General features: G+C 46.2%; 39 protein-coding genes, 1 tRNA gene, 1 pseudogene and 1 riboswitch. Of the genes and pseudogenes, 24 read left to right on the plus strand and 17 right to left on the minus strand.

From position 1 onward, the window contains the following. Positions 1-183: 183 nt before the first annotated feature. Both RIG66_RS13930 and RIG66_RS13935 read left to right on the plus strand, forming a co-directional pair. Positions 184-873, plus strand: coding sequence for a hypothetical protein (locus tag RIG66_RS13930; protein ID WP_446378918.1), 690 nt, complete (start codon positions 184-186; stop codon positions 871-873). Then, positions 870-1,946, plus strand: coding sequence for a tyrosine-type recombinase/integrase (locus RIG66_RS13935; RefSeq protein WP_446378920.1), 1,077 nt, complete (start codon positions 870-872; stop codon positions 1,944-1,946). The genes RIG66_RS13930 and RIG66_RS13935 overlap by 4 nt, the downstream gene beginning before the upstream one ends. 140 nt (positions 1,947-2,086) lie before the next feature. On the opposite strand, the gene RIG66_RS13940 is transcribed toward RIG66_RS13935, so the two are convergent. From RIG66_RS13940 to RIG66_RS13950, 3 genes are all read right to left on the minus strand, one after another. After that, positions 2,087-2,159 (minus strand) — tRNA-Phe (locus tag RIG66_RS13940). Positions 2,160-2,436: 277 nt separating this feature from the next. Next, positions 2,437-4,308 carry an alpha/beta hydrolase gene (locus RIG66_RS13945; protein ID WP_446378921.1) on the minus strand — a complete coding sequence of 624 codons (1,872 nt, stop codon included), beginning with the start codon at positions 4,306-4,308 and terminating at the stop codon, positions 2,437-2,439. A gap of 254 nt (positions 4,309-4,562) precedes the next feature. Beyond that, positions 4,563-4,859, minus strand: a complete 297-nt coding sequence (locus RIG66_RS13950) for a hypothetical protein (protein ID WP_006103659.1) — start codon at positions 4,857-4,859, stop codon at positions 4,563-4,565. Here RIG66_RS13950 and RIG66_RS13955 point away from each other — a divergent pair. Beyond that, entirely contained in the window at positions 4,859-5,086 is a 228-nt protein-coding gene (locus RIG66_RS13955) for a hypothetical protein (protein ID WP_446378923.1), read from the plus strand. The genes RIG66_RS13950 and RIG66_RS13955 overlap by 1 nt on opposite strands. Here RIG66_RS13955 and RIG66_RS13960 read toward each other — a convergent pair. Together RIG66_RS13960 and RIG66_RS13965 are read right to left on the minus strand one after the other, a co-directional pair. Further along, positions 5,079-6,143: an ABC transporter permease gene (locus tag RIG66_RS13960; RefSeq protein WP_446378925.1), complete on the minus strand. Its 1,065-nt coding sequence runs from the start codon at positions 6,141-6,143 to the stop codon at positions 5,079-5,081. The genes RIG66_RS13955 and RIG66_RS13960 overlap by 8 nt on opposite strands. 50 nt (positions 6,144-6,193) lie before the next feature. Then, the gene (locus RIG66_RS13965) at positions 6,194-6,712 is read right to left on the minus strand and encodes an adenine phosphoribosyltransferase (protein ID WP_446378927.1); all 519 of its coding nucleotides are present in this window, start codon (positions 6,710-6,712) and stop codon (positions 6,194-6,196) included. A gap of 413 nt (positions 6,713-7,125) precedes the next feature. On the opposite strand from RIG66_RS13965, the gene RIG66_RS13970 reads away from it, so the two are divergent. The 3 genes from RIG66_RS13970 (at position 7,126) to RIG66_RS13980 (ending at position 10,623) form a co-directional block, all read left to right on the plus strand. Next, complete coding sequence (locus RIG66_RS13970; RefSeq protein WP_446343213.1) at positions 7,126-8,463, plus strand: RNA-guided endonuclease InsQ/TnpB family protein; 1,338 nt, start codon at positions 7,126-7,128, stop codon at positions 8,461-8,463. Between the two features lie 14 nt (positions 8,464-8,477). Beyond that, complete coding sequence (locus RIG66_RS13975; protein ID WP_446372313.1) at positions 8,478-9,104, plus strand: DUF3038 domain-containing protein; 627 nt, start codon at positions 8,478-8,480, stop codon at positions 9,102-9,104. A gap of 79 nt (positions 9,105-9,183) precedes the next feature. After that, positions 9,184-10,623 (plus strand): DUF4335 domain-containing protein, encoded by a 1,440-nt coding sequence (locus RIG66_RS13980; RefSeq protein WP_446378930.1) that lies wholly within the window; start codon positions 9,184-9,186, stop codon positions 10,621-10,623. A 279-nt stretch (positions 10,624-10,902) separates the two neighbouring features. Here RIG66_RS13980 and RIG66_RS13985 read toward each other — a convergent pair whose 3' ends face one another. After that, entirely contained in the window at positions 10,903-14,208 is a 3,306-nt protein-coding gene (locus RIG66_RS13985; protein ID WP_446378932.1) for an efflux RND transporter permease subunit, read from the minus strand. Between the two features lie 176 nt (positions 14,209-14,384). Next, positions 14,385-14,645: a DUF2281 domain-containing protein gene (locus tag RIG66_RS13990; protein WP_446378934.1), complete on the minus strand. Its 261-nt coding sequence runs from the start codon at positions 14,643-14,645 to the stop codon at positions 14,385-14,387. Positions 14,646-14,846: 201 nt separating this feature from the next. On the opposite strand from RIG66_RS13990, the gene RIG66_RS13995 reads away from it, so the two are divergent. Then, positions 14,847-15,362: a Uma2 family endonuclease gene (locus RIG66_RS13995; RefSeq protein ID WP_446378936.1), complete on the plus strand. Its 516-nt coding sequence runs from the start codon at positions 14,847-14,849 to the stop codon at positions 15,360-15,362. Next, positions 15,277-15,516: a hypothetical protein gene (locus RIG66_RS14000; RefSeq protein WP_446378938.1), complete on the plus strand. Its 240-nt coding sequence runs from the start codon at positions 15,277-15,279 to the stop codon at positions 15,514-15,516. The genes RIG66_RS13995 and RIG66_RS14000 overlap by 86 nt, the downstream gene beginning before the upstream one ends. A gap of 279 nt (positions 15,517-15,795) precedes the next feature. Here the strand turns inward: RIG66_RS14000 and RIG66_RS14005 are convergent, their stop codons facing one another. Beyond that, complete coding sequence (locus RIG66_RS14005; RefSeq protein WP_446378940.1) at positions 15,796-20,562, minus strand: phosphorylase family protein; 4,767 nt, start codon at positions 20,560-20,562, stop codon at positions 15,796-15,798. Between the two features lie 150 nt (positions 20,563-20,712). Here RIG66_RS14005 and RIG66_RS14010 point away from each other — a divergent pair, with 150 nt between their 5' ends. The 4 genes from RIG66_RS14010 (at position 20,713) to RIG66_RS14025 (ending at position 22,645) form a co-directional block, all read left to right on the plus strand. Further along, on the plus strand, positions 20,713-21,264 hold the full coding sequence (locus RIG66_RS14010; RefSeq protein ID WP_446378942.1) for a hypothetical protein: 552 nt from the start codon (positions 20,713-20,715) through the stop codon (positions 21,262-21,264). 44 nt (positions 21,265-21,308) lie between these two features. Next, on the plus strand, positions 21,309-21,680 hold the full coding sequence (locus RIG66_RS14015; protein WP_446378944.1) for a calcium-binding protein: 372 nt from the start codon (positions 21,309-21,311) through the stop codon (positions 21,678-21,680). 444 nt (positions 21,681-22,124) lie between these two features. Beyond that, a complete protein-coding gene (locus tag RIG66_RS14020) occupies positions 22,125-22,448 on the plus strand; it encodes a hypothetical protein (RefSeq protein WP_446378946.1) in 324 nt (107 codons plus the stop codon). Beyond that, complete coding sequence (locus RIG66_RS14025; protein ID WP_446378948.1) at positions 22,445-22,645, plus strand: HNH endonuclease; 201 nt, start codon at positions 22,445-22,447, stop codon at positions 22,643-22,645. Before RIG66_RS14020 ends, RIG66_RS14025 begins: the two co-directional genes overlap by 4 nt. Positions 22,646-22,874: 229 nt before the next feature. Here RIG66_RS14025 and RIG66_RS14030 read toward each other — a convergent pair whose 3' ends face one another. After that, a complete protein-coding gene (locus RIG66_RS14030; protein WP_446378950.1) occupies positions 22,875-23,348 on the minus strand; it encodes a TspO/MBR family protein in 474 nt (157 codons plus the stop codon). A 173-nt stretch (positions 23,349-23,521) separates the two neighbouring features. Continuing rightward, positions 23,522-23,668, plus strand: a riboswitch (cobalamin riboswitch). A gap of 354 nt (positions 23,669-24,022) precedes the next feature. Between RIG66_RS14030 and RIG66_RS14035 the strand changes: the two genes are divergently transcribed. From RIG66_RS14035 to RIG66_RS14055, 5 genes are all read left to right on the plus strand, one after another. Further along, a complete protein-coding gene (locus RIG66_RS14035) occupies positions 24,023-24,415 on the plus strand; it encodes a DUF1636 domain-containing protein (RefSeq protein WP_446378952.1) in 393 nt (130 codons plus the stop codon). A 12-nt stretch (positions 24,416-24,427) separates the two neighbouring features. Beyond that, positions 24,428-25,462 carry a cobalamin biosynthesis protein CobW gene (gene cobW, locus RIG66_RS14040; RefSeq protein ID WP_446378954.1) on the plus strand — a complete coding sequence of 345 codons (1,035 nt, stop codon included), beginning with the start codon at positions 24,428-24,430 and terminating at the stop codon, positions 25,460-25,462. A gap of 24 nt (positions 25,463-25,486) precedes the next feature. Continuing rightward, the gene (locus tag RIG66_RS14045) at positions 25,487-27,322 is read left to right on the plus strand and encodes an N-acetylmuramoyl-L-alanine amidase (RefSeq protein WP_446378956.1); all 1,836 of its coding nucleotides are present in this window, start codon (positions 25,487-25,489) and stop codon (positions 27,320-27,322) included. 33 nt (positions 27,323-27,355) lie between these two features. After that, positions 27,356-27,490: a hypothetical protein gene (locus RIG66_RS14050; protein WP_446378958.1), complete on the plus strand. Its 135-nt coding sequence runs from the start codon at positions 27,356-27,358 to the stop codon at positions 27,488-27,490. 123 nt (positions 27,491-27,613) lie between these two features. Continuing rightward, the gene (locus RIG66_RS14055; RefSeq protein ID WP_446343089.1) at positions 27,614-28,081 is read left to right on the plus strand and encodes a DNA phosphorothioation-associated protein 4; all 468 of its coding nucleotides are present in this window, start codon (positions 27,614-27,616) and stop codon (positions 28,079-28,081) included. 108 nt (positions 28,082-28,189) lie between these two features. On the opposite strand, the gene RIG66_RS14060 is transcribed toward RIG66_RS14055, so the two are convergent. The 3 genes from RIG66_RS14060 to RIG66_RS14070 all read right to left on the minus strand — a co-directional run bounded on the left by RIG66_RS14060 (position 28,190) and on the right by RIG66_RS14070 (position 29,986). Continuing rightward, positions 28,190-28,783 carry a Uma2 family endonuclease gene (locus RIG66_RS14060; protein WP_446378960.1) on the minus strand — a complete coding sequence of 198 codons (594 nt, stop codon included), beginning with the start codon at positions 28,781-28,783 and terminating at the stop codon, positions 28,190-28,192. Between the two features lie 74 nt (positions 28,784-28,857). Beyond that, complete coding sequence (locus RIG66_RS14065; protein ID WP_446378962.1) at positions 28,858-29,451, minus strand: Uma2 family endonuclease; 594 nt, start codon at positions 29,449-29,451, stop codon at positions 28,858-28,860. A 343-nt stretch (positions 29,452-29,794) separates the two neighbouring features. Continuing rightward, positions 29,795-29,986: a hypothetical protein gene (locus tag RIG66_RS14070; RefSeq protein WP_446378964.1), complete on the minus strand. Its 192-nt coding sequence runs from the start codon at positions 29,984-29,986 to the stop codon at positions 29,795-29,797. 183 nt (positions 29,987-30,169) lie between these two features. Between RIG66_RS14070 and RIG66_RS14075 the strand changes: the two genes are divergently transcribed. Next, positions 30,170-30,400, plus strand: a complete 231-nt coding sequence (locus RIG66_RS14075) for a hypothetical protein (RefSeq protein WP_446378966.1) — start codon at positions 30,170-30,172, stop codon at positions 30,398-30,400. Then, positions 30,397-30,900, plus strand: coding sequence for a RipA family octameric membrane protein (locus tag RIG66_RS14080; protein ID WP_446378984.1), 504 nt, complete (start codon positions 30,397-30,399; stop codon positions 30,898-30,900). Before RIG66_RS14075 ends, RIG66_RS14080 begins: the two co-directional genes overlap by 4 nt. A 670-nt stretch (positions 30,901-31,570) precedes the next feature. Here RIG66_RS14080 and RIG66_RS14085 read toward each other — a convergent pair. After that, positions 31,571-33,169 carry a DGQHR domain-containing protein gene (locus RIG66_RS14085; protein WP_446378968.1) on the minus strand — a complete coding sequence of 533 codons (1,599 nt, stop codon included), beginning with the start codon at positions 33,167-33,169 and terminating at the stop codon, positions 31,571-31,573. Between the two features lie 377 nt (positions 33,170-33,546). Between RIG66_RS14085 and RIG66_RS14090 the strand changes: the two genes are divergently transcribed. Continuing rightward, the gene (locus tag RIG66_RS14090) at positions 33,547-33,738 is read left to right on the plus strand and encodes a hypothetical protein (RefSeq protein ID WP_446378970.1); all 192 of its coding nucleotides are present in this window, start codon (positions 33,547-33,549) and stop codon (positions 33,736-33,738) included. Positions 33,739-33,818: 80 nt separating this feature from the next. Beyond that, positions 33,819-34,883, plus strand: coding sequence for a DNA sulfur modification protein DndB (gene dndB / locus RIG66_RS14095; protein WP_446378972.1), 1,065 nt, complete (start codon positions 33,819-33,821; stop codon positions 34,881-34,883). Positions 34,884-34,893: 10 nt separating this feature from the next. Here dndB and RIG66_RS14100 read toward each other — a convergent pair whose 3' ends face one another. Next, entirely contained in the window at positions 34,894-36,069 is a 1,176-nt protein-coding gene (locus tag RIG66_RS14100; RefSeq protein WP_446378974.1) for a DNA sulfur modification protein DndB, read from the minus strand. Between the two features lie 89 nt (positions 36,070-36,158). Here RIG66_RS14100 and dndC point away from each other — a divergent pair, with 89 nt between their 5' ends. The 3 genes from dndC (at position 36,159) to dndD (ending at position 40,581) form a co-directional block, all read left to right on the plus strand. Next, positions 36,159-37,778, plus strand: coding sequence for a DNA phosphorothioation system sulfurtransferase DndC (gene dndC, locus RIG66_RS14105; protein ID WP_446378976.1), 1,620 nt, complete (start codon positions 36,159-36,161; stop codon positions 37,776-37,778). Positions 37,779-37,843: 65 nt separating this feature from the next. Next, positions 37,844-38,485, plus strand: a complete 642-nt coding sequence (locus tag RIG66_RS14110; protein ID WP_446378986.1) for a restriction endonuclease subunit R — start codon at positions 37,844-37,846, stop codon at positions 38,483-38,485. A 110-nt stretch (positions 38,486-38,595) separates the two neighbouring features. Then, the gene (gene dndD, locus RIG66_RS14115; protein ID WP_446378978.1) at positions 38,596-40,581 is read left to right on the plus strand and encodes a DNA sulfur modification protein DndD; all 1,986 of its coding nucleotides are present in this window, start codon (positions 38,596-38,598) and stop codon (positions 40,579-40,581) included. A 262-nt stretch (positions 40,582-40,843) separates the two neighbouring features. Here the strand turns inward: dndD and RIG66_RS14120 are convergent, their stop codons facing one another. From RIG66_RS14120 to RIG66_RS14130, 3 genes and pseudogenes are all read right to left on the minus strand, one after another. Beyond that, entirely contained in the window at positions 40,844-41,017 is a 174-nt protein-coding gene (locus RIG66_RS14120; protein ID WP_446378980.1) for a hypothetical protein, read from the minus strand. A gap of 85 nt (positions 41,018-41,102) precedes the next feature. Next, positions 41,103-41,282, minus strand: a complete 180-nt coding sequence (locus tag RIG66_RS14125) for a hypothetical protein (RefSeq protein ID WP_446378982.1) — start codon at positions 41,280-41,282, stop codon at positions 41,103-41,105. A gap of 16 nt (positions 41,283-41,298) precedes the next feature. Next, positions 41,299-41,439 (minus strand): annotated as a pseudogene (locus RIG66_RS14130) (IS4-like element ISSysp3 family transposase); the annotation flags it as partial.

A 41,439-nucleotide genomic window follows, 5' to 3' on the forward strand; every position in this document is an offset into this window, starting at 1 on the left:
CAGAAGGTTTTCCACACAAGGGCTGTAGCTTTTGATCGCCTCAAAATAAATTGAAATTCGGGTAAAAACGGTTAAAGCTATTGCTGTCCAATACTTGGGCAAATCTAACTAACAATTTAGCACACTAACTACGGAAGACCCAGCTTTATCAATGAACAGCCGGACCAGGAATTGGCTTATGGATTGTGGGAGCCTGGACGCTGGGCATGGAAGCTTGAGAATATCCGCCCGCTCAAGCAAACGGTCATGGGGACTGGAGCGCTAGGTTTATGGAAACCCATTGATTTGCTGGTGGATCGGCTGGTGGGTGTGGAACTGTGCGATCGTGTGGATGATTCAACAGACGATTGCTGGACTGGCGTAAGGAACTGTGTTGCGGAAGTCATCGAAAGTCCAGGATTGCAAGATGAAATACTGAAGCTTTACCAATTCTTGAGCGATCGCCAACGGGCAGAGGTGATACGTCGTTTGCCCGATGATGAAGCCCCTGGCGCTGAAACCGCAACTGCTCCAGATATATTTGATCAGATCCAGGTAGGCGATCGGCTCGATTCCGGATACAACACCTCTACTTGCATTTGCATCAAAAAATCACTCAAACCGCGACAGATCAAAGTTAAGTGGCTCGGTGGTGGTGCCGTAACCGATTTATGTGAGGAATCGGTAAATGTTATGCGGCTTGGTATCAAGATTCGCCTTACACCGGGATTAAGGATCAAGTACCAAGGTTGGTACGGGCGATTATCCTCCCGATTGAAAAATGGGAATTGGTACGTGAACTGGGAGGGATTTCCCGTCCAAGGATTACGCAAAAAATATGGGGAGCCACCCAAGTGTGCGATCGCACCCCAGGACTTTGAGGTGGTCGAATGAGCCGCCGCCCAAAGGGAACCGTAGCAGTAGAGTCTGTGCAGGGACGGCTGCGGTTACGGCTCCCGGCCTACTGCCCCACGCGATACCTTACCCTTGGATTGGCGGATAACGCTAGGAACCGGAAAGTTGCCGGACATAAAGCCGCACAGATTGAAGCTGACTTAATATTTGAGCGCTTTGATCCGACGCTTGACAAATACAAGAACCCATTGCAGCTTTCTGTTGACAAAACCCCTCTGCTTGACATCTGGGATGCTTACGCCAAGACCCGAACAGACTTGAGTGTCACCACCATCAATACGGATTTTAAGCGGGTGCAGGAACGGCTGACAGCCTGTCCTGTCACCTTAGATAAGTCCCAAGTTTTTAAAAATTGGCTCAGTAAAAACTATAAGCCGGGAAGCGTAAGGCGAATATTGCTTCAACTTAGAGCGGCTTGTCACTGGGCTATTGATCAAGGAATGATTCAAAATAACCCATTTGAGAATCTTCCAAGAAAAACCCAAAGCGCAACTGAACCAGACCCATTTACCCAAAAAGAACGGGATGCCATCATTAACGGTTTCAGATCGAGCCGTTACTACAGCTATTACACTGATTACGTCCGCTTTTTATTCTGGACTGGCGCTAGGACTAGCGAAGCGATCGCGTTGAAGTGGAAGCACATAAGCCCAGGGCTTGAGTATATAGTTTTCTGTGAGGCGCTGGTCAACAAGCAGATAAAGGACACCAAAACTCACCAGCCAAGGCGGTTCCCTCTTAACCAATCCCTCAAGCTGCTTTTGTCTAATATCTGCCCAGACCCAATCGATCCAGAACAATTAGTCTTTCGGTCTAAAGAGGGTCTGGCGATTGATCCACACAATTTCCTAAATCGGGCTTGGCGGTCGATCTTGGTGCAGGCAGGCGTCCGTTACCGCCCTCAATATTCAACTCGCCATACATTTATTACTCTATGCCTAGAAAAGGGGGTTCCCGTTTCACAGATATCAAAATGGGTGGGAAACAGCCCAAAAACCATCTGGCAACATTATGCGGGAATTATTGACACGGTGGCAGTTCCGGAACCGTAGCCCATGAGGAGGAATCATATCAATCTCATATCATTTTTGATTGGTTTTGACTCAAAAACCTCAATTAATGCCAAGTAGTACATAAACACTAAAAAACGCTACACACTCGCCGTGTAGCGCCTTTTAATATGGTATATTGATGCCAGGAGGCGGACTTGAACCGCCGACACGGGGATTTTCAGTCCCCTGCTCTACCGACTGAGCTATCCCGGCTTGTTATCCCTTGCGCTTAACTAAGCTAGCAAACTTAACAAGATTTTGGCAAGCCTGATCAGGAATAAATGTGATTTAGTCTACCTCTTGTTGGGTCGTTCAACATTTGCTAACCCTTTATTATATACCAATAGGTTACATTAAGCAACTAGATTTGCCCATGGCTGAAATCTCCTAGAGCGCCAGTCCAGGTACAGCACTCTGTAGTTTAAGCGTCAAGCGATATAGCACTACGCACACACGTTAGGACAAAAGAAGAAAAATTTAAATCGCTCAATTAACTGATTCCGGTTAAACGGCGATTATAGGTATTCATAAAATTCGTAAAAATCTGATTAAGTTGCCCTGGGCAGCAATCAGTCTGGGTCATAACCTGGGAAGAGTTGGCAAAGGGTGAAAAAATCTTCCCGATCGCATCTTGATTGAGGGTAGGGAAACGGATGGCAATCTTCTGGTTACTCACACTTAACACTTGGAACCAAGTGGTTAAGCTAGGGGGGAGTTGAGTACTCAGGCGTAAGGATAAGCTGGGAGTGGAAAGCGATTGGGCGTAAGCTGGTGTCAAAAATGGTTTATAACGTTGGGCTTCAGGCGTTAGCTGTTTAATGAAGGCTAAACTCACGCCTCGAAACAGCCGACGTAGGGGTTCTGCATCTTTATCCGTTAGTTCCGGCACCAAGGTACTGCTGGTTACAGCTTCATTGAGAGTAGCGCGGTCGGTGACACTTAAATGAGTCCCCCCCAGCGCCACCAGCAGATACTTGAGTCCGCCTAACTGATCAAAGGCGCGAAGTTGGTGTTCCAGAGAGGGGGTAATCGCGTCATTGGTTCCCGTTAACAGCAAGGTGGGAATTTTTACCTCCTCTAAACCCGTACTGCCAAATAAATGTCCAGTAACGGCGTTGAGCGCCATTACCTGAACCACCCGCCGATCGCGTAACGGTACATTGTCTTCCTGTAAGTCTGTGGCAGAACATTGAAACCAGTCAGCGGGTGAGCGTTCTAGGGGACTACGCTTTTGACAAAACTCTCGTAATTCCTCTAGGTCAAGTTGTCCTCCGGCTAAAGCTAAAGCTGTATAGCCGCCTAGGGAATGACCAATAACGGTAACTTGTTCCGTATTCAATTTGCCCCGTAATGATCCATAGCTTCGATTAATTTTCGCCAGCCGATCCAAGACAAAGCTAACATCCTGAGGACGGTCGATAAACTCCGATGGGGGTAACACCTCTCCAATGTTACTCCTGAGAGAAACCCCACTAAGCCAGCTAAAATTACTGCCGGGATGTTCTATTGCCACAACAGTTAAACCATTAGACGCCAGATGACGCGCTAAGTAGGTTAAAAATTTGCGGTCAGAGCCAAAGCCGTGGGAGAGGACAACCAAAGGTCCTGACGTATTGCCCACCCAGTAAACATCCACGGGAATAGCCCGATCGCGATCGCGATCCCGTAGCCTCAGGGTACGTTCCCGGACATATTGATAACCAGTCACCGTTGGGTCAAAGTCAGCCGCAAACTCTGGGGTATCCGCCATGGTGAGTTCCTGTTCCAGGATCGGATTAACCACTTGAGATTGTAAGTAAGGTAGATTCATTTGCAGCACAATCGCGATCGCGGATGAGGCATTGATTGTGACCGTTTCTTCTGGGTAAGCTCTTAAAAAACTTAGCACCGACAATCCATTGGCTTGGCGTGCCGCTAAAAATAGAGCTGCTTTTAACTGATCAAGACTGCTATCCGGGAGTACCCTACCAATTTGATCCAGTAAGCGTGCGCCATCGGTAGACAGCAGCAAATCATTGATAAATTTCTCCGCCAGATTGGGATCGAGTTGCAGGCGTCTGTTGAGTACCTGCTGAACTTGGGGGGTGAGTAAGGAACGGTAGGGTGTGAGAGTTGGCGGTAGCTGACCCGTCTGCGCCCATTCTTCTAGATCCGCGATTTCCACCGATTGCTGAAACGGTCCTAATTGCAGCGTGACTCGTTCCGCTGCATTCAGCGGAGTGGCGATTCCCCAAGAAAGGGCTACGCCGAATAAAAAAATGTGGTGTTTAAGTTTCTGGATTAGCCCTCTGGACTTCACTCCTTTTCTAGGTTGAGTACGCCGAGAGTCCTTGCGATCAAATCGATTCACTTGAAACGTCATTGGGGTGTATGAAAAAAGACATAGAGTTCCCATTAAAGCGACCCAACACCGTCTATATAAGTTTCCCTGACATGGTTATTGCTACCGCCAAGAAATACATACAGGGTACGGGTTGAGCAATCCTATCTTCATTCATTGTGAACGAATAGCATCAGTCTTCTAGTTTATCTAAAGATAGAATTTGGCGTAATCTTGACTTAATTTATTTTCAGAATCTGGGCAGAATACTTATCCTTAGACGTAAGACATTGATGTCACCCCCCATAAGATAGAAACTCTATTTTGGGAATCAAAGGGTCTTGTACAATCCCGACCCCATGAAATCCCCAGCGTTGGAGTAGTCCTTTTAACTGGGTTCCGGAAACCGACTCAACGGCAAAGCGATCGCTTAGATCAGCCGCATGGCTATTCAGATAGCTGAGGGCTTCAAACCGTTCGCGAAACATCAATAAGTAACCTGCCCCCATCTCACGATCCCTAGCATTAGGCTGGGCGACGAGATAGCGACCATCAACTCTGGAAAGAATTAAGTAATAGATTTGGCTAAACATTGGTCATTGGTCATTCGTCATTGGTCATTCGTCATTGGTCATTCGTCATTGGTCATTCGTCATTGGTCATTCGTCATTGGTCATTCGTCATTGGTCATTCGTCATTGGTCATTCCTTCTGTAGAGGCGGGTTTCACGACTATCCTTTTTTTCTCCACCCAGATGGGGCTAAACCCGCCCCTCAACCTACCCCTAATTGATAGGTTTGACTTCCGATTAATTATTTGAGATTTTCTAGGCGAATGCGCGGGTCAACAAATTTGAGCAGCAAATCAGCGAGTAAGTTACCGACAATCAGCATCACCGCCGCCATCATCAAGGCTGCCATCACCAGATAGGTATCTTTAGCGGTGACAGCTTGTAATGTCAATCGCCCTAAACCGGGCCAATTAAAGAAAAATTCAGCAATAAATGCACCACTTAACAAGCTAGCAAATTCAAAACCCAGGATGGTGATTAGGGGATTAATGGCATTCCGTAAGGCATGGACATAGATGACTCGATTTTCTGGAAGTCCCTTGGCGCGGGCGGTTTGGATATAATCTTGCCGCAAAACATCCAACATTGCCCCGCGTGTAATCCGTTGAAGTCCGGCAAAACTGGTGATCGAGAGGGCAAGGGTGGGTAAAATCATGTGCCATCCAATATCCAGGACTTTACCAATGGGAGACAAATCGGCATGATTAATACTGGTCATGCCACCCACCGGAAACAGCGGTGAGGTGTATTGGGCGATAATCAGCAGCACCAAAGCAGTGATAAAGCTAGGAAAGCCTTGACCGGTATAGCTAATCACCTGTAAAGCGCGATCGCTAAAGCGGCTTTGTTTAACAGCCGCAATAATTCCTAACGGAATCGCGATCGCCCAAGTGACGATAATCGAGGAAATGGCAAGCAGTAAGGTGGCGGGGATACGTTCCCAGAGTAGAGACGATACGGAACGAAAATAAACAAAACTCTCACCAAAATCTCCTTGAGTCACCACTCGCACCAGCCAGCGCCAATATTGCTTGTAGGCAGGTTGATCCAAGCCAAATTGCTGTCGGAGTTCCTCAATCCGTTCCGGGGAAATCTTGGGATTTTGCCGCAGGGTGTCCAAGTAATTGCCTGGTGACAATTGAATGATGGCAAAACTGAGGGCAGATGCCAGAAATAAGGTTAATAAAGCTTGCAGGAGACGTTTGACGATGTAGAGAAACGTCTCACTGGTGACAATCCGTAGAAACCCCGTCCATGCCTCATCTAAGCCCTGACGAGTTGAAGAATCCTGTGTTGAAGAAGTCATGGGTGTTTTGTGTGAATTGAAGAACGGAACCAATCACCAATCACTACTGCCTAATACTCAACCAAGTTAACAATCGGTACATCAGGCAGCTTTTGACGCCCCTGTAAATCCCTTAGTTCGATGATAAAACTAAAGCCCACCAGTTCACAGCCAATTTTTTGCACCAGCTTGGCAGTAGCGGCGGCGGTGCCTCCAGTGGCGATTAAATCATCGGCAATCAGAATACGGCAACCGGAATCAAAGGCATCTTGATGAACTTCTAAGCGATCCATACCATATTCCAGTTCATACTCAATGGTATGGACAGCGGCGGGAAGTTTACCCGGTTTACGCACAGGGATAAACCCAGCGCCGAGTTGATAGGCAAGGGGAGGACCAAAAATAAAGCCACGGGATTCGATCCCGACAACATAATCTGGTGTGAGTCCTGCCTGTTTACAGGTTTGAGCCAAGAGGTCAATCGTGTAGCGTAGTCCCTCTGGGTGGCGCAGCAGGGGGGTGATATCCCGAAATACGATTCCAGGTTTGGGAAAATCGGGGATATCTCGAATCAGCGACTTTAAATCCATAGGTAGATAAGGAGCTTGACTAAAACGTTTAACAATTGAATAGAAGGAAGCAGACCGACCGATTGTGAGTTATTGTGCCATGATCGCATCGGAAAGGGTGAGTCAGTGACTTGCCATTGGCTACCAGCCAAATCGTACACTAGAAATCTAGAGGGTTGAACGATGAGACGGGCTAGTCCTGCAAGTGCCTAGCCAATAACCCTAATTCTGGGCGGCGATTCAATAAAACTCGCCAGGATTTCCCCTCCTCAAAGCGAGTGACGAGTGAGCGTTCAGCTCACGAAGCGTAGATGGGGGAGGAATGGCGGGACGGCGGAGGTACAGAGCCGTCCAACACAAAGCTTGTTTCTTACGACTATGGTAATATAGAATAAACTCGTAAAACTATTGCTTGAGTAGGGGACGTAAAATTGATGGGGCAAACCCTAACCGCCAAATTAAAATTAGAAGCCACTTCGGAGCAGAAAGAAATGCTTCGAGTGGCTTCTTTGGCGTATAGGGATGCCCTAAACTTTACTTCTGAGATTGCTTTTGAAATGTGTAAAACCTACAACGGCACGAAGATTCAGAAGGAAGTTTATTATACGTTGCGAGAGCGGTTCAATCTTCCCTCACAAATGGCTTGCAATGTTCCTCGACAAGTAGGAGCAGTCTACAAATCATTGCGAACAAAACTAAAACAGAACGAGGCGGCGCTTAAAGCAGGTCGAACCAAGAAACGATACAAGGGATTGGACAAGCCACCCAAATTTGTTTCTCGCACCTGCACGTTAAATTATCAACGTGACTACTCATTTGTTAAAGACCAGAAAGTAAGTGTCATCACTCTAAATGGTCGGATCAAGGTGAATTATCAAGGCTACTCCAAGCACCTCGAAATGATTAATTCTGGAGTCGCCAAAATCGGAGCAGCAAAGCTCTGGTACTCCAAGCCAACTAAAACTTACTACTTGTTAGTAAGCCTGGAGGTAGAAGTACCAAAACTAATACCAACCGATATTAATCGAGTCATGGGTGTGGATGTTGGGGAGCGATACATTGCTGTTGCCGCAGATACTCGGAACAAGACTCAGTTTTTCAGTGGCAAAGAGGTGAGACACAAGGCTTCTCGTTATGTGAGAGCGAGAAAGTCTTTGCAGCGTAAAGGCACCCGTAGTGCAACTCGTAGATTGGTGGCACTGTCTGGACGGGAGAGACGGTTTATCGCTGATACAAATCACTATATTGCCAAACAAGTTGTAACACCTAACACGCTAATTGGATTGGAGAATTTAACTCACATTCGAGAGCGGACAAGACCGAAAAGGAAGGGTAAAAAAGCATCGAAAAAACAGCGTAAAGCTAACAGGAATAAAGCCAGCTGGTCATTTGCAGAATTACACAGCTTTATTGACTACAAGGCTGTACTGTCTGATAGCTTGGCTGTAAAAGTAAATGCTCATTACACTTCTCAGGCTTGTCCGTGTTGCGGTCACACATCTAAAGAAAATAGACCCAACAAGGGTCTAACTTTTGTGTGCCAGCAATGCGGTTATACTCTCCATGCTGATTTAGTTGGTGCTAGGAATGTTGCACTGAGAGTGCTACTCTCTCGCCAAGAGTGGGAGAGTACGGGGCGTATTTCAGCCGTCCCTGATGTATCTGGTGATGAAACCAAAACTGATTACCGCTTTAGGTATTCAGGGCTGAGGTGGAGCCAAGATGCAATCCCCAACTTCAACGAAGTGACGCCTCAAGGCTCAACGGAGTAAGTTGGGGTAGTTGAATGATTCTTTCTGTAAGCGTAATGCCGACAAACAGTCCTGATGCCCCATCCCATCCCGTTATTTTAGATAATTTACCCGATCCTGGTATCTCAGATCGGGGATGCCCGTCCCGAAGTCGGCAGCAGATTGACCTGATTTTACTTGCCATTGAAGCGCTGGAACTGGGGGGGTCTGAGGCGATGCTGCTCGTCGCTAAACAGCTAGAACTACAGGATATTATCAACAATCGTGTGGTTCTTTGGCGTCTACGCTGCACTAATCCCTTACGACGCTCTCACACGCGCCGCCCGCTGAACCTAGAAGAAGCGAAAGCCTTGGTAATTATCGCCAGTTATCTGGCTCGCCGGATGACGGTTGTAATTCGCCAACTGCTTCTGGCTTACGAACAACTGAGTCAAAAGCAGGTTCCCATCGAACAACATTTTCGCTTGTCCTCCTATCTAGAGCGGTTCCGGGCGCATTTCCGTAGCCGGATGAACCCACGACGGGCAAAAGTTTCTGTCTACAATACCGATGAAAAGTTAAATGAGCTAGCATTGTCGCTGTTAGCGCAGTTGCTGTTTTGTACAGGAACCTCTGGTATGCAGCGATTTTGGATCAGTTTGTTTGATGGGGAAGTTGGATGAACGATCTGATGAAATGGTCGCTCCGTAGATGTCAACTATCGGCATTGGCTATAATATTGGGTTCCATAAGGAAAAAACGATGACAATTCGACGCCAGTACAGTTTGCCCAACTGTACGCTGATCCTAGAGGGATTAAGTGATACAACCACAGGGGGAGATCAGCTTGATACTCGCCCACTGATGACGATTCTGGTTAATGCAGAATGCCGTTTTATGGGTCAGCCGCAACCCATTAGCGGCGGACGAGATTTTTTTGAGAACCTAGTTCAGTCGGTCAGTCGGTATGCTCAAGAATTTTTGAGTCATGTCCCTCACCCCCAACTTGATGGCGCTAAACCGCCTTTAGTGCAGTTACAATCACTTCCGGATAAAAACTTGCACCGTTTAAAGGTGGGGCAACCCGCCGAGGCACTTTCGGGTGTTCCCGCTGATTCCCATAGCGCATCTGGTGCGGCTGGGGGAGGGATGGATGGTCAAAACCCTGTACAACTGGATTTAACCACGGTACAGCTCTTTGATTTAGTTGAGGCGATCGATCAGTTCCAGGCGGATCAGCGCACGTTGCCCGAGCTAACTGTACCCTTACAAGCGATTTCCCGACGGTATCGCCAAGCTGACAAATCCGTCGCCCAAAGAAGCGCACCTGCTGCGATCGGGGTGACGAGTTTAGCGGTAGTGGGGTTGGCATTGTTCTTTGTACCCGTTCCAGAAGTGCGTCCGCCCAAGCCAGCCTCTGAGTCGGAGGTTACGGAAACAACCTCCCCAACTCCAGATAGCCCCGATCAGGTGACGCCAACTCCCACCTCAAGTCCCCCTTCGGCGGCTGAACTGGAAGACGAATTAACCGACACTCAAGAGATTACGAATCCCACGGAGTTGAGTTATTTGAAGCGTTATCTGTACAGAGAACTTGATCAAGAATGGGATAACCGGGAAGGGTTAAGTCAGAATTTAGAGTATCAGGTTACGGTTGGCGGAGACGGAGATATTTTGGGTTATAAGCCGATTGAGGATACGCCTATTGATAGTGCAGAAAACACGCCTTTACCGGAGTTGAGCTATATTCCTACAGAAGGCGGTACAGCAACTCGCGAAACCTTTGCTTTATTCCGGGTGGTATTTACCCCAGGTGGTGTGTTGCAAATCAGTCCTTGGCAAGGCTATCAGGAAGAACCTGGTTTAGGACCAGAAATCACCGATCGCAGGTTACTCAGAGGATTAAATAATCAACTCTACAACACGTTAGACGAACGGTGGGAAGGAACACAGTTATCACGAAGACCATTAAATTACCGAGTGGCTGTCACTGACGATGGCACGATCGCGGACTACGAACCGACCAATCAACCCGCTTGGGATTATGTAGCGGAAACACCGTTGGCAGAATTAGCTGACCCAGAAGCGGCTGGTATTGGTAGTGGGGAAACCGGATTTGTTCCCGACCAACCCTTAGCTCAGTTTCAGGTGGTGTTTAAGCCGAATGGTGTGCTGGAAGTTAGTCCCTTACGGGGATTCTGATGAGATGAGGGAGTAAGCTGTTCGGCATTTAAACATTAATGTCAACAATGGCGAAATCCTTGTAGTGCGAGCATCTTGCTCGCTACCCATTCCCAATTTAAATGCATGACAGCTTAGTTCAGAAGAATCAAGCTGGGCGGTTTAAACCGCAGCTACACAGACCAAACCCGCCTTCGCGGGTTATAACAATTATAATTTTCTACTATCTCCCATATCTCCATTTGACTTCCCATGATTGGAGACGTTCCAGCGGAACGTCTCTACTGCTAACGGCTATTACTACACTGATGCTTTAGTCTTATCGCGGTTTTCTGTTCCCTGGTTCTTTTTCCCTGTTCTTACACTGGCTCCTTTTTTACGATTCTTATCCCCAAAACTATCATGGAGTAACGTATAGAAACAGGGAATAATAAATAACGTTAATCCCGTTGCTAGTGATAATCCCGAAAACACAACCACACCTAACGGTTGTAAAAACTCTGACCCTTTGCCAATCCCCAGCGCCAGGGGAAACAAGCCTAAAACTGTGGTAATTGTGGTCATCAAAATTGGTCGTAAACGTTGCGGTGCGGCTTGCAAAATGGCTGTTTTGCGGTCAACCTTTTCCCGGTAATAAATTTGATTGGCAAACTCCACCATCACGATCGCGTTATTCACCACAATCCCTACCAGCAGTACCGCCCCCACCAGAACCGTTGCGCCCATGGCGGTTTGGGTGACATAGAGTCCCAAAATTCCCCCAGCTAAGGCGAGGGGTACAGTCAGCATAATCACTAAGGGGTCAATTAGGGAATTATACTGTACCGCCATCACCACAAACACCATAAACGCGGCTAATCCTCCCAGTATCTTCAGAGAATTTTGGAGTTGCTGATTGGTTTCACTGGCGGAACTGGGTAAGATAGAAACCCCCTCCGGTAAATCTAATTCAGCTAATACCGCATTGGTTTCCGCTAACGCCTCACTCAGCGTTGTACCTTCATTTAGTGTCCCCGCAATTAAGAACACCTGGCGCTGATTAATCCGCTGAATTTCACCTGGCGCTTGTCCTTGATCAATTGCGGCGACATCCCCCAATTTTATTTGGCGATTATTATTGGTAAATAGGGGTAACTCTTTAATCTGAGACACACGCTGAATCGCCGCCTGATCAAGCTGTACCCGCACATCCACCAAGCGATCGCCCCGTTGTAACTGTGTCGATACCGAACCTGCGATCGCGGTTTGAATGGTATCGCCAATTTCCTGGGCGGTTAACCCCAATTGGGCGACTCGTTCCCAGTCGGGACGAATCTGAATTTCGGGTTGGCGATCATCTGCATCCGGGCGAAATTGGGCTAAGGTTGCGCGTTCATCTAACGCTTTTAAGACTTGGCGCCCTGCGGCTTCTAATTGCTGCGTGTTGGTTCCTTGTAAGCCAATATCTAAATCCGCCCCACGAACGGGTGAATTACTTAAAATAATCCCCCGTACTTCACCCGGGCTGAGGCGTAGACGAGTTTGGACTAAATTTAAGGTTTGCAATTCTTGATTGACTGTCTCAATAAATGTCTCGACATTACTATCCGATTTCAGCGCAATTGTACTTGTCCCTCGTAACAAGTTTTCTGAGGTATTTCCCCCAAACAAAAACCCGCCGGATGTGGTAAATGCATACTCAGTTTCTGGCTGCGCCAAGAGAATATCATCCACCGCCATCATCACTTGGCGATTTTGTTCTAGGGTAGTTCCTGGTGGAAATTGGGCAAACATCCGGGCTTGTCCGGTATCAATTCGGGGCAGAATTTCTTGGGGAATTTGACTGGCTAGGGCTAAACTTCCGCCGCCCAGAATTAAAACAGCCAGGGCGATGACTAAAATACGATACCGCAGCACCCGTGCTAGAAACCCTTGGTAACTCCGAGTTGCGGCTGCAAAGCGATGATTAAAGGCTTGTAATAGCCAAAATCGATTTAAACCACTGGATCGAGGAATGGCTAATAGGCGAGAAGACAGCATGGGGACGACTGTCAACGCTACCACTAACGACGCAGCGACAGCAAAACTAATCGTTAAAATTAATTCACTAAACAGGAGGGAGAAAAAGCCACCAATGAGTAAAAAAGGGAGGACAGCAACTAAGTTGGTACTGGTGGACGCAATTAGCGCTGATTCTACCTCTTGAGAACATTGTTCGGCTTGAGAAATGATGGATTGAGACGGGGTGGGTTGAGTTCCGTTATCGGTTTTGTCCGCAACCTTATCGGTTAAATCCGTCCCTAAATCCTGACGTTCAGATGCGCCATGGTGCGTCTCTACATCTCCTGACACACCCACCGCGATCGTTTCTAGCATAACGATCGCATTATCCACGACAATCCCTACACCTAACGCCAATCCCCCTAAACTAAACACATTTAGGGATAAGCCAAATAATTTCATTAAAATCACAGCGGCTAGGGTGGCGAGAGGAATGGCGATGACAATAATTAAAGTTTGCCGCAATGAACCCAAGAACAACAAAACGGCAAACGCGGCTAATGTTGCTCCCACTAACCCCGCACTGGTTACATTGGCAATAGAATTTTGGATGAAAATAGATTCATCCAACGTCGCTACTAATTCAATATCCTCTGTAATTAAACCGGATTGCTTTAGCTGTTCAATGCGTTTTTTCACTCCATTGACAACTTCAATCGTATTCGCATCCGGTTGTTTCTGAATACTAACTTTAACCGCTGGTTCTCCATTCAGAAAGACAAATACCCGTCTATCTTCCGTCCCATCAATTACCTCAGCAAAATCGCGCAGATAGACCCGACGAGACAGATTGGTGGCGTCGGTATCGTCTATTTCAAAGGACAAATTCCGCAGTTCTGCCGCATCCTGGAAACGTCCCATCGTTCGCGTCAAAGGTTCCGACTCTTCCCCCCGTAGTCGTCCCCCGGCTACATCTTGATTCCGTTCATCTAGGGCATCGAGGACATCGGTTAATCCTAATCCTAATCGCTGTAAACGATTCGGATCAATCAGCACTCGAACCTCTTCGCTCACTCCGCCAGACACATCCACCGAGGCGACGCCAGGAACCACACTCAGTTCACGACTGAGTTCTTCATCGGCAAAAACGCGCAAATCCACATCGTTTAGGGATGAAGATTTTAGGGCTAATTCATAAACGGGTAATTGAGAGGGATCAAACTTAAATAAACGCGGTTCTTCGATAATTTCGGGTAAATTTGATTGAGCGCGATTATACGCCGCTGTTGCATCATTTAGCGCCTGATCAATATCACCCCCTGGTCGAAAAAACAAGTCTAAACTAATTCGTCCCTCGCGAGTTTGGGAGAAGACTTGGATAACGCCCTCCGTCGCACTTAATCCTTGTTCCAAGGGTTTAGTAATTTCCTCAACCGCCACCTCTGGCGAGATACCGGGCGCTCCTAAACGTAAGCCAATCCGGGGATAGGTAATCGAGGGTAATAAATCGACCTGAATCTGGAGAATAAAGAATATCCCCAGCACAATAACGGCTAGGGTTAAGACGAGGGTACCGATATGGCGGCGAATCGCGATCGCACTAATACTGAGTTTGTCATTTGTCATTTGTCAAAACACTGATTTCACGGATTTATTTGAGAGATTGGGGTGGGGAGGTGAGAGGGGAATGACACTGATTTCACGGATTTATTTGAGAGGTTGGGGCTGAAAAGGTGAGAGGTTGTTGACAGGAATTTTACTCAAAGGATGGTTTTCTTTCATTTATTATTAATCGTATCTGGTTAAGTTATGACTCCCTGCTTTCGATACTTAGTCAGCACAAGTTGTTGATAGTTACTGGCTGGTTGATGAGGAGAAATCTCTAGGCGATCAACCGACTCAAACCATTGTCGCCATGCTTTTTTAACATCACTGTTAGGCTTATCTGTAGCCGTGCTGTGTTGTTGCTTGTACCTCAAAAAGTCAATAAAGTCGCTGATTTCCTGTAAAAGTGGCTCCGGCAATTGTTGCAATTTGGCAATGGTGGTTTCGCGAATCGTCATCAGAATTCCCTCTCCAAAATTTCCCCGTGCTAGTCTTTGACCATTATAGGAGTAGCAATCGTTATTCTGGAGGCGTTAAGCAGCAGCCGTCGGTCAGAATTGGAGGACTTATGGCAGGATTTCAAGGAAATGGGCGAGAGGTTGCCTAGGGTCATCCTACCCCTACTGCTACAATCAAAGCAAGCTTAAACAATCTGGGTTATGATAGCCACTCCCCAACAATCGCCAAAAATGAGCTTTGAGGACTATCTCGAATGGGAATCTCAGCAAGAGATTCGCTATGAATATGTCAAGGGTGAAGTCTTTGCTATAACAGGCGGTACGATTCCTCATAACGATATTGCTCTCAATCTCTACAGAGCCTTGTATCCTCATCTGCGTTCCAGAGGTTGTCGGGTTAATGTCTCAGACGTGAAGGTGCAAGTGAGTCCGAAGAGCATTTACTACTATCCTGATGTTATCGTCAGTTGCGACCCTGAAGACCTTAACGCTCGCAAGTTTATTCAAAACCCTAAACTTATTGTAGAAGTTCTCTCTCCTGGTACAAGTGCTAAGGATAGAGGGAAAAAATTCACTTACTATTTGACAATTGCCAGTTTGCAAGAGTATATCTTGATTGACTCGGAAACTCTTGACGCGGCTAGACTTAGACGGTTCTCCGATAGTTGCTTCTGTCGAAGTCGTCAGCTTTTTATCTCAGTTTGGACAGGTGGCTGACGGGAAAGAGACGTTGTTTTCCTCCAATCTAAGCTGTTACGCATTTAAATTGGGAATGGGTAACAATCAAGATGCTCGCATTACAACGATTTTTCCGTTGTTAATATTAAGATTTAAATGCCGAACAACGTATTCAACCTTTGACAAGCGATGAAGATTCAGACTTTATTGCTGAGTTAACGAACAACCTGTAGGGGCGACCCGCTTGATCTAATTAATCACACTAATCCACTCAATTAGGTCGGGTCGCTCTTTATTCATAATTGATCTTAGAACATTGGGTGCGTTTAGCAAAAGCTCATGCGTATAAACGCTTGAAGACATTACCATGAACCAAATCACGTCTTTTTGTTGGACTTCAGACTAATCTCACAGATAGCGGTAATTTTGCCAAATTTTTCTTGTTAATCTCCTATGTTTCGATTGATAATTTTTAGCTAGAAGGGAGACGTCGTTTCCGTAATCTTCTTCTAGGAGCTACATAGTATCCTAATCGCGTCGGTCTACGATCAAGCACTTCTAAGGCAGATCGCGTCTCTCGAAGATTTAAGGTAAGTAGCTGCTCGAAGATCTGAAGACCAACCTCACGGGATGAGGGCTGACGATGCAACTTGATGGCAATCGTGGTTAAACTTTCTGCAATAAATGCAGTCGCCCTGGCTGGATTGGTGAGTTCTACACCAATGTTAAGTAGACTCTTACAGACTTCAGCCACAATTTCGGGATTGTTATCTACCAGTTCTTCGGATTCGATAATTTCAGTCAAATCATTAGCGGCTTCTAAGAGTACCCCCTGGTTCTTGCAAACTGCTTGAATAATCTTCAGCATTCCACTGTTTAACTGAAAGTGGTCTCTGCTCCAGCGGAAGACACTTGCCACTGCCTGTTGAACAGATGTGGCGGAAGAGGAAGCAAGGGTGTAAAGAATTTCTGCCGCGATCGCTCGACATCTTCTTTGAATCCATAGATGACTTGCTGCGTGAGCGAGTCCGCAGAGAATTGCTTCATTATCTTGATTAGCAAGATGGTGACGGATTTGCTCAACCGACCATTCATCCTGGTACTGAAGATACTGAACCAGCAACAGTTCTCCATATGCTTGCTGAGAGAAGTTGGAGTGATTAGACCTAAGCATCTCCAGCCAGTCTTGGACAGTTTCTTTAGGTTCAAACCAACCGATCGTGCGTGAGATAAAGTAAAGTGCCCAAGCATATTGAAGAACTTCTGGGCAGTTATGAATAACCTGGTCAAAGAGTTCAGTTGCCTGAGTGCGATCACCATTCAATAGTGGTGGCATCCGCGTCAAGATATCGACCCAAACTGCTGGATGCTTTTCTCTATCCAGTTGTGATTTAATAAATTTTGCCCAGCCTGCTAAATCTTGAGGGTTTTGCCCGAGATACCCCTCCGCGATCGCTCGCACAATACTGCCTCTACCACTAGGTAGGCTATGTGAACCGCCTACACCAAAAAGGATGGGTGATTTTAGAGCGGAACGGCGATCCTCGTTACTCCGGTAATACTCTAACTCGGGTTTGGTTTGCGTAGGTAACCAACTTTCCATGAGAGCCAAGACTCGTGCTGGAAGCCCTTGATTACGCTTAGCAACTTTTTCCAGAGCGCGTGCAGCATCATCGCGAAACTCTTCTGAAGTGAAGCCGCGCTGGTCGAGATTTTCGACAAGTTGAATCAGATCGCAAGATGGAAAATCTATTTCTGTAAGGTTAACTACTGCCTCCCCTGCATAACCTTCGTGGCGCTGTGGCTGAAGGCGGGGAAGAAGCCGTAGAAATCGATCAGGATCATTTTTGACAAGTTCACCAAATTCCCTGGATTGTTCCCCTACACCTCCAGAGCGTAATAAATCTTTACTCCATCTTCGCTGAGGATCATCCCACTTAATTTCATCAGAAAGCTGATCAAATAAGCTTAAGAGATGCTCATCTTTTGCACGAGCCATTTTTTCCCTGGTCATGCGTGGTCCGACAATTTGAGCTTCTCTCACGGTTGGGTATCGATCTTCAGCAACTTCCCACGGAAAAGCCCGAATTTCTGCATCTCTCAGGCGTTTGCCTTCTGTACTGAGACACTCATCGGGAAATGCAAGTAAGAGTTGAAGTCGATGCTGGCGGTTGTATTGTGAAAGTTGGAATCGAGTATCGGAGTCACAATTCTCCCAAGGATGATAGTAATTGAATTGACGAATAGCATCCTCGATTTTCACCCTGTCATCTGGTGATAGATGTGGGCAAACGGAGGAAATCAGCCGTTTTGTTTCGTAGTGATAACCTTCTATACTATCCCCAAGAAATAAACGCCTTTGATCGCCTAAAAGATAATCCAAGATAATTTGTGGCTCCTGACTAGATATCTTCTCTAATCCACGAGCGAGTAACCTGTGAACCAGAAGTAAATCTGATTGCAGGTTTTGCGCTAAAAGAGCCAAGAAGCTTTGCCTGTGATTCTCAGCGAGGTTCAAAATGGCTGCCAGCAGCGCTTCAATAATTTCTCCATGATGGTGCTCCAGACTAATTGCGTGATCCTCACGATAGCTTGTGCTACTCAAACGAGTGTCTCTTACAATCTGGTCAACCAGATCGGTAAACCATGTCCAGATTGCATCTAAAAAAGTCTTTGGATTTACCTGTGCAAATTTCTCAATTTCATAAAAACTACCCTCCAATAACCGTTGTAGAGGTTTTCTGGGATCGTGCCAGTAATCATGTGCATACCACTCTGCTTCGTCAGCATCGGGTGGCAACTCTGGAGGCGACACCTGACTAGCTTTAACTGCCTGGGTTAACCGATAGTCCAAATGACCACGAATAACTCTCGCACCGTAGTCCGGTAAAGTCTCAGTGATTCTTTCAGCGATCACCCTAACATCATGCCATTCAAAATTGGAACGCCGAATAATTTGTTCTGTGAGCCAAACTATTTGGGGAGTCCATTGACTGATACTCCAAATTAAGCGAATGCTCAAAAAATCGTAGGTTGCGTCGTTAAGCCAGTATTCTTCTAGCAGGCCCCAGACATCTTCAGATGCAAAACTGGTAGCTGTGGTTAGCAGTGAAGAACAATAGACAGCCTTTTCTGCTGGTTTCTCTAACCACTGGGTAAATTCAGGGCGATCGCGCAAACGCCTGAACCAGCCCGGACTCCCAATCATTGCATCTAGAACTTTGATTCCCTCTGTTTCTGAGTTGAGTAGAGGGATGAGTAATCCAGCCTCAACTGAATCGGGATTAGGTTGCGCTCCTACAAATTCAATTAGCAGATTGCGAATGTGAGGTCTTACCTGTTGTTGGGAGGTTTGCAACAGAGTTGTTAATTGCTTCTGATATTGCTGAGTAGCTGTGCCACGAACATAGTTCAGGCTCCTTAGCAAAATAGGTCTTACAAAAAGACCATCCTGTCGTTCTAAAACGAGTTCGGTCAGGGATTGTGACCCACGGGCAAAAGCACGGGCAAGGGTATGGTCATAGTAGGTTTGGTGACGGAAGCCGATGGTCGCATTCTCTGGATTGGTCATTAATAGTCCAGCTCGCTCCAACGCCTGCCAAATTTCTGGAGATGTGTCGGTGATCGCATCTGATACCCATAAAACTTCTTCTTCCGTCATGCGATCAGCAAGCTTTTCCAAAAACGCTACGCATTTTTCAGCTTCTGGTTGTTTCTTCACCCGTTCTTGCCAGAGGCGGTCTAATAGTTTTTGGGAAGACGTAAAAACATCTCCCGGTTGGGCAACATCGAGAAAAACATTCAGGTGGAGTGGATTTTGTAATAACTCTCGGAGAGGTTCCCCCATGGTTGCGGGTTGATGTCCCGATGCTTCCAAAATTGGGGCAATACTCTCCCAAGCAGGAAGACTCAACTCCAATTTATCGATTTCTTCAAGCCGAGCAAATTGAGAACCATAGCGAAATTCAAATTCCCGACAGGTGGCAACGATATGAACATTTTCACTGCCAGATAATCTTTGAATTAGAGATAGAAGCAGGTTCAATCGCTGGGATTTGCGATCCAGTAGCTCCGAGACAGCATCTAGCTGATCAATCAAAACAACTATAGGCTCTTTGCTGGCAATTGCATAAATGGCATCGTTGGGACGCAACTCAAGATGCAGGTCATGCTGTAACTTTTCAATTGTGTCGATTGCTCCATTCAACTGGTCGGCCTTAATCGCAAAAATGGCAAAACCTTGCCTGACCAGTTCATTTCCCAAGGTTGCCATCAGTGCTGATTTACCCGACCCAGGAGTACCTAGAACAATTGTTGTGGATGATTCTTCTGTTTTGATGCGCTTCAGCAATTCATCTAGCTCAGGACGTTCAATCTGCTGATTATTACTCAATGTGCGCCGCCAACTCAGCAACCCTTTGGAGGCGTTTGCCAGATTTTGTTTGAGCTTGGCGTACTGATCCGGACTTAGACCCAGAGAGGAACTAGCCTCTAATTTTGCCAGTATTTCAAAGGCAAACGCACTGGCGTGATGAGAAGCTTTCTTCTGTCTAACCTGTTCAGGTTCTATAGTATCGTCATTTTTGTCTTTAATCAGATCGGAGATGCCTCGAATCACAATCGCCTTAATCTCCGGATGGTCAGAGGCTGCTTTCAGAAAACCAAATCCCTCCATCTCGACAGCTATCGCATCGTTATAACGCTCCCTCAAGAGTTTGAAATCTTTTGACTCTCTAGTGGCATGCACTTTCTCCCCAGAAGCAATGGGTTTTACATACACAGAGGGTTGGGGATCGGGAATGTTGGATAGCCGTTGTAGCCACTCCCCTTTTCTCTTTATCGAGAGAGCTTCCTGCACCAGTTTAGGATTAGACTTTTCAGATTCAGGGCGATTTGAAAACTGCTCTCCTGATTCCACTTTCCCTGACTCATAGTTGTAAACGCCCGTCGCTACAACTACATCGCCGATCTCAACATCTTTGATCCCTCCAGCGATACCCACAAAGAAAAGGATATCAGGCTTGAAGTGCTTGATCGCTCGTTCTGTTTCTACGGCTGCACTCACATTACCCGCCCCAACTTCGACAATTCCCACTTCCCATTCCTGTCCGTTCGCAACAAATTTTCCCCGTTCGTAAGCGGTTCCCTGGGGGGGTCTATCGTCTTGGAGACCCGTTAGATAAGTACGGACAGCCTGAAATTCAACGTCAAGAGCCGTCAAGACAACAGCACGGGGCATGAGCTTATCTTTTGAGTAAACTGAATATTCACTATTTTGGCGATTTATTCTGGGTTTGCCCAGAGTCAGCGAGAATTTCTTTGGTTGGCAGAGAAAGGGTTTCTCATCCGTCACAATAGATGCAGGGTGTTAGGAACTGGGGATTCAGCCATGAGCGATAAAGACCAAATTCTGGAAATTTTCTTTAAGGAATATGACAAGCTGAAATCGGAGCAAGCTCAACGGATTGGCTTTCGGGATAACTTGTTATATGTGACGCTGGGTGTATTTGGCGGGGTTGTCTCCTTTGCCGTTTCCAACCCGTCCAACTATTATGCCCTGCTGGTGATTCCCTGGGTATGCCTGATTCTGGGCTGGACGTATGTGGTCAATGATGAGAAGATTTCAGCGATCGGCAGATACATTCGCTACAAGCTGGTCAATAAGGTCAAGGAACACACGGGCTATGGAGATCTAGAAACTCTCTTTGGTTGGGAGGTTGCCCACCGTAGTGATAAGCACCGCAAACGCCGCAAGATTCAGCAATTAATTGTGGATGAGATTACGTTTGTCTTTTCCGGCATAATTGCTCTAAGCGCATTCTGGTTTCTGGTTGCTAAACCTCCTTTAGGTGTGACAATTTTGTCCTGGGTAGAGCTTCTACATTTAATCCTGTTGGGAGTAGAGATGTTTATTTATGCTGACTTGGCAGAGGGGCGTTAACCTTTAATTGGGGTGTACCATACAGCAACAAAGGAAGTTAGGCGATGGCGAAAATGGAACAGGATGCAGAACGAGAAGAGCGGATCACAATGGAAATTGTGGTGGATGCTTATGGACCAGAAGAGCAGGCAATGGGCTGGTACTGCTACTTGCAAGATACAATGCAGTTTCCCTTCACAGCCGTCTGCATCAGTAAGCGACGCATTTCCCCTGTGAAAGAAAAGGCAACCGTAGAAGTGGTGGGGATAGCACCAGAGGAGGAGTGCGAACAGGAAATGTTTGTGGAGATTGCCTGGGATGATGATACGCTAGCAGTGCCGTTGATTCAGCTAGAGGCACCAGAGTCAGATGCAAAAACCCAACAGGCGATCGCAGATTGGCATTACTGGGTGAATCAGGGCTATGAGTTTGGGTAAATTAAATTGATAAAGATACTCCAACAAGCAAGGCACAAAATCTCAAGACGGCTAGCCGTGCAGACGCGATGCCCCAGAGCGCGATCGCACTCACAGATGTCCCAGCAAGCAAGCTCTAGTTGGCTTATGGGAATGCAGAGCCAAGGTTAATTTGACGGTGAAATTAGACCCGAACACCATGATGATATCCAATCCTGGCATGGCACAATGCGACTTTTGGACGTGGATCATTGCGTACCCTTGGGTGATTTGTTCGTGGACGCCAATCTTCTGGAAGCGTTGAGCAGTAGTTGTTGGTCAGAATTGCAGGACTTATGGCAGGATTTCAAGGAAATGGGCGAGAGGTTGCCTAGGCTCATCCTACCCCTACGGCTACAATCAAAGCAAGCTTAAACAATACATTACCGCCAATGCAAATTATCCTAGAAGTCCCCGATCACCTGGGTGAAAAACTGCAACAATTGGGCGATCGCCTCCCAGAAGCCCTTGATCGCGCAATTGAGGAACTTACCCCCCCCAGAAACCATCGGCTACCAAGACGAACTTCAGATCGTCGAACTGCTTGCCAATCAACCCAGTCCAGAAGTTATCCTTGCCATCCGCCCCACGCCTGCTTTACAAACCCGCATGAGCGAACTGCTCCATCGCAATAAATCGGGTACACTCTCGCGATCTGAAGAAGTCGAACTTGATCGATACTTGCTTCTAGAACATTGGGTGCGTTTAGCAAAAGCTCATGCTTATAAACACTTACAAACAGCAGCATGAGTTATGTATCAGCAACTCTGCGTCGGCTAGTGACTCAACGCGCCGGAGAGCAATGCGAGTATTGCCGATTTCCCCAAACAGCTTCACTTTTCGCCTTTGAAATGGAACATATCATTGCCCAAAAACATGATGGCATCACTGAAGCTGAAAACCTAGCTTTATCTTGTCCTTACTGCAACCGCTTCACTATGCAATAATCAGACTATTTCAGCTAAGGTGGGCAAGAATTCAAAAACCTTAAAAGCGGCTATCTAAAACTTGATACCTCTTGCCCACCCTACAGCTCTTTTCACGGGAAGCGAAGGGTCAATTCGGGGCGGGTTTAGTCACATCTGGGTGTAACCGAAAAGATAGTAGTGAAACCCGCCCCTACAGGATAAACCCAGGTGATATATTCTCAATTAATAAATACACTTTAATCCATACCTATTTCGCTTCCGGATTCAGTCGAATCATCGCCCAAGTCGTGTAGGTTCCAATCGGACTCCAAATAATATAAGGCAACAGCAAAACAGATGCCCAAACTGAGATAGAATAAACTAAAAGTGCCAAAATAATACTCAATATAGCCCCCGCCCCCCCAATCATCGTACCCACCTTGAGACTGCGAAATCGGCACATTACTGGCGTATAGGCAATTGTTACTATTTCCAACAGCAAATATAACCCCAAAAGCAGCCAGGTTTGAGAACTCCCAGGATTACTTTCCCATACCACATAAGCTGACCATCCTCCACAAATAAAAACCACCGTCCAGATGAAAGGAATCGCCGCCTCAAATGTCAACCATCGGGGACGGCGCAGACGGTTGAACCATCGGACATCATCGGACGTTAACCAGTTACCAGCCAACGCCACTAGCAAGGTTACAGTCCCAATTACCATCCAGGATTTAATCATGTTCTCCCCTGTGAAAATCCCACGACATCGGGTGATCATCCCCAGTTTTATAGATTGAGCTAATCATCCCTATAAAACCAGCTTATCCTTTTGGTACAGGTTTTGTGGTCAGGAGGAAATCACGCCACTCAGCGAAAAGCGAAAAAGGGTAGTCCTTGCCGAACCGACATGGTAAAGTATTAATCTCGGTCGGTTCTAATGGGGAGCAGCCATTGGAGGTAACGGGGAAAGTTCAGTGTAAATCTGGCGCTGTCCCGCAACTGTGACGAAATGAGTCCTTGTTTCTAAGTCAGAATGCCCACCGACAGATAACTTTTCGATGATTCATCTGCGAGGTACGGATGGGAGTTCAAACATTATTGCCAAAATTCAGACGGTTAAAGCAAATCTTAGAAAAATTGCGGTATCCGTCTAGGTAAACATTACTAATCCATACAGGCACAGGTTCACGGACTATTCAAACTAGCCAAACCCCTGATAACGTTTGACTATTGAATTCTGCCTAGCGGTACTAGCCATTCTCTCTAATTTCAGACTGCTGCTATTGAGTTGAAATAGCAGATAGTGAACTGTCTTTAGAAACGGCTGGCAAGCAACACAACCCTCCTAAAATCCCTAGAACTGATACGGTTTTAGCGCTTCATCACCCCAGAACAATTCTGTAATTAAACACAATGACTCATCAACATACCCTATTTGTTTGTACAACCTGCGCCAGCACTTGGCAAGATGGCAAGCGAGTTGGTCAAAGTGGTGGCGAAAAACTGCTAGAACCCTTGCAGGAACTCCACCAAAACTGGTCACTCCGGGATGAATTTAAACTTCAACCTGTTGAGTGTATGAGTGCTTGTAGTCGCCCTTGTGCGGTTTCTTTAGCTGCACCCTCTAAACATACTTATCTGTTTGGAGATTTACCCATCGATGTAGAAACCTTACCCGAAACAGCAGCGGCTATCCTAGATTGTGCCAGTTTATATCATAGCCAACCCGATGGTTTATTGCCTTGGTCAAAACGACCTGAACCCCTAAAAAAAGGCATCTTAGCACGAATTCCACCCTTATCCTGAGGTTAAATAATCATGCATAAAATTCCCGTAACTGTAATTACTGGCTTTCTCGGTTCTGGCAAAACCACGTTGATGCGCCATTTACTGCAAAACAACCAAGGACGTAAAATAGCCGTTCTGGTGAATGAGTTTGGCGAAGTGGGTATTGATGGCGAGTTATTGCGTTCCTGCCAAATTTGTGATGAGGAGGACAATCCCAACGATAATATTGTCGAACTGACCAATGGCTGCTTGTGCTGCACGGTTCAGGAAGAATTCTTCCCGACAATGCAGCAACTCTTGCAACGGCGCGATCGCATCGATTGTATGCTAATTGAAACCTCTGGATTAGCCTTACCCAAACCCTTAGTTCAAGCCTTCCGTTGGACTCCCATTCGCAACGGTGCTACTGTTGATGGAGTAATTACCGTGGTAGATTGTCAGGCGTTAGCCGCCGGAACGTTAGTCGGTGACATTAATGCCTTAGAAGCCCAACGCCAAGCTGACCCCAATTTAGACCATGAAACCCCGATTGAGGAACTCTTTGAAGACCAATTGGCTTGTGCGGATTTAGTCTTGCTGACGAAAATTGATTTAGTCGATCAGGCGACGCTGACTCAAATCAAAGACTGGTTACAGGATCAATTACCCACGGGAGTTAAGGTTGTCCCTTGTGATCAGGGACAAATTCAGCCGGAACTCTTACTCGGGTTCAACGCCGCCGTTGAGGATAATTTAGATAGCCGTCCCAGTCATCATGATACCGAGGACGACCACGACCATGATGACGAGATTAATTCCGTCCAATTTATATCCGATCAAGCCTTTGAACCCAAAACCCTAATCGCCAAACTGCAACAACTCGTGCAACAGCAGGAGATTTACCGGATCAAAGGCTTTGTGTCTGTACCCAATAAACCCATGCGTCTAGTCTTGCAGGGAGTCGGCAATCGCTTCGATTCATTCTATGATCGACTGTGGCACAACGGCGAATCTCGCCAAACTCGATTAGTGCTAATTGGACGTAAACTAGACCAGGCTGACATTGAGCAAGCAATTGGCAGTTAAACGATTAATCGTGAGGGTAGGGGAATGAGGAAAATTCAGTGGCTACTGCTACTTATTAGCTTCTGGAGTACGTTTCTGGTTTCATTACCCGCAGAAGCCGCCAGACTTCTGCTGTGGCGATTTGATGCGAGTCAAAATCAACTGGAATTTACGACAGATGGTAGCGTTCAACCCACAGCCCAACTGATTCCTAATCCCCTACGCCTGGTTATCGATTTACCCGGTACGACGTTGGGACGCCCCAGCGTCAGCCAGCCTGTAGGGGGAGGGATTCGCGAAATTCGGGTGGGACAGTTTGACCGCCAGACGACGCGGATTGTGGTAGAAATTACACCGGGTTATACTATAGACCCGCAACAGATTCAATTTCGTGGGGCGTCACCGAGACAGTGGTTTGTACAACTTCCTGAACCGCAGCGGATAACCACACCCGCACCTCGTCCCCTACCGCCGACAACTCCTCCCCCCCAACCCGTACCTCGTCCCACACCACCGGAACCCTCTCCTGAGACAACAGAGTCAAGTGTGCAACTTGATCCGATTCAGGTGACACGGGATGGGTTTTTCATTCGCACCAATGACGGGGAAGCCCAAGAGATTCAGGTGGAACGAAGTCGCGATCGCGAAACCATTGAGTTTGAGGTGGACGGAATTACCCTACCCCCAGACTTACTGAATCAAACGGTGTCGGTGAATCGCTATGGGGTCAACCAAATTCAATTGTCCCAATCGTCGGGTTCATCCCCAACTCGGATCACGTTAAACGTGAATCGGGAGAGTCCCGACTGGCAGATGAATTATAGTTCTGTTGGCGGTTTGGTATTATTACCCAGAGGAGTTTCGGCGTCGCAGCTTGATGGCTTATCGCCGCGATCTGATCGGGAACCAACGGCGGCTACATCTCTCGCCACCATTGAATCGGTGGACATCGCCCAAAATGGCACTCAATTATTAATCCGGGCGAATGGACGGATTCGGGCGCGGGGAAATTGGAATCCCAGCGCCAACCAGTTCCAAATTACCATCCCAGATGCTCAACTGGCTGACCGAATTCAAGGACCTCAGCTAGGCGTGAATAGTCCATTATCCCAGGTGAGACTACGCCAGCCTGATTCGCGTACCGTGGTGATTGTGGTTCAACCGGATCGAAATACCCAAATTGGCGAACTCAATCAACCCAGCGATCAACTCTTAGCCCTATCCCTGCGACAGAGGAGAGTCACTTCACCGCCAACAGGTTCGCTTCCCGTACCGCCACCGGAACGATTACCGCCAGAGAGTTCACCGCCTCCGACTGTATTTCCTGGGGTTCGTAATAGTCGCGTTGTGGTGATGCTTGATCCGGGACATGGGGGCAAAGATCCCGGTGCTGTAGGGATTGGGGGCTTACAGGAGAAGAACGTGATTTTGCCCATTTCTCTCCAGGTTGCCGCCATTTTAGAACAACAGGGTGTGCAAACGATATTAACGCGATCGGATGACCGATTTATTAGCCTCAGAGGGCGAGTTCAACTGGCGGAACAAACCAATGTTGACCTATTTGTCAGTATTCACGCCAATGCAATTAGCCTGAGTCGTCCCGATGTGAATGGTGTGGAAACCTATTATTATGCCAATGGGCGAGGGCTAGCTGATGCGATTCAAAACAGTCTATTACAGAGTACCGGAATGCGGAATCGCGGGGTGAAACAAGGCAGATTTTATGTCATCCGACGCACCTCTATGCCTTCTGCGTTAGTGGAAGTGGGGTTTGTTACCGGGGCTGAGGATGCGCCGAGACTTGCCACACCAGAATTTCGCAGCCAAATTGCCCAGGCGATCGCACGGGGTATTTTACTCTACATTCAGCAAACCCAGTAGGGTGGTGGCTAGGGAGCCGTGTAGAGACGTAGCATGCTACGTCTTTTCGCTGGGGAAGCAGGGGAAGCAGGGGGAGCAGGGGGAGCAGGGGGAGCAGGGGGAGCAGGGGGAGCAATGTTCCAGACGAGCCATGGAACGTCTGTGTGTAGGGGCGGGTTTAGGGACTAATATTGATTGTTATCCCTAGCTTGGCTGCAAAACCCGCCCCGACCAAATGACAAATGACAAATGACGAATGACGAATGACGAATGACAAATGACGAATGACGAAAATAGGAGGATATCACGGGAATGGGTGTCAATCGCATCCGGATTGCCAAAGATCAAGCCGATTTAGTCAAAGCGTTAACCGCATCAACCGATACAACCGGACCCTTTCAAACGTATGCTGACGTTATCGCATTTGCAGCAGCGTTGGGGGTCAAGCGCAAGAAGCGATCGCCTCTGGGAACAATTGCCAAGAAAGAACCCGCACCGATTGGCTTAGAGATATTTGTGTCGAGGGGATATGACGCACTGATTAAACTTTTGGCGCTTGTCGAAACCAAAGATGCCAAGATTCTCTCCTCCTTTGACGCCAAAGCCGAGGAGGAACGGATTCATATTTTTGAAGAATATGCTAATGGCGGCTTACAAATATTACGAGACGAGTTGCGGGGGGCGGTGGATTATTCGGAGCGATTATTATTAGTTTTGAATGCACAACGGTTTAAACAAGAGGTTCCTGACGACGATTTTGATTTGACCAGATTTCTATAGCGGTTCCTAAATGCGTAGGGTTAACCCATACAAAGAGTGATGTAGGGGCACCATCCTTGCGCCTAAATAAAAAATGAGAAACGCTATAAAGTGGATTGAATTAGAAATTTAAGGATTCAGTATAACCGTTAAATCGAGGACAAATCCCGGTAACACATCTTCGCCTGAAAGTGTGGGTGGTGCATCAATAGAGAAATTGATCAGTTCGACATCAACGCCTGGTCGATAAATTTCCACTAGGGGAGTTTGAGGATCAATTAGCCAACCTAAACGAGCGCCATTATCCTGGTACTCTAACATTTTGGCACGTAAACTTTGAAGCGAATCGCTTTCAGAACGAAGTTCGATCACAAAGTCTGGACATAAGGGCGGAAAGCGTCGCCGTTGTTCAGGGGATAATGCTTCCCATCGTTCCAGAATTACCCAGGATACATCGGGACAACGTTTGGCATTATTGGGTAATCGAAATTCAGTGGACGAGTCAAACACTTTTCCCAGTCGGGTTTGCTCGTTCCAATTGTAAACTTTAGCCGTCAAACCTGCATTACTAATCCCACTTTCTCCACCTGTTGGGGGCATAATCATTAATTCTCCATCAGCGGTAAGTTCTAAGCGCCATTGTTCATTTGCCACACAAAGTTGATAAAATTGTTCGTCGGTTAAGCCGACGGTAGGGGGTACGTTCAGGGTTAGAGTGTCCATTTTTGTGCCAGCCAACTGAATTAATACTATTATCAGCGATGTCTAGGAGTAAATTATGCCTAATTCTGATCACTTTAAGGATTCAGTATTACCGTTAAATCAAGAACAAAACCCGGCAATACATCTTCGCCTGAAAGTGTGGGTGGTGCATCAATAGAAAAATTGATTTGTTCGACATCAACGAATGGTCGATAAATTTCCACTAGGGGAGTTTGAGGATCAATTAGCCAACCTAAACGGGCACCATTATCCCGGTACTCTAACATTTTGGCACGTAAACTTTGAAGCGAATCGCTTTCAGAACGAAGTTCAATTACAAAGTCTGGACATAAGGGCGGAAAACGTCGCCGTTGTTCAGGGGATAAGGCTTGCCATCTTTCCAGGATTACCCAGGATACATCGGGACAACGTTTGGCATTATTGGGTAATTGAAACTCCGTGGAGGAGTCGAACACTTTTCCCAGCCGGGTTCGACGATTCCACAGATTCAAATCTGTGGTCAAATCGGCATTTCTAATGCCACTTTCTCCACCTGTTGGGGGCATAATCATTAATTCTCCATCAGCGGTAAGTTCTAAACGCCATTGTTCATTTGCCACACAAAGTTGATAAAATTGCTCGTCGGTTAAGCCGACGGTAGGGGGTACGTTCAGGGTTAAAGTTTCCATCGCTGTGCTAGTCAACTGAATTAATTCTATTATCAGCGAGGTCTAGAGCAAAGCACCATTTTATCCTTTTTACGGTGGATAATCGTCTCAGTTATACCACGCGATCGCTTTACGCGAGTGATAAGAGGGTACGGCAATGTTCCCTACCCTAGATTAGGGATAATTGAATTCGGTAGGGGCACGATACTATCGTGCCCTGATCAGATGACTAAATCGACTTAAGCACACGTCTGTTGGGCGCACGTCGGTGCGCCCCTACAATGCTAATTTACCAATTAAGACCATTGAATCGGGCGCAAGTCTTTGCGCCCCTACGATTCATCAAATAAGGTGTGCTACGCCACTACCTTAAACTATCCCACAGTTCCCCAATTAGAATTAACACTTCAATCAATAACGCCAGATTGGGATAAAACAATCCAATCAAGAAGGGAATCAGAAACTTGATGATGATCATTAGCCATCGGTGGGAATTCAAGTGTTTGAACCCCTGGATTAACTGTTGAATCCATCGACAATTTTTGGTTGAACCCATAACCGAACCTTGAACGCTACAGTTCGATGAAATCGTCCGGTTGATAGCCGCAAGCAACAGGCTTGGGGTAAAGGCTTTAGAATAAAGACTAGGTTGGGAGTTCAATCACTTCCGGTTAGGGACAACACCTCCGGTTTTCCTGAAGTTGTTATCAAGTTTTACAGAACTCCCTGGGTTCAACGCATGACAGAGTATAGTAAGGGTCGAGTCGTTCAAGGGAATGCCAAGCGTTTATTGGCGGCGTTGCTGGATGTCGCTGATGGAACCTTAGAGAGGCAAAATCCCACCAAGAAACCTCTGACTGTTCGCCCTCAAACTGATCCGCCGAGATTGTTTGTCACTTGTACGATTCCCTCCCTGGTGGAATTGACCGAAAATGATCAGGCTGAGGGTGGGTTGACTCACAGCAGATAACTCAACCTTGCTTATCGGATGCAGCTAAAGAAAGTTACGGCGATAACTTTCAGGCACATCTATTAGACCAATACAAACTGTATGTAGAAATGGCTGACCGGATCAGTGCCAGAAGAGGTCAAACGAATAGCTTTTACATTTCCTTGCTGTCGGGGTGGTTGGCTTTTATTTCTATTGGCTTTAACAAAAGTCTCTTCGCAGGCTCTCAAAATGTGGTTCTGTTAGCCGTAGCCATTTTGGGACTTGTCTTGTGTTTCTTGTGGCATATTAACATCCGTTCCTATAAGCAGCTTAATTCAGCTAAGTTTAAAGTTATTCATGAGATAGAAAAATATTTGCCTTTGTCTTGTTATGCCACAGAAGCAGAAATATTAAATAAAGACCAAGATGATATTCAAAAATATTTGCGTTTGACTAACGTAGAAAAATACATTCCGCTTGTTATGTGTTTTCCCTATTTCGGTTTACTTATATACTCTTTTATTAATTTATTGAAATAATTATTTTTTTTGAAATTAGCACAATTTTAATCTTTCTACAGCTTTAACGGTGCAAGATGTACCTTATTAGTGGGTTACAGTGGATATCAAATCATAGGGGGGTTTCCTTAAGTTGTCGGTTGGAGTGACGCAGGAAACCCAACAAAATTAAAGGCTTTAATGGTGTAAGGGGTGCATTGTTGGTGGGTTACGGCGGATATCCCATTAAATGGCTATTTCCTGGATTTAATTCCGCCTAACCCACCCTACTCCTGATGATCATGAAGTTCGCAGAACTTACCTAGCTGTAGTTGGAAAGGCTGGCAAGAACATCATCGACATTGAATCTATTATCATCCAGCAGTGGCAATGGATTAGTCAGCAACAACGAGTTGAGCAATCTCTATGGACTGCATTCTTCCCTGTCCTATATCACCATGCCCAACCTCAAATAATTCAAGAAGCTGTCAATTTTGCTTTGCAGCAGTACCCGGACAATACAACCTACATTAGGGAGGGCGAGTCGATAAAAGTAATAAGTTTCCAATTAACAAGAGTGCAGCGACTGGCTACAAAGAAACCTTAGTAAAGGGCGACCCGATAAAATTGAGTGGACACCGTTGTTAATTGATGCAAGCGGGTCGCCCCTACCGTTACAATTACCCTTCAATTCCACACAATCTATCAGCATTCACAATACAGGCGGAAATCCTACATCTCTGGGCTTGACAAACTTACCATTAAACCCAACGGCTTTCCCTTCAATTGTTCTGGCTTCGGCTAATTCTCGCCGCAGTTCTGCCTTTTCCATTCCATCCTCTGTCCCCGCAATGATATAAATCAGTAATCGGGCGGCTAAATCTCGTCCTGATACCATGATCCGCTTTTTATTCGGGTCAAATAACACCCCATACCACAGGGATTGGGGCGTCTCCATCTGACTAAATCCCCCTTCGGCGTCGTATTTACTGAGTTTTTTAAATACCGTTTTTAGCGATAACTTTTTCTGAAATACCACAATTCCTAACGCTTGGGTAAAGGCAATTTGCCCGACGGGACGGAAGAGGATATTCCCCTCACCGCCATTTTTCTCAAAGCTGAAACGGCGTAACTGGGGGGTTTCTTCTCCTTGGTCTAACCGTTGATAACTGGGTAAGCTGGCTAGGTGGTCAAAAAATTGATTAAAGCTGTCAATTCCCGCTTCTAATTCCTCATCATCGGGACGCATCGGGATTAATCCTTTTTTCTCCGGCGGTTTCCAGTGGGGAAATTGATGGTCTAGATACCGTTGAGACATTTCATTTAACGCCTGGAGGGTGGTTAATACGGTGGATTTGGCGGCGACGGTGGCGCTATCCCAATTAACACGGGGGTTGCGTCCAGGGACTTCTTTTAATAAGGGATGGTTGACGGCAATTTTCCGGGCGACGATGGAAAAGCCGTCATTTTCATTTAATAGGGCGAGTTGTCCTTTACTTAAGCGTAATGCCATTAAGTTGACGTGGACGAAAATAGACCGGACGCGCCGTCTTGCGGCTTCTCGGGTTTCGCCTTTGGCGACGGCGGGGATGAATTCAATGCCGATTTTTTCCTGGGCGAGGCGTTGTAAGTAGGCGGGGTCGAGTTGGTATTCGTCGATTAGGTCGTCTATGGTGATTACACTGCCCACGGGTTTCTTGTTTTTGTTGTAACGTTGCAGTCTCCCAGTTTTGAGTAACGTCATTAGTCCCTGGACACCCATGAGTCGGTGTTGACCATCGAGGGCGAAGATAGACACGGAAGGGGAGACATCGATGAGTCCCACGGTTTGGCTTTGGTCAAGAGGAATGAAGTCCGCCGCCGACTGGCGGGCGCGTCCTTGTTTATCCCATTCTTTGGCTTTGGGATTGTCTACCCAGGTGGGGCTGTGAACGACGAGAACGGCGGGGAATTTGTGGGCTTGGCGGGCGGCGAGGTATTGGGTGAGGGGGGCTTGACGCGACCAGTCGAGGGGACGTTGCAGGATTTCATCGACGGTTTCTTCATCCCGGATGACGTTATCGGTTTGGGGGTCGAATTTTTGCCGGAATAGGGGGAGTTGGGAGGCGAAGCGGACGCGGCTATCTAACCATTCGAGGGTGACAGACCCGATAAAGGCTTCGGTACTCCCCATCTGGGTTTTTTGGACAAGAAGGCGATCGCTTCTGGCTAAATGGCGATCCAATAGCAGGGCTAGCGCCTGTCGATCCTGGCTGTCTTGTTCCAGGATTTGGCTGGCGATGTCTGCTTTTGGCTTGTCGGGGCTACTCATCGGTTTTATAATATTTTAGTCTGTTTTTAAAAATAACTGATTTAATATTTTTATGTCAAATGGGTTTTTAAAAACTAAAATTGTGCCATACTGAGGTTAGGGGGAATGTCACTGACTTTAGAGTTCGTAGTAAGCGCTTAAGCGCTTCTGGCACTTTAGTGCCTACTACGAACCCAGCTTAAGTCAGTGCCATTCAGGTTAGGGGGGTATTCCAGAGTCATCTTTGGATCACCAGAGGACTATCCCTAATGCATCAACGAAATACCCGTGAGGGCATGTAGGGGCGGGTTTAGGAACTAGCGCTAGCTTGTGACCGATAAATGAACAACAAAACCCGCCCTGACCCAAAATTGGAGTGATTAAAATGAGTGATTAAAATGAGTGATTCAGTAAAGGTTTTAGATCCGACTTCTATCGAGGCGTATCGGACACGAGTGCAATTCCTTGCAGGTGAGTTTAAAGCTGCAAAAAATCAAGTTTCTCGTGTGAATATTGCCTTAATGTTAGCGGATGCAGCAACAACATTAGCACGGCTGGAACACGATGAGTTACAAAATCAAAATTCCTAATCAGTCAATCAATGTAAATCAACCCAACTCTATTTTTTTTCGTCACGATTACTAAAACTATGACAAAGGACGAATGACAAATGACCAATGACCAAGGACTAATTCCTTCCTTCGAGTACGTTTTACCCGCCATCCGAGGGATTCAAGCGGGACGGGAATATTATGTGTCGATGTGTCCAGTGCGATTTATTCCTAAGCTGTTTGCGAGGGAGGATGAAGAGAATCCGCCGGATCAGAGAGTGGCGCGATCTCTAAATTCTAAACGAGTCCCAGATATTGCCAACTATATATTGAATAATCCGGATAATTATACCGTTTCCGCGATTACCGCCGCCATTGACGCTGATATTAATTTTGAACCCATTGGATCAGAGAAAGAAGGGCGAAAAATGGGGCGCTTACGAGTTCCCATGGATGCGCGGTTTCAGATTACCGATGGACAGCATCGCTGCGCGGTGTTTGAGTGGGCGCTGAAGCAAAATCCGGCGTTGGGGTATGAGACAGTGGCGGTTATTTTAGTGTTGGATATTGGCTTGCGCTATACCCAGCAGATGTTTTTGGATCTCAACCGTTATGGGGTTCATCCCGATGCTTCCCTGGCGATTCTCTATGATCATCGCCATCCCCAAGCAACTGTAGTCAAAGCAGTGATTAGAAATATTAATGTGTTCCGAACCCTAACCGATAGGGAACATCGGACATTACCCGTGCGATCGGGGAAGCTATTTACGCTGCATACCCTCTATAATGCTACGTCTATGCTGTTGGCGGATTGGCAGACGGCTGACTTGGAACAGCAGATTGATTTGGCAATCCGGTATTGGCAAACTGTGAGTTATTGTATTCCAGATTGGGAGGCGGTGAGACAACGGACTGTAAGCGCCAGGGAGATGCGCCAGGATTATGTTCATAGTCACGCGATCGCACTTTTAGGATTGGGGGCGGTAGGGTCAGTGTTACTCTCGGTTTATCCGAATAGCTGGGAGGAACGGTTGCAGGAATTGCGGCGGATTGATTGGTCGCGTTCTAATCCCGATTGGGAGGGGCGAATTATGGTCAAGGGTCAGATTTCGCGATCGCGAACCAGTGTCGGGCGCATGGTGGCTTATTTGAAAGGATATTTGGGTTTACCGTTAACAAAATGATCACCACTATTTACATCCAAGCTAATTTTGCCTTAGCTACACTCACCGCTATTCTGATCGGGCTGGCACTGGCTGAGATTTTGTAAGGTTTAGATGGGTTTTTGGGATTGGGGTCTTTTTTGATAATATTTCCCTGCCAAAGTTCACTGGCTGTTGACCAATCCAGTTGGGCAAGTTGTAATACTTTTGCAGTGTCAAATGTATAGATACCTCGGTTCAATGTTAAGTAGAGCAAGCGTCCAAGAATGTCTAGTCCAACACTCCTACCTAAAATACAGTCTTCTTTGAATGTAGCAATGTCTTCAACAGTCAAGTCATCAACATTAGTTTCACAAATGTATTGTGTTTGACTGCATTCTGAGAAAAACTGATTGAGGCAACTCGCTAAGGCTTCAGAGGCTTGATCAACGTTATGTTCTTTCAGAGCATGATTTGGATCATTACTAAAGGCACAACTTACTAATTTAGCTATATAATTCGTTGTGTAAATTAATTTCTTTTTTGTAGATGGAGAATTTTTAATGCGTTCTGTCTTATCTTCAAACATGGAAACTTGCTCGATTAAATTCTTGGTAATGCCAACTGTACCTTCAAATTCACCAAAGGACAAAAGTAGAGATTTATCCAATGCTTTAGTTTGAGCCATATCTCTAAAATCAGTCTGGCATTGTCTAAAATCACCCTCTAAAACCAGCGTTATGGGAAAATCATTATCCGCAACTGACTCGCCATCAGGACTTTCTATGAGTTCGTGAATTGCACGCTTGCGATGCTGTCCATCCGTAACATCTAACTTAACACCACGAGGAATAATGACTAGACAAATTCCCCTTCCCAATTCGATTACCTCAATCTTCTCTGGATCAACATTGGCGGTTAGGGTTCCGACAATCCAGGGTTTGCCTTTACCAATACGATTGAGGATATAGTGTTTAATTTCATCAGTATGTCCTTTTACCTCTGGACGATTTTTACCCGAATCAGGATTGTTATCCGTGGAGGGTTTAGCTTGAAGCAGAGTAGGCAAATCATCGGCAGGAACGTTAATCTGGATCATTTGACGCTTGCCCTGCCGGAAAATCAGCCCAGGATAGCACTTTTGACGGTGATGCTTGGCAAAGTACGGCTCAAGCACTTCATCAAGCCGCTGATTGGATTCAGACTCGAGGAGGTTGTAATCAGACATATAAACCAATAAAATCAGTGAAACCTTATATATCTATTCTAATTATGTCTCGCTGGAAACGGAAACCGGGAAAATACGGACTTTGAACTATGACACAAGCCCATCAGACTTCTCTCTTCCCACCACGTACTGTGGCTGAGTTAGTGGAAGATATACAGAAGCTAACAGCAGAAATCCAAGATTTATACTGTCAAGATGAAATACCCTTCGTTATTGGCTGGAGTGGCGGGAAAGATAGCACAACCGTATTACAGTTAATCTGGAACGCGATCGCCGCATTGCCACCGGAAAAACGGAGGAAAAAGATTTACGTGATCACAACAGATACGCGGGTAGAAAATCCGATTGTCTCTACCTGGGTTCGTAAATCCTTGGAACGAATGAAGCAGGCGGCAAAAGAGCAAGAAATGCCGATAGAACCCCATTTGCTCTATCCGAAAACTGAACAAACATTTTGGGTAAACTTAATTGGCAAAGGATATCCAGCACCACGCAACCAATTTCGTTGGTGTACCGAACGTCTGAAAATTCATCCGGCTAACCATTTTATCCGTGAAGTCGTTCGCATGAATGGTGAAACAATTCTGGTTTTGGGTACTCGTAAAGCAGAAAGTGCTAAACGTGCTGCCACAATGGAAAAGTATCAAGCAGGTAGACTTCGCGATCGCCTCAGCCCTAATGGGAGTTTACCCAACTCTCTGATTTACTCTCCGATTGAAGATTGGCGCAACGATGAAGTGTGGCTTTATTTGATGCAGTGGCAAAATCCTTGGGGTAATAATAATAAAGACTTATTCTCCATGTATCAGGGCGCAACAGCCGATAATGAATGTCCTTTAGTGGTTGATACCTCAACGCCTAGCTGTGGGGATTCCCGGTTTGGTTGTTGGGTTTGCACCATGGTAAATAAAGATAAGTCCATGGAGGCAATGATCCAAAATGATGAGGAGAAAGAGTGGATGCAGCCTCTGCTGGATATTCGCAACGATTTGGATATTAAAGACGATCACGATAAGAGAGACTTCCGCCGTATTTACGGTAAAGTCGAACTCTTTGAACGCAATGTTGATGGTGAAATCTCAGTTAAACCGATTCATGGTCCCTATACGAAATACTGGCGGGAACATTGGTTAAGACGAGTTTTAGAAGCCCAAACCCATGTCCGGAATACTGCACCCCCAGAGATGCGCGACATCACTCTGATTACTCCAGAGGAACTTAGTGAAATTCGCCGTATCTGGTTAGAAGAAAAGCATGAATTTGACGATAGCTTACCTCGTATCTATGAAGAGGTTACAGGCGAACCCTTCCAAGATTCCCGCCCTAGCGCCGAACGCAAACTTTTAGGGACTGATGAATGGACAGTCTTAGAAGAAATCTGTGATGCGGATGAAATGCATCTGGAACTTATGGCAAAACTTCTAGACACTGAACGCCAATATCATACTAAATCCCGACGGGGTATTTATGAAAGCCTGGAAAAATGCTTTAATAGCAGTTCTCGTTCTAGAGAAGACGCGATTGACCACGCCCATTATCAGCGACATCTGAAAAATACGGTTCAAGATATCAAACAGGATTTATCGGACGTTCACGAATTGAGACAGGTTTGGGATAAGCCGAAGCAAGAGACATCTAAACAGCTATCCTGGGCGAGTTTGAAATTCCCTGAACCCGATTCCGAGAATACTGAAGATGTAGATGGATAGCAAAAACATTGTAGAGACGTTGCATGAACGTCTCTATAATCGGTGTTCACATTCTATTTTGGGTTATGGTGCAAACAATTCTAGCGAGAACGATTACTTTACATGACCTGGAAACTAAATTTGGTCTTACATTTATTGAAGATGATCAGTTTTTCCGGGAATGGCAAGATGATTTACCCGATATTACCGACTCAGACAAGCAACGCCTTGACCGAGTAAAAGCTAGCTATATTCATTTACTCAAATATCCACCTCTGCTAGAAAACACGGTCAAAATGGTCATCCTGTCTCCTTTTCTGGATTTGGCGGGATTTTATTTACCGCCATTCCATATAAAATCCGAAAAATCGGTCGAAATTGCGGCTGATGACGGTGACATTAAAGTTAGGGGAGATATTGATGTCTTAGCTTTAGGGGAACAGGTGTGGATTGCAGTGATTGAATCTAAACAAGCCGCATTCTCACTAGAGGTAGGTATGCCACAAATCCTAGCCTATATGCTAGCTAATCCCACAGCAGACACGCCAACTTATGGACTGATCACGAATGGCAGTAATTTTATTTTCCTGAAACTGGCGAACCGAGAAACACCACAGTACGCTTTGTCTCGATTATTTTATATCCTTAATCCGGGAAATGACTTGTATAATGTGTTGCGAATTTTAAAACATCTCGCTTCGTTCGTAGTAGGCACTTTAGTGCCATAAGCGCTAAAGCGCTTACTACAAACTTACGACAAATACTTAAGTTAGTGACATTTATATTAGATTGAAGATTATCCCTGATTTTATACCCCCGTCCACATTAGCCCCTGACTATGATATTTCTGGAACTCGCCCTGCAAAACTTTGGTCCCTATCAAGGGCGACAAGTCATCAACCTCCGTCCCAAAACCACTAATTCTACCCATCCGATTATTCTATTTGGCGGGATGAATGGGGGTGGAAAAACCACCCTGATGGACGCCATTCGCCTCACTCTCTACGGTTCCCGCGCCCAATGTTCCACTAGGGGGAATTTAAGCTATAGTGATTTTCTCAATCAATGCGTTAACCGTAACACTCCCCCCACAGAAAAAACCCGTATTGAATTAGCCTTTGAAGTCGTAGAAGAGGATAAACCTAGGATTCTCAGAATTGTTCGCTATTGGACAAAAGACCCCAAAGATGGGAAAGACAGTTTGGGTATTTTAGTCGATGAAGAGTGGCCCGATAAAGCCCTGGCAAATACCTGGGATGACTATATCGAAAATCTGCTTCCCTTGGGTATCTCCAACCTGTTTCTCTTTGATGGGGAACAAGTCAAAGAACTCGCGGAACTGGAAACCCCACCTCCTCTAGTGGTGAGTGCGATTCAATCCCTGCTTGGGTTGGAATTGGCTGAACGCTTGTCCACAGATTTAGATATTCTGGCTAGTCGCAAGCGCCGGGATATTGCCAATCAGAAAGAACTGGAAACCTTAGATAATATTGAAGCCAAACTTATTGACCAAAAAGAAAAACAGGAGGCGGCGCAACAAGACTTAAGCGCCCTAAAATCTAAACTGGACTATGCGGCAAAAGAACAGCAGTTAGCCTCGGATAAATTTGTCTCCGAAGGTGGTAAACTTGCCAGCGAACGTAGTCAACTGGAAGCCCAATCGGAAATACTGATTGAACAAGCAAATCAGGTGCGTCAAGAAATGCGAGACTTGGCGGCGGGTGTGCTTCCCTTGTCTCTGATTTCTCCGCTATTGGAACAAGCGAAAGCCCAAGCCGAACAGGAACAAAGACAGCACCAAGTTAAACTGACGCGGGATGTGTTAAAAGAACGGGATACTCGGTTAATTCAGTATATTAAAAAGATTTCCTTGACACCTAAGCGAGTCAATCAGATTCAATCGTTTCTAGAGAGTGACAACCAAGAACTGGATCAAGAAATTGCTGCCCAAGAGGAACCATGGTTATTGGCAGATGAAGCCGCTATCACTCGCCTAGAAACCCTGCTGAACTATGAACTTTCAACCGCCCAAACCAACGCCCAAAGCCAACGAGAACGTCTGCAAACCCTAGAAACTGAAATCGATGCTTTAGAACGGCAAATTGCTACGGCTGCATCGCCTGAAGCCTACAATACCCTGAAACAGGCATTTACTGACGCCCAAAATCAAGTGGTTAAGGTTAAAGCGGCTTACGAAAATGCCTTTCGCCGTTGTGAGGAAATCAAGAACCAAATTGCCAAAACGAAAAAAGAGTTGGAAACTTATGCGGATGAAACGATTAAACTGAAAAATAATCAGCATATTATTAATTCTATTGCCAAGGTGCAAACCACATTAGAATTATTTCGAGAGAAATTAACTCTGAAAAAACTCAACAAACTGGAAATAGAAGTTACCGAATGCTTCCGTTATCTGCTGCATAAATCAGACTTAGTTCACCGCGTCGCTATTGACACCCAAAGCTTTAGCCTGTCTCTGTATGATCCGGAAGGACAACCAATTCCCAAACACCGTCTCTCTGCGGGGGAAAAACAACTGTTAGCGATTTCCTTTCTCTGGGGACTCGCCCGTGTTTCTGGACGCCAGCTTCCGGTAGCGATTGATACACCGTTAGGACGGTTAGATTCCTCTCACCGGAGTAATTTAGTGGAACGGTATTTTCCCACGGCGTCTCATCAAGTTATCCTGTTATCCACGGATACTGAGATTGGACAAACTGAGGTAAAACGCCTGCGCGAATTAGACGCCATTGCCCAAGAGTATTGCCTGAATTATGACCCCAAAGAACGGCAAACGATTGTGGAACCGGGTTATTTTTGGTAAGGATTAGGGGAGAATGGGTTGGGGTGGTTTCGCGATACGTTCTGTCGAACAGGCTTCGCCAACGCCTTTTCCCGGCTAGATTAACTAGAAGGGAATCCGATCCCCATTCTCCCCAGCGAGGGAGAAGGGGTTAGGGGATGAGGGGGAAAATTGAGAAGATTAGGCAGACACCGCTTAAAAACTTGTCAGTATTAGTTTGCACCTTAAGTTGACACCAATGCAGGTTCTTGCGCCCCCACACCCTACACCCCTACACCCGCCGTTATTTGGCATCTCCGGGTTTTTTTAATGTCGCCAAATATTTACTCAGCGCTTCTGCTAACTCTTGTTCTGGGGATTGCTTTTTCGCTGGAGGTTTTTTCTTCGGTGCAAAGCCACCAAAGAACCACATCCAAAACAAGGCATACATTGCAATTATTACAAAACCAGACATCATAACAATAAATCCTAAAAGACACTCGTGAAACAAGTCTGCTGAAATTCTTCGCGATAGAATAAATTCTATCCGGATAAAAAGTCAGCTAGTTAGCACCCTCTTTTAGCGATTTCAATACAATTTTATCCTCTATTATTTCAATAGTCTGGTTTTCTACCTGAATTTGGGGATTGAATCCAGTTCTTAAAACCTCAACCTCAGGCGCTGTCCCGGATTGAACCGTCATCACCACAATAAAGCGATCGCGCCCTGTGGCTTGAATCATTCCCCCCGTCTCACTGCTACGGTGTACACACAAGTGGAGTCTGAGCAAGTTTCCACCCCAGGAAAAGCGACTCAAACTTCCGCAAACCCTTGACGAGAGTGGGCATTCCTGGAGGACGTTGGGAACGATAACCCGACCATCCTCCCAGGCGTGCAAT

This window comes from Coleofasciculus sp. E2-BRE-01 (assembly GCF_040221695.1).
GTDB lineage: Bacteria > Cyanobacteriota > Cyanobacteriia > Cyanobacteriales > Coleofasciculaceae > Coleofasciculus.

Bases quoted from the DNA above. Each gene is read 5' to 3' on its own strand.
- RIG66_RS13935 (WP_446378920.1), top strand. From the start codon at position 870: ATGAGCCGCCGCCCAAAGGGAACCGTAGCAGTAGAGTCTGTGCAGGGA.
- RIG66_RS13945 (WP_446378921.1), bottom strand. From the start codon at position 4,308: ATGACGTTTCAAGTGAATCGATTTGATCGCAAGGACTCTCGGCGTACT.
- RIG66_RS13950 (WP_006103659.1), bottom strand. From the start codon at position 4,859: ATGTTTAGCCAAATCTATTACTTAATTCTTTCCAGAGTTGATGGTCGC.
- RIG66_RS13960 (WP_446378925.1), bottom strand. From the start codon at position 6,143: ATGACTTCTTCAACACAGGATTCTTCAACTCGTCAGGGCTTAGATGAG.
- RIG66_RS13965 (WP_446378927.1), bottom strand. From the start codon at position 6,712: ATGGATTTAAAGTCGCTGATTCGAGATATCCCCGATTTTCCCAAACCT.
- RIG66_RS13970 (WP_446343213.1), top strand. From the start codon at position 7,126: ATGGGGCAAACCCTAACCGCCAAATTAAAATTAGAAGCCACTTCGGAG.
- RIG66_RS13975 (WP_446372313.1), top strand. From the start codon at position 8,478: ATGATTCTTTCTGTAAGCGTAATGCCGACAAACAGTCCTGATGCCCCA.
- RIG66_RS13980 (WP_446378930.1), top strand. From the start codon at position 9,184: ATGACAATTCGACGCCAGTACAGTTTGCCCAACTGTACGCTGATCCTA.
- RIG66_RS13985 (WP_446378932.1), bottom strand. From the start codon at position 14,208: ATGACAAATGACAAACTCAGTATTAGTGCGATCGCGATTCGCCGCCAT.
- RIG66_RS13990 (WP_446378934.1), bottom strand. From the start codon at position 14,645: ATGACGATTCGCGAAACCACCATTGCCAAATTGCAACAATTGCCGGAG.
- RIG66_RS13995 (WP_446378936.1), top strand. From the start codon at position 14,847: ATGATAGCCACTCCCCAACAATCGCCAAAAATGAGCTTTGAGGACTAT.
- RIG66_RS14005 (WP_446378940.1), bottom strand. From the start codon at position 20,562: ATGCCCCGTGCTGTTGTCTTGACGGCTCTTGACGTTGAATTTCAGGCT.
- RIG66_RS14010 (WP_446378942.1), top strand. From the start codon at position 20,713: ATGAGCGATAAAGACCAAATTCTGGAAATTTTCTTTAAGGAATATGAC.
- RIG66_RS14015 (WP_446378944.1), top strand. From the start codon at position 21,309: ATGGCGAAAATGGAACAGGATGCAGAACGAGAAGAGCGGATCACAATG.
- RIG66_RS14025 (WP_446378948.1), top strand. From the start codon at position 22,445: ATGAGTTATGTATCAGCAACTCTGCGTCGGCTAGTGACTCAACGCGCC.
- RIG66_RS14030 (WP_446378950.1), bottom strand. From the start codon at position 23,348: ATGATTAAATCCTGGATGGTAATTGGGACTGTAACCTTGCTAGTGGCG.
- RIG66_RS14035 (WP_446378952.1), top strand. From the start codon at position 24,023: ATGACTCATCAACATACCCTATTTGTTTGTACAACCTGCGCCAGCACT.
- cobW (WP_446378954.1), top strand. From the start codon at position 24,428: ATGCATAAAATTCCCGTAACTGTAATTACTGGCTTTCTCGGTTCTGGC.
- RIG66_RS14045 (WP_446378956.1), top strand. From the start codon at position 25,487: ATGAGGAAAATTCAGTGGCTACTGCTACTTATTAGCTTCTGGAGTACG.
- RIG66_RS14050 (WP_446378958.1), top strand. From the start codon at position 27,356: ATGCTACGTCTTTTCGCTGGGGAAGCAGGGGAAGCAGGGGGAGCAGGG.
- RIG66_RS14055 (WP_446343089.1), top strand. From the start codon at position 27,614: ATGGGTGTCAATCGCATCCGGATTGCCAAAGATCAAGCCGATTTAGTC.
- RIG66_RS14060 (WP_446378960.1), bottom strand. From the start codon at position 28,783: ATGGACACTCTAACCCTGAACGTACCCCCTACCGTCGGCTTAACCGAC.
- RIG66_RS14065 (WP_446378962.1), bottom strand. From the start codon at position 29,451: ATGGAAACTTTAACCCTGAACGTACCCCCTACCGTCGGCTTAACCGAC.
- RIG66_RS14070 (WP_446378964.1), bottom strand. From the start codon at position 29,986: ATGGGTTCAACCAAAAATTGTCGATGGATTCAACAGTTAATCCAGGGG.
- RIG66_RS14075 (WP_446378966.1), top strand. From the start codon at position 30,170: ATGACAGAGTATAGTAAGGGTCGAGTCGTTCAAGGGAATGCCAAGCGT.
- RIG66_RS14085 (WP_446378968.1), bottom strand. From the start codon at position 33,169: ATGAGTAGCCCCGACAAGCCAAAAGCAGACATCGCCAGCCAAATCCTG.
- RIG66_RS14090 (WP_446378970.1), top strand. From the start codon at position 33,547: ATGAGTGATTCAGTAAAGGTTTTAGATCCGACTTCTATCGAGGCGTAT.
- dndB (WP_446378972.1), top strand. From the start codon at position 33,819: ATGACCAATGACCAAGGACTAATTCCTTCCTTCGAGTACGTTTTACCC.
- RIG66_RS14100 (WP_446378974.1), bottom strand. From the start codon at position 36,069: ATGTCTGATTACAACCTCCTCGAGTCTGAATCCAATCAGCGGCTTGAT.
- dndC (WP_446378976.1), top strand. From the start codon at position 36,159: ATGACACAAGCCCATCAGACTTCTCTCTTCCCACCACGTACTGTGGCT.
- RIG66_RS14110 (WP_446378986.1), top strand. From the start codon at position 37,844: ATGGTGCAAACAATTCTAGCGAGAACGATTACTTTACATGACCTGGAA.
- dndD (WP_446378978.1), top strand. From the start codon at position 38,596: ATGATATTTCTGGAACTCGCCCTGCAAAACTTTGGTCCCTATCAAGGG.
- RIG66_RS14120 (WP_446378980.1), bottom strand. From the start codon at position 41,017: ATGATGTCTGGTTTTGTAATAATTGCAATGTATGCCTTGTTTTGGATG.
- RIG66_RS14125 (WP_446378982.1), bottom strand. From the start codon at position 41,282: ATGATTCAAGCCACAGGGCGCGATCGCTTTATTGTGGTGATGACGGTT.